Here is a 56,245-nt window from a genome sequence, read left to right as displayed (position 1 = left end):
GGTCGGGGCGTCCCGCGACGTACCGCAGGCCCTCGCGGAGCTGGCCCTTGCCGCGCGGGGCGCGCTCCACCTTGTGGAGCTCGCTCGTCCGCATCAGCCACAGGGCGGTCAGCGGCGCGAGGAAGGAGAGGCCGTTGATGAGGAAGGCCCAGCCGCTGCCGACCCCGGCGATCAGGACGCCCGCGACGGCGGGGCCGACGAGCCGGGCGGACTGGAAGTTCGCCGAGTTCAGCGAGACGGCGTTGCGGAGCCGGTCGGGGCCGACCATCTCGGAGACGAAGGACTGCCGGGCCGGGTTGTCGACGACCGTCACCATGCCGAGGAGGAAGGCGATCAGGTAGACGTGCCAGACCTGCACCTGCCCGGAGAGGGTGAGCGCGGCGAGCGCGAGACCGCACAGGCCGAGCGCGGCCTGGCTGATCAGCAGCAGGCGCCGCTTCGGGTAGCGGTCGGCGATGACCCCGCCGTACAGGCCGAAGAGGAGCATCGGCAGGAACTGCAGGGCCGTGGTGATGCCTACGGCGGCGGCCGAGCCGGTGAGGCTCAGGACCAGCCAGTCCTGGGTGATCCGGGCCATCCACGTACCGGTGTTGGAGACGATCGCTCCGGTGAAGAAGAGCCGGTAGTTCCGGATCGAGAGCGAGGAGAAGGTCCCCTTGCCCCCACGGGGGTCGGTGGTGGGTTTGTGGACGGGTGCGGAGTCTGCTCCGGGTCCCGTGCTCAAAGTGCGTCGCCTCCTTGGCGCTCGGTTCAGAGATGGGCGAGCTTCTCCAGGACGGGGGCCGCCGCGCGCAGTACGGCCCACTCGTCCTCGTCCAGTCCCTCGGCGAGGGAGGCCAGCCAGGCGTTCCGCCGGCGGCGGGCGTCCTCGAGCATGGCCTCGGCCTGCTCGGTCTGGCTGACCACCTTCTGCCGGCGGTCGTCGGGGTGTGGCTCCAGCCGGACCAGTCCCTTGGCTTCGAGCAGCGCCACGATGCGGGTCATCGACGGCGGCTGTACGTGCTCCTTGCGGGCCAGCTCACCGGGGGTGGCGGAGCCGCAGAGGGCCAGGGTGCCGAGCACCGAGATCTCGGTCGGGCTCAGCGATTCGTCGACGCGCTGGTGCTTGAGGCGCCGGCTCAGCCGCATGACGGACGAACGGATCGCGTTCACGGCCGCGGCGTCGTCGGCGGTGCCGTGGGACAGGTCAGGCATGTATTTAGGCTACCTCATTACTCTCTCTAAAGACCAACCGGGACGCCCCGTGTCGCACGCGTCACGCCCGTCCAGGTCACGGTGCGATATCCATGCATCACCCAAATGAGTGAGTCGGATCCGGAAAGTGACGCAAAGGGGCCCCGGGAGCCCCGACCCTGAACGGCATGGGATCGACAGTGCTCAGCCTGCGCATCGACAGTGAGCTGCTCGACCGGCTCAAGGGTCACGCCGCGAAAAGAGGAATGAGCGTCCAGGACTATGTCGTCCGGACGCTCATTCGGGAGGACTTCGACGAGCGGTTCAAGACCGCCGTCGAGGTGACGCAGAAGTTCTACGGGGAGGGGGCGGAGCCGGAACCTCCCGGCGCCGCCCCCGCCCCGCTCGATCAGGTCAGGCCCAGCGCCGGCATCGCGTAGTAGAAGACGAAGATCGCCGACACGATGTACATGGCCACCGGGACCTCACGGCCCCGGCCGGCCGCGAGACGCAGCACGCTGAAGCTGATGAAGCCGATGCCGATGCCGTTCGTGATCGAGTACGTGAACGGCATCATCGTCATGGCCAGGAAGGCCGGCACCGCGATCGTGTAGTCGGCCCAGTCGATGTCCTTGATCGACCCGGCCAGGATCAGGAAGCCCACCGCGAGCAGCGCGGGGGTCGCCGCCTGCGACGGCACCATGGTCGCGAGCGGCGTGAGGAACAGCGCCACCGAGAACAGACCGCCCGTGACGACCGAGGCGAGGCCCGTACGGGCACCCTCGCCGACGCCCGCCGTGGACTCCACGAAACAGGTGGTGGCCGACGAGGAGGTCGCGCCGCCGGAGGCGACGGCGAGGCCGTCCACGAGCAGGACCTTGTTGATGCCCGGGAAGTTGCCGTCCTTGTCGATCAGCTTGGCCTCGTCGCCGACGCCGAGGATCGTGCCCATGGCGTCGAAGAAGCAGGACAGCAGGACGGTGAAGACGAAGAGGACGCCGGTGAGGATGCCGACCTTCCCGAAGCCGCCGAAGAGGCTGACCTCGCCGACCAGGCCGAAGTCCGGGGAGGCGACCGGGTTGCCGGGCCACTCCGGGGTGGTCAGGCCCCAGGAGGGGACCTCCGCGACCGCGTTGATCACCATCGCCACGATCGTCATGACGACGATCGAGATGAGGATCGCGCCCGGCACCTTGCGGATGATCAGGGCGAGGGTGAGCAGGGTGCCCAGGACGAAGACGAGGACCGGCCAGCCGAGGAGGTGCCCGCCGGTGCCGAGCTGGAGCGGGACGGTGGTGTGCGCGGCGTCGGGGATGCGGGAGACGAAGCCCGAGTCGACGAGGCCGATCAGCATGATGAAGAGGCCGATGCCGATCGCGATGCCCTTGCGCAGGCCGACCGGGACGGCGTTCATGACGCGCTCGCGCAGGCCGGTCGCGACGAGCAGCATCACGACGATGCCGGCGAGGACCACCATGCCCATGGCGTCCGGCCAGGACATCCTCGGCGCGAGCTGGAGGGCCACGACGGTGTTGACGCCGAGGCCGGCGGCGAGGGCGATCGGGACGTTGCCGATGACGCCCATGAGGAGCGTCGAGAAGGCCGCCGTCAGGACGGTGGCCGTGACGAGCTGACCGCTGTCGAGCTGGTGACCGTACATGTCCTTGGCGCTGCCGAGGATGATCGGGTTCAGCACGATGATGTAGGCCATCGCGAAGAAGGTGGCGAAACCGCCGCGGAACTCACGGGCGACGGTGGAGCCGCGCTCGGAGATCCTGAAGTAGCGGTCGAGGGCCGAGGCGGGTTCCTGCGGGACCTGCGGCTCGGGGGCGGAGGCCTTGGCGGCGGCCGTGGTGCTCATGGGAGGGGGTTCCTCTTCGGGAAGGTCCAGAAGTCCTTTTTTGGCGGTTCATATGAAGGAAACCCGCCATAGGCAAACCGTTTCAGTATGAACACATGAACGAGGACGAGTCCATCTCCGCGCGTAGACCCCGAAACGGGCCGCCTAGACTGAGCCGTATGGCGAAGTGGACACCGAAGCACGAGGCACCCGAACCCCTGGAGGGTCCGGTCGTCGGCACGATCACCGGAGGCACGATCCTCTGGTTCGTCCTCTTCCTCGTCCAGCTCCCCTTCTACGGCTGGTTCGCCGACCGCGGCATCACCTCCTGGGTGTGGACCTGCCTGGCCGGCGGCGCCCTCGGCCTGATCGGCATCTGGTACGTCCGCAAGCGCGACGCGGCCATCAAGCGGCACCGGGCGGCGCAGGAGGCGGACGGGGCGACCGCCGCGTAGCACCACGGGACGATTCCGCTCCTCCCCCGGTCGGATCTTCGCCCTTCTCGGCAGGTGAACGGCCGATTCCGGTCGTACCGTCGAGAACATGACGCAGCGGGCGAAGATCGACACGGACGGCGGAGACACCCGCGACACCCCCGTGGAACCCGGACCGCCCGTCGTCCACCGCCCCGCCGGACTGACCGCCGCCGAGGTCGCCGAACGCGTCGCGCGCGGCGAGGTCAACGACGTCCCCGTCCGCAGCTCCCGCTCCACCACCGACATCGTCCGGGCCAACGTCTTCACCCGGTTCAACGCGATCATCGGCGTCCTCTGGGTGATCATGCTGATCGTCGCGCCGATCCAGGACAGCCTCTTCGGCTTCGTGATCGTCGCCAACACCGGCATCGGCATCATCCAGGAGCTCCGCGCCAAGAAGACCCTCGACGGACTCGCCGTCATCGGCGAGGCGAAACCCACCGTCCGCCGCGACGGACGCGCCGCCGGGATCTCCACCTCGGAGATCGTCCTCGGCGACCTCATCGAGCTCGGCCCCGGCGACAAGGTCGTCGTCGACGGCGTCGTCGCCGAGGCCGACAGCATGGAGATCGACGAGTCCCTCCTCACCGGCGAGGCCGACCCCGTCGTCAAACGCCCCGGCGACCTCGTCATGTCCGGCTCCTTCGTCGTCGCCGGCGGCGGCGCCTTCACCGCCACCAAGGTCGGCCGGGAGGCGTACGCCGCGCAGCTCGCCGAGGAGGCGTCACGCTTCACCCTCGTCCACTCCGAGCTGCGCTCGGGCATCTCCACGATCCTCAAGTACGTGACGTGGATGATGGTGCCGACCGCGATCGGCCTGATCATCAGCCAGCTCGTCGTCAAGGACAACGACCTCAAGAACTCCATCGCCCGGACCGTCGGCGGCATCGTCCCGATGATCCCCGAGGGACTCGTCCTGCTCACCTCGGTCGCCTTCGCGATCGGCGTCATCCGGCTCGGCCGGAAACAGTGCCTGGTGCAGGAGCTGCCGGCGATCGAGGGCCTGGCCCGGGTCGACGTCGTCTGCCTCGACAAGACGGGCACGCTCACCGAGGGCGGCATGGACGTCACCGAGGTCCGCGTCCTGGACGGCGCGGACGAGGCGTACGTGCACAAGGTGCTGGGCGCCCTCGGCGAGTCCGACCCGCGCCCCAACGCCTCCCTCCAGGCCGTCATCGACGCCTACCCCGACGCCGAGGAGTGGCGGTGCACCGAGTCGCTGCCGTTCTCCTCGGCCCGCAAGTACAGCGGCGCGGCGTTCAGCGAGGGCGACGGCGAGGAGTCCACCTGGCTGCTGGGCGCCCCCGACGTCCTCCTCCCGCCCGGCGACCCGGCCCTCGCCGACATCGACCACCTCAACGAACAGGGCCTGCGGGTCCTCCTCCTCGCCCGTACGGTCCACGAGCTCGACTCCCCCGACGTCGCCAAGGACGCCCGGGCCACCGCCCTCGTCGTCCTCGAACAGCGGCTGCGGCCCGACGCGGCCGACACCCTCGCCTACTTCGCCGACCAGCACGTGGCCGCGAAGGTCATCTCGGGCGACAACGCCGTCTCGGTCGGCGCGGTCGCCGGCAAGCTGGGCCTGCCCGGCGCCGCCGACACCGTCGACGCCCGCACCCTCCCCGCGGACCGGGAGGAGATGGCGAAGGTCCTCGACGAGAACGCGGTCTTCGGCCGGGTCACCCCGCAACAGAAGCGGGACATGGTCGCGGCGCTCCAGTCCCACGGGCACACGGTCGCCATGACCGGCGACGGCGTCAACGACGTCCTCGCCCTGAAGGACGCGGACATCGGCGTCTCCATGGGCTCGGGCTCGGAGGCGACGCGGGCCGTCGCCCAGATCGTCCTCCTGAACAACTCCTTCGCGACCCTCCCGTCGGTGGTGGCGGAGGGCCGCCGGGTCATCGGCAACATCACCCGGGTGGCGACCCTCTTCCTCACGAAGACGGTCTACTCGGTCCTCCTGGCGATCCTGGTGGTGGTCAGCCAGATCGAGTACCCCTTCCTCCCCCGGCACCTGACCCTCCTGTCCACCCTGACGATCGGCGTCCCGGCCTTCTTCCTCGCCCTCGCCCCCAACAAGGAACGCGCCAGGCCGCACTTCGTCCGCCGCGTCATGCGCTACGCGATCCCCGGCGGCGTCGTGGCGGCGGCCGCCACCTTCACCACCTACCTCCTGGCCCGCCACCACTACACGGGCCCGGACGCGCTGGGCGCCGAGACCAGCGCCGCGACCCTCACCCTCTTCCTCGTCTCCATGTGGGTCCTCGCGATCATCGCCCGGCCCTACACCTGGTGGCGGGTCGCCCTGGTGGCCGCCATGGGCGGCGCCTTCCTCCTCGTCCTCGCCGTCCCCTGGCTCCAGGACTTCTTCGCCCTCAAGCTCGTGGGCACGACCATGCCCTGGGCGGCCGTGGCCGTCGCGGCGGCGGGAGCGGCCCTCCTGGAGGTCGCCTGGCGCTGGGTCGACCGCCGGTTCCCGGCGTAGCGCCGCACCCGCCGGGGCGCGTCAGTCGAACCAGCGGTCGCGGGCCAGTTCGTCCGTGCGGGTGGGGTCCTCCAGGAGGGCCGCCACCTCGAAGCGGCGGGGCCACTGCCGGGTGGCCCAGGCCAGGGCGGCGGCCACGCCCTCCAGGGTGGCGGCGTGGAGGGTGCCGTCCGGGGTGAGCCGCCAGTCCAGCTCGGTGCCGCCGGCCCGGAGCTCCTCGTGTTCGACGTAGGTGGCGGGGGTGGACGGGCCGAGGAGGGCGTGGACGGAGGCCGGGACCTCGTGCTCCTCGCCTTCCGTCGTCACCGCCGCCGCCATCGCCTCGCTGAGGCGGCGGACCTGGAAGAGGTCCGCCAGGTCGGCCGCCCGCGACGGGGAGACCGGGAGGAGGGGGAGTCCGGCCGTGAGCGGGAGGAGGTCGGGGGCGTCCGCCACCAGGGCCTCGGAGGCGTCCACGACCACCAGCTCGCCGTCCACCACCGCGCGGAGCTCGTCCGGGAGGGTGACCTGGTCGGGGTCCAGGTCCGCCAGGGCCGTGTAGAGGGCGTGCAGCTGGGCGCCGGTGACCTCGCGGGACGGGTCGGCCAGACGGCCGAGGAGCTCCGCCGCGCCGCCCGGCTCGTCGAGGAGGGCGGGGACGGAGGTGCGGACGCCGAGGGCCCGCAGGACCTGCTCGTCCTCGAAGCCGGTCGCGTCGGCGGGGTCGTACAGGCCGGCGAGGAGCGGGTCCGAGCCCTTCGCGCGGAGCCCCGCCGGGCGGCGCCCGTCGAGGACCGGGTGGTCGCGCAGCCACCAGGCCGTGTAGGAGAGGACCGTCTCCGTGGTGCCGTCCGGGAGGAGGACCCGTACGGGCTGGATCAGGGCGTCCCGGTACGGCGGCCGGGCGAGCAGCGCCAGCGCGTGCGGCCAGGCGTCGTCGTCGACCAGGTCCAGGTCCCGCACCGCCACGATCTCCGTCGCCACCGGCGGCACCACGGTCGCCGGCAGCCGGTCGAGGACGTCCTCGCACCACACGTCGACCGCTTCGAGCAGGCCCGCGTCGTCCGGCTCCGGGTAGTCGCCCACCCGGGGCTCCAGGTCGTCGGGGTCGAGGACCAGGTCGTTGGCGCGGACCAGCGCGAAGTTCGCGAGGACACCGCAGGCGGCGAGCGGACCCGGGCCCCAGCGGTCGGCCAGGTCGGTGTCGACGTAGGCGAGTTCACCCTCACGCATGACGGCCGCGAACGGCGAGTCGGGCATGACGAGCTCGCCCGCGGGCGCCGGCTCGCCGTCCTCGTCGGGGAGGGCGAGCGCGCCGAGCCACGGCTCGTCGCCGGGCTCCAGCCCCGCGTCCCGCACGAGACCGAGGACCGTCTCCACCAGTTCGTCCGCGTCCAGCTCCGGCGCGTCCAGGTCCCACATGTCGGCCGATTCGAGGGAGAGCGCGACCGCCCCCCGCACCTGGGGGGTCGTCAGGACCGCGTGGGGCGTGGCCGGGAGGGCCCCCAGCTTCTCCAGGAGCGGGTGGACGGCCTCCGGGTGCGCCACCTTCAGACCGAGCCGGGACAGCTCCGCCGGGGTGCCCTCCTGCGGCAGCAGGACCAGGCGCGGCCCGATGGCCGTCCGGCCCGAGTCCAGCGGCACCGGCAGGCCGGTCAGCCGCTCCGGGTCCACCCCGGCGAGGGAGTCGTACAGCCGCCGCCACCAGCCCGGCGCCCGCTCCACGCCCGCGAGCCGGTCCACCGCCTCCGTCAGCGGCACCCGGCCCACGCCGAGCGTCCGCAGCTCGGGGCGGCGCTCCAGGCCCGCCGGGAGCAGCCCGGGGAACACCTCGGCCAGGACCGCGACCGTCTCCGCGCCCGCGCCCTCGACGACCTCCGCCTCGATCGGCCGCAGCGCCGGAAGCTCCTCCGTCGGCGCCGCCGGCGCGAGGAACGCGACGCGCGGCAGCCGGTCCAGGATCGCCTCGCGCAGCGCCCCGTCGAGCGGGCCCTTGCCGAGCGGGCCGGGCACCAGGTCGAGCGCACCGCTCGTCACCGGCCGCCAGTCGGCGAGGAGTTCGGCGTACGCGTCGGCCGCCCGCTGCACCAGGAAGTCCGTCAGCGGCCCCGGTGCCGGGTGGCGGCGGGCCGTGTCCAGCGGCAGCGAGGCGATCAGCAGGGCGGGGATGCCGAGCGGCTCGTCGGTGGGCGTCGGCGCGTGCACGACGGGCGCGGTGCGCGGGTAGCGGGGGGCGCCGGCGCCGTCCACGGGGACGGCCCAGGTGACCGACCAGTGCGGGCGGAGCCGCTCCTCGACCGGGCGGTCCGCGAGGAGGCCGGCGTCGAGCGGGCCCGTGTGGGTGACGGTCCGCCAGCGGTGCGGGCCCTCGGCGGCCGAGTCCTCGATCCGGACGTACCCGTCCGCCTCGGAACGGGTCAGCGTGCGTACCCCTTCCGGGGTCTCCACGACGATCTCGGAGAGACCCGGAAGAGTGAGCAGCAGCGCGTCGTCGACGGTGGCGAGGAGCCGCTCGGCGAGGCCGTGCGCGGCGCCGTCGCGGAGCGGGAGGACGACGACCGTGTCGTACCCCTCCGGCGCGGTGCCCTCGGCGGGCAGCGGCAGCCTCAGGAGCGGTACGTGGCCGTCCCTGCGGCGCAGTTCGTCGCCGAGGCCCGGGACGTGGCGGGCCACGTCGGCGGTCAGCTCGCGGGCCTCCGCGAGGGCCCAGCGGACGCCGCCGTGCCGGCCCAGGAGGGCGGGCTCGTCGGAGACCGCGAGGACGGCGGCGAAGCCGACGCCGAAGCGGCCGACGGCCGTCTCCGTGTCCCGCTCGGTCCGCTTCGCGGAGGCGCGGAGCGTGGACAGCGACTCGACGCCGGTCGCGTCGAGCGGGGCACCGGTGTTGGCGGCGGCCAGCACCGCGGGGCTGTCGGCGTCCGCCGGGTGCAGGGTCAGCCGGAGCCGGCCGGTCACCCCGCCGCGGGCGGCCGCGTCGGCGGCGTTCTGGGCGAGCTCGACGACGAGGCGGTCGCGGTAGCCGCCGAGGGCGAGGTCCTCCTCGGCGTTCGCGTCCTCGCGGAAGCGGGCCGGGGAGGCGGTCCAGGCGTCCAGGACGCCTCTGCGGAGCCGCGCGGTACCGAAGGGGTCGCTTCCGTCGGTCGTCGTCCGGACGGTGACGCTCACGTATGACTCCACTCTGCTGTGACGGTCCTTCGGTCCCGCGCCGAAGTTACCGCGCCCCGACCGCCGCGCTCGCGACCCCTCCGAGAACCCCCTGCCCACGCCGAAGGACCCCGGCGCCCACGCCCGCGGGTCCGGAACCGGCACGGAACCGGCACGGAACCGGCCCCGCGGCCGCCGAAGCGGGCCGCGCCGGTCCGGGCGCCGCCACCGTGCGGGCAGCTGCTCCGCGGGGCCGAAGGGGGCCGTCAGGGGGCGTCAGGGGGCGTCAGAAGGCCGCCAGGGGGTCGTCAGAGAGTCGTCCTTGAGGGGAAAGGCCCGGCACAACGGCCCCCCGGTGCGGCCGCACGTGTGCGGGGCGTCCGGGCGCGGGAACCCGGGCCCGGCGCGGAGCGCCGTTCCGTCGCTCCCGCCTTCCCCCCGGGCCCGTCGCCCCGGGCCCCGTCACCCCGGCGGGACGGACGCCCGCGACGGAGCGGCCGGGGCCCCGTGGGTCAGGAGTGGCCCAGGTCCGAGGTGGTGGTGTCCTCGGGGACCGTGCTGCCGGAGTCCGTCGGGGGGCGGAGGGGGAAGGGGTCCGTGGCGGTGGAGTCCAGGACGGGCGGGGCCGGCCGGGGCGGCGTCGGCATGACGGCCGCCTCGGAGTGACCGCCGCAGCCGTACGCGAGGGAGACCACGCGCCCGTCCGCCGGGGACAGTTCGTTGGCGCAGAGGCCGAAGGACTGGCCCAGGGAGCCGGACAGGGGAATCAGGAAGGCGCAGGACTGGCAGGTCGCCGGGGCCGCCTGGGCCATGGGCGTGCGGGGGCCGAAGGAGTCGTCCCAGCGGTCCGCCGCGATCCGGAGGCCGTACCGGGAGAGGACGCGCGCCCGGCCCATGCCGAGCTCCTCCGCGACCGCCGCGATCGCACCGCGCGTCGGCACGCGGTCGGTGATCTCGGCGTCCTCCACATCGAGGTGGTCCGCGAGGTCGGTGGAGAGCGCGGAGTTCGGCGGCGGGGCGTCCTCGCCGGTGTAGCCGGGCTCCAGGCGCGGGTCGTCCTGCTCGGTCGGCAGGAGGTCGCCGGGGCCGAGGTCGCCGGGGCGCAGCCGCTCGCTCCACGGCACCCATTCGGGCGCGAGGAGGGCGTCGGAGCCGGGCAGCAGGACGGTTTCGTCAAGCGTGACGTTCTTGGCCCGGGAGGCACGGGTGACGGTGACGGCCCAGCGCCAGCCGCGGTAACCCGGCTCCTTGCACTCGAAGTAGTGCGTGACGACCCGGTCGCCCTCCGCGACGACACCGGAGTGTTCGCCGACGACGCCGGGGGCGGCGGCCTCCTCGGCCGCCTCCCGCGCGAGGTCTACGGCCTCGGCGCAGAGGCGGTCGGGGGCCGGGGTACGCGTGGCTCGCGGGGCACGCGGGGTACGGTCTCGCGTCGTCGCAGCACTCACAGGTCTCGCTTCTCTCCTACGCCGTCTCACGGGTGCGCCGGCCGAGGTTCGGGAGCGAGGCTCCGGGAGCGGGGCGGGCGGAGCGGACCTGAGGGCCGCATCGACGTCCGCACCCGACCGGTCTCACATGTCTCGGGCACACCTATCGTCATCCATTCTGCGGGATGCCGAAGGGGCGCGCGGCCGAAAGGAACCGCCGGTGGCGCGCTACGCACGCTACCCCGTTCGCGGGCCTGGGCCCACCTGCGCGCCCCAAGTGACCCGGATCAGGCCTCCGAGCCGCCGCCCCGAGCGGGCTCCCGGACCGCCCGGGGACGCCCTCGAAACTCCCTCTACCGCCCTCGAAACCGCCTCCGCACGCCCCCGTGACCGCCTCCACGCGCCCCCCGCGGCCGCCTCCGTGCCGTCTCCGCGTCCGCCTCCGCCCGTCCCCGTGCCCGCCCCCGTACCGGTGTGTCCTTCCGGGTCCCCGACACCCCGGGGCCCGTCGGCTCGGTTCGGGCGGGCCCGGGTTGGGGCACTATGAGGTGGTGGCAGCCGCACGGTCCTCCGGTCGATCCCACGATCGTCCCGGGCCGCTCCGCAGAGCGGGCCGGACGGTGGGGCGTGCTCTGCACCTGCCGTTCACGGGGACCGCGAAGGGGATCCGGCGGGCGACGCACGCGCACGGCGCGGGCGAGTCGGGGCTCGGAAAGCTGATCGAGCTGCACGCGGTGAACGGCGCCGGGGACGTGATGATCACCGTGGCGCTCGCGTCGACCGTCTTCTTCTCCGTGCCGACCGACGAGGCCCGCGGGCGGGTCGCGCTCTACCTCGCCATCACCATGCTTCCCTTCACACTCCTCGCGCCCGTCATCGGGCCACTCCTCGACCGGCTGCCGCACGGGCGGCGGGCGGCGATGGCGGCGGCGATGCTCACCCGGGCGGTGCTGGCCGTGCTGATGTCGGGCGCCGTCGCGACCGGCGGGATCGAGCTGTATCCGGCGGCGCTCGGCGTGCTCGTGGCGTCGAAGGCGTACGGGGTGGTGCGCAGCGCCGTGGTGCCCCGGCTGCTGCCCCCCGGCTTCTCGCTGGTGAAGGCGAACTCGCGGGTGACGCTCGCCGGGCTGCTCGCCACCGGCATCGCCGCGCCGATCGGGGCGGGGCTCCAGCTGGTCGGGCCCCGCTGGCCCTTGTTCGGGGCGTGCGCGCTGTTCCTGCTGGGGGCGTACTGGGCGGTCCGGATGCCGCACAAGGTGGACTCGGCGAAGGGCGAGCGCCGTGCGCACCTGCTGACGCACGGCGAGAAGAAGCCGAGTCTGCGGACGGTGGGGCCGGCGGTGCTGCACGGGCTCCAGGCGAACGCGGCGCAGCGGATGCTCTCCGGGTTCCTGATCTTCTTCCTGGCGTTCCTGCTGCGCGAGCATCCGCTGTCGGGGCAGTCGGCGGCGGTGTCGCTGGGGATCGTGGGCGTGGCGGCGGGGGTGGGGAACGCGTGCGGGACGGCGGCCGGCTCGCTGCTGCGGGACCGGGGGCACCGGCCGGAGGTGATCATCGCGGTGATGATCACGACGGTGCTCGCGGCGGCGATCTGCACCGCCGTCTTCTTCGGCGGGGTGATGGTCGCGGTGCTGGGCGCGGTCGCGGGGCTCACGCAGGCCCTGTCGAAGCTGTCCCTGGACGCCCTGATCCAGCGGGACGTGCCGGAGGTCGTACGGACCTCGGCGTTCGCCCGCTCGGAGACGGCGCTCCAGATGGCGTGGGTGGTGGGCGGCGCGCTCGGCATCGCGATGCCGCTGAACGGGACGGTGGGGATGGCGGTGGCCGCCGGCTTCCTGACGATCGGCGTCCTCCTCGCCGTGCGGGGCCTGCTGTCGTCGCGCGGGCCGGGCGCGTCGGACCGGACACCGCGGGCGAAGGTGGCCTGAGGTGCCCGCGTATCGGGCCCGGTGCGCGGCACGCCGTACCCCCGCGTGGCAGCGGCGCGGCGGCCCGATAGCCTTCGGCTCATGACCGTTGCGTTCTTCTCCGGCTCGCGCCGCCGGGCCGCCGTCGCCCTCGGGGCCGTCTCCGCCGGGCTCCTCGTCCTCACCGCCTGCGAAAAGCCGACTCCGATCGCGACCGTCACGGTCGGGACCGAATCGATCAATTCCGAGGCCTCCTGCTACAACGACGGCGACCCCATCAAGGAGTCCGACGTCCAGAAGTGCCTCAACAAGAAGGCCGAGAAGTCGATCACCGTCGCCATGGACGACAAGATCCGCTTCGGTGTGGACCCGTCGATCGCCGACAACGGCTGGACCATCTTCCTCGGCGGCCAGCAGGCCGAGCCCGAGCCGTACAAGAAGACGTACCGGACCATCCCGGCCAGCGCGTTCTTCTCCAGCCAGACCGGCGAGAGCACCGACGAGACGCAGGTGACGATCGTCGAGAACACCGGCAAGACGCTCACCGGCATCTGGCACTTCAAGCTGAAGAAGGAATCCTGATCCTCCGGTGCCCCACCGGATCCTGATCGTGACGGCCGTGACGGCGGAGGCCGACTCCGTCGCCGGCGGTCTCGCGACCCTCGCCCGCCCGGGCGGGGAGCTCTCCGTGCCGGGCGGACTCGTGCTGCGCCGGTACGCGGCGGAGCACGGCGGCGCCGACGTCCTCGTCGGCGGGGTCGGGCCCGCCGCCGTCGCCGCCGCGACGGGCGCCGCGCTGACCCGGGCCGCACTCGCCGGCGAGCCGTACGGGCTCGTCGTCTCCGCCGGGATCGCCGGCGGCTTCCCCGGCCGCGCCCCGCTCGGCTCGCTCGTCGTCTCCGACGCGATCGTCGCCGCCGACCTGGGCGCCGACACGCCCGAGGGGTTCGTCCCCGTCGAGGAGCTGGGCTTCGGCCGCTCCGTCCACCGCGTCCCGGACGCCCTCACCGCGCCCGCGGCCGCCGCCCTCGCCGCCGCCGGACTCCCGCACACCACCGGCGCCGTGCTGACCGTCTCCACCGTCACCGGCACCGCCGACCGGGCCGCCGCCCTCGCCGGCCGCCACCCGGGGGCCGCCGCCGAGGCCATGGAGGGCTTCGGGGTCGCCGAGGCCGCCGCGGCCCACGGCGCCGCCGTCCTCGAACTGCGGGCCGTGTCGAACGCCGTCGGGCCCCGCGACCGCGCCGCCTGGCGCATCGGCGACGCCCTGGAAGCGCTGCGGCGGGCCGTGACCGTACTCGACACCGCCTTCTGGGAGGCACGGCCGTGCAGCTGAAGATCGCCTACTCGCCCTGCCCGAACGACACCTTCGTCTTCGACGCCTGGGCCCACGGCCGCGTCCCCGGCGCCCCGCACCTCGACGTCACCTTCGCCGACATCGACGTCACCAACGGCTGGGCGGAGGGCGGCACCGACGGACACGACGTCCTGAAGGTCTCGTACGCCGTCCTGCCGTGGATCCTCGACGAGTACGCGCTGCTGCCCTGCGGCGGCGCCCTCGGCCGGGGCTGCGGCCCGCTCGTGCTGACCAGGGAGGCCGGGACCGGCGCGGACCTCGCCGGGAAGACGGTCGCCGTGCCGAGCGAGCGCTCGACCGCCTACCTCCTCTTCCGGCTGTGGGCGGCCGAGACGGTGCCCGGAGGCGTCGGCGAGGTCGTCGTGCTGCCGTTCCACGAGATCATGCCCGCGGTCCGGGACGGGAAGGTCGACGCGGGGCTCGTCATCCACGAGGCCCGCTTCACCTACAAGTCCTACGGACTCCACTGCCTCGCCGACATGGGCGAGCACTGGGAGTCCACCACCGGGCTCCCGATCCCGCTCGGCGCGATCGTCGCCCGGCGCTCGCTCGGCGCGGAGACGCTGCGGCTGCTCGCCGACTCCGCCCGGCGCTCGGTGCGGATGGCCTGGGACGACCCGGTCGCCTCACGGCCGTACGTGATGGAGCACGCGCAGGAGATGGACCCGAAGGTCGCCGACCAGCACATCGGGCTCTACGTCAACGAGTTCACCGCCGACCTCGGCGAGGCCGGCTACGCGGCGGTCCGGGGGCTGCTCACCCGGGCCGCGGCCGAGGGACTGGTACCGCCCCTCGGCCCGGACGCGCTGTCCTTCCCCTGACGGGGCGGGGGACCGGGCGTCCGACCGGACGGGATCAGACGTCGAGCTGGTCCGCGACCGCCCGCAGCAGGCCCGCGATCTTCTTGCCGGCCGCCTTGTCGGGGTACCGGCCGCGCTCCAGCATCGGCGTGATGTTCTCCAGGAGCGTCGTCAGGTCCTGGACGATCGACGCCAGCTCGTCGGGCTTGCGGCGCTGCGCCGCCGCCACCGAGGGCGTCGGGTCGAGGATCGCCACCGAGAGCGCCTGGTCACCCCGCTGACCCGCGACGACGCCGAACTCCACCCGCTGGCCCGGCTTCAGTGCGTCGACCCCGGCAGGGAGCACCGACGAGTGCACGAACACGTCACCGCCGTCGTCGCGGGAGAGGAAGCCGAAGCCCTTCTCGCTGTTGAACCATTTGACCTTGCCGGTAGGCACGTCTGTCCTCGTCCTCGTTGACTCGTCGGGGTAAAGGAAACAGCGGGTCGACAACGGCCCGCCGGCACCAAGGCTAATGCTCCGGGGGCCCGTGACAAGACGCCGCCGAAGTGTCGCCACGGCCAGGGAACTACCCTGACGGGATGCGCAGTGAAACCCGTACAGGACCGGTGGACGATTCCGCGCCGGGCGACGGACTCGTCAAGGCGGGCGTCGTCGTCTTCGCGGTCGGGGCGGTCGCGACGCTGGTCACCGTGGCCCCGCTCCTCCTCGGTACCGATCCCTTCCCGACCGTCGCCTATCTGGTGTCGATGCTGATGGGCGTCGGTTTCGCGCTCGCCGCCGCCGGAGTGCTCCGGTCGGTCGCGGCCCAGCGGCGGCAGGCCCGGCAGGGGCAGCGGGCGGCCTAGGCCGTCTCTTTCGGATCTTGCCGGGCTCGCGACTCCCCCAGCTACCGCTGGGAGGTGCCCCCATGCGCACGCACGCTCGCCGCGTTGTCGTCGGTCGCCGATGTCCCCCAGCTACCGCTGGGAGGTGCCCCCACCGCATGGACTCCCTCCTCCGCCTTGCGAGCGCACGCACCAGACGCCGCTCCCTGATCCGGCCAGATCCGAAAGAAACGGCCTAGCCGAGGTACCGCTCCCACCAGGTACGGAAGTCCGTCAGGTCCTTGAGGACCACGTCGGCCCCGGCCTCGCGGAGCTCGTCGGGGGCGCACGGGCCGGTCGCGACGGCGACCGACAGGGCGCCGGCGGCCTTCGCGCCGCGCACGTCGCCGACGTGGTCGCCGACGTACACCGAGGCGCCGTGGGCGCGCAGCGCCTCCGCCTTGGCCTCGGCGAAGAGACGGCCGACGACGGCGTCCGGCTCGATGCCCAGGTGGGCGAAGTGCCGGTGCGCGTCGGGGGCGTTCTTGGCGGTGACGACGATCGCCCGGCCGCCGGCCTCCCGGACCGCGTCGAGGGCGTCGCGGGCGCCGGGCATGGGGACGGTCGGCTCGATGGCGTACTCGGGGTAGAGGGCGCGGTAGCGGGCGGTCATCTCGGTGACCTGCCCGGCGGGCACCCAGTGGGCCATCTCCTGCTCCAGCGGCGGGCCGAGGCGGGTGACGACGAGGTCGGCGTCGACCTCGACGCCGTACTTCTCCGAGAAGGCCGTGAAGGCGGCCTTGATGCCCGGGCGGGTGTCGAGGAGGGTCAGGTCGAGGTCGAACCCGACCGTGAGCGGGCCTGCGGATACGTTCGTCGTCATGGGGGACATTGTGCCCGGGTGTTCGAATATGGCTGCTGTTTACACTGAGGCCGGGCCACGGCGACTGAGCCAAGGCTTTCCTTACCGGACCTCCCGCCCCGATGCTCGATGGGTGCTCATGACAGCCGCTTTCCGTTCCAGACGGGTCCTCGCGACCTCGGCGGCCGTCGTCGCCCTGCTCCTCGCCGTCCTCCTCAGCCTCGCCGTGGGCGCCCGGGCCATCGCGCCCGGCACCGTCCTCGACGCGCTCCTGCACGGCGGGACCGGCGACGACGCCGAGGTGGTGCGCCAGCTCCGCGTGCCCCGGACCGTCATCGGGCTGATGGTCGGCGCCGCCCTCGCGCTCGCCGGCACCGCCCTCCAGGGCATCACCCGCAACCCGATCGCCGACCCCGGCATCCTCGGCATCAGCCAGGGCTCCTCGGTCGCCGTCGTCCTCGCCATCGCCTTCCTCGGCGTGCACGACCTCTCCGGCTACGTGTGGTTCGCCTTCGCCGGCGCCGCGCTCGCCTCGGTCGCCGTGTACGCGATCGCCTCCAGCGGCCGGGGCGGCGCCACACCGGTGAAGCTGGCCCTCGGCGGCGCCGCGATCAACGCGCTGCTGCTGTCGGTGACGACCGGCGTGCTCACCACGAAGGCGGCGGCGCTCGACGAGTTCCGGTTCTGGCAGACCGGCTCCCTCGACGGGCGGGACGCGGCCACGATCGCGCAGATCTGGCCGTTCCTGCTGGCCGGCGCCGTGCTGGTGCTGTCGGTGGCGCGCGGCCTGGACGCGCTCGCGCTCGGCGAGGACGTCGCCAGGGGACTCGGGCAGAAGGTCGCGACCGTCCGGATCGTCGGCGGGCTCGGCGCGACCGTCCTCACCGGCGCGGCCGTCGCCGCCGCTGGCCCCATCGCCTTCGTCGGCCTCGCCGTCCCGCACATCGCCCGGGCCGTCGTCGGCTCCGACCACCGGTGGGTGCTGCCGATGGCCGCGCTGATCGGGCCGGTGATGGTGCTGGTCGCGGACGTCGCCGGCCGGATCGTCTTCCCGCCGGGCGAAGTACCCGCCGGGGTCATGACCGCGCTCATCGGGGTGCCGTTCCTGGTGACGCTCGTACGCCGGAAGGCGGTGCCGGCGTGAGCCTCACGAAGACCGGCGGGGCCACCGCCACCGCCGCCGTCCCCGCCCGGCCCGCCGGGTACGGGCTCCTCCGCCTCGGCCCCGCCTCCTTCCTCGTCCACCGGCGGTCGGTGCTCGCCGCCGCGGTGCTGCTCCTGCTCCTGGCCGCGGTCTCGGTCGCGTACCTCTGCGTCGGCGAGCGGACCATCGCCCCCGGCGAGGTCCTCACGATCCTCACCGGCGGCGACTCCCCCGCCGCGTTCGTCGTCGAGGAGCTGCGCGCGCCGCGGCTCGTCACCGCCCTCTCCGTCGGCGCCGCCTTCGGGATCGCCGGCGCGCTCATCCAGACGGTCGCCCGCAACCCGCTCGCCTCGCCCGACATCATCGGCATCAGCCAGGGCGCGGGCGCGGTCACCGTCGCCGCGATGACCTTCGGCCTCGCCTCGTACACGGTCCTGCCGTACCTGTCGATCGCCGGCGGCGTCCTCGCCGCCGCGCTCGTGTACCTCTTCGCCTGGCGCGGCGGGCTGCACGCCACCCGCTTCGTCCTCATCGGCATCGGCTTCGCCATCGCGCTCCGGTCCCTCATCACCCTCTTCATGACCAAGGGCGACTACCTCGTCGCCCAGCAGGCGCAGATCTGGATGACCGGCTCGCTCAACGGACGCGGCTGGGAGGAGTCGGCGCCGGTCCGCTGGACGCTGCTGCTGATGCTGCCCGCCGTGCTGTGGGCGGCCCGCGCCCAGCGGACCGTCTCCCTCGACGACTCCACGGCCACCGCCCTCGGCGTCCGGCTGGGACGGGTCCGGCTCGGGCTCGTCGCGGTGGGCGTGGTGCTGGCCTCGGTGGCGACCGGGGTCGCCGGGCCGGTCGACTTCGTCGCGCTGCTCGCCCCGCAGATCGCCCGCCGGGTGACGCGCACCGCGCAGATCCCGCTGTTCTGCTCGGCGCTCCTGGGCGCGCTGGTCGTCGTCACCGCCGACCTCCTCGGGCGGCGGCTGTTCTCACCGGTGGAACTGCCGGTGGGTGTCCTCACGGCGGCGGTCGGCGCCCCGTATCTGATCTGGCTCATCGTCCGGAGCCGCACGGGAGAGAAGGCATGAGCAGACTGACGGCCCGCGGGCTGACCCTCGCCTACGAGAGCCGGGTCGTCGTGGAGGACCTCGACCTGGCGATCCCCGACGGGCGGGTGACCGTCATCGTCGGCCCCAACGCCTGCGGCAAGTCGACCACCCTGCGGGCGCTCGGCCGGCTCCTCAGGCCGGCCCGGGGCGCGGTCCTGCTCGACGGGGAGGAGCTGGCGAAGCTGCCGACGAAGCGGATCGCCCGCTCGATCGGCCTGCTGCCGCAGACGCCGGTCGCGCCCGAGGCGATCACGGTCGCGGACCTCGTCGCGCGCGGACGCCAGCCGCACCAGGCCTGGTGGAAGCAGTGGTCGGAGGAGGACGAGCGGGCGGTCACGGAGGCGATGGCCCGCACGGACGTCGCCGACCTCGCCGACCGCTCGGTGGACGAGCTCTCCGGCGGCCAGCGGCAGCGCGTCTGGATCGCGATGGCCCTCGCGCAGGAGACCGACCTGCTGCTCCTCGACGAGCCGACCACCTACCTGGACATCGCGCACCAGGTGGAGGTCCTGGACCTGGTGCGCCGCCTCAACCGCTCGCGCGGGCGGACGGTGGTCCTGGTCCTCCACGACCTGAACCAGGCGGCGCGGTACGCGGACCACCTCATCGCCATGAAGGCGGGCCGGGTGGTGGCGCAGGGCGCCCCGTCCGACATCGTCACCGACGCGATGGTCCACGACGTCTTCGGCCTCCCCGCGGTGGTCGTACCCGACCCGGTGACGGGCTCCCCGCTGGTGGTACCGGGAGCACCGTGGAGCGCCGAGTAGTCCGGCACCATGCCGTGGGACGCCGGGTGGTGCGGCACCGCGCCGTGGAGCGCCGGGTGGTGCGGCACCGCGCCGGGGCGACCCGGCGACCGCACGGTGGGACGCCGGGTAGTGCGGCACCGCGCCAGGTGGTCCGGCGACCGCACCGTGGGACGCCGGGTCGGCCCGGCGTCGTGTCATCCGCGGCGGGCGCGCAGCAGGAGGTAGCCGGCGGAGGCGAGGGCGGCGGCCCTCAGGGTCCAGGGCCAGGTGTCGGACACGGCCTGGCTCATGCCCTCGCCGCCGGCGGCCACCGCCTCGCCCCAGCGGCCTTCCACCCGGCCCCAGAGCCAGGCGACGCCGCCCGCCGCCGCCAGACCGGGGAGGACGAAGACGGCCGTCTTCACCTGGCCGGGGGTCAGCCGGCGGGAGCCGTACGCGACGAGCCAGCCGAGGGCCAGCGCGATCAGCCAGCCGAACGCGGCGCCGGCGACCAGCAGCAGGGCGGCGAGCAGCAGGAAGGGGTGGGCGAAGCCGCGGGCCGCGACCCGGGCGACGCCCTCCTCCGGCTCGGCGGCCTCCTCCGTCGCGTGCGGCGGCCGGCGGCGGAGCAGCAGGCGGGCCGCGCGGCGTACCCGGCTCGCGGGGGCGGTCTCCCGCGCGGGCCCCTCCTCCTCCGGCTCCTCCTCGGGCTCCGGCGGGCGGAAGAGCTCCGGCGCCTCGACCCCGCCGAAGAAGCCGGGGACGTGCGGCTCCTCGTCGGCGCCGGCGCCGTCCCCCCACCAGCCGGGGAGCTCGACGTCACCTGAACGGGGGTGCGGCACGGGGGTCTGAGGCGGGACCGGCGCGGACGCCTTCGAGGACTTCGGGGACTTCGGGGACTTCGCCGGGGGCCGGGCGGGCGCGTCGGGTTCGGCGTCGGACCACCAGGCCGCCCGGCCGCCCGGCCGCGGCTGCGGCTGCGGTTCCGGTTCCGGTTCCGGTTCCGGGTCCCTCCCCGTCGCCCGTGTGACGACCTCGTCCGGTGTCCCCAGGTCGCCGAGGATGCCCCGGACGGCGGTGGGGGACTCCTCGCCGTGGGTGGCGCGGCGGCGGTCGATCTCGTTGCGCAGGCCCGCGACGAGGGCCGTGCGGTCGCCCGGCGGGAGGTGCCGCTGCTGGGCCAGGTCGCCGACCTCGCTCAGGTAGTCGAAGACCATCCGGTCGCTCTCGATGCCCACGCCGCCCCTCCACCGTCCGGCCGAACGCCGTCCCGGTCCTGACGGTAGCGCCTGTGCAGCGGATAACGTGGGGCGGATGGGGATCGGCGAGCTGGACCGGGAGGCGCACGTGCCCGAGGGACGTCCGAGTGGGACCGCGGGGACTCCGCGCACGCTGGCCGAGGCGCTGCGGGCGCGCGGGGACGACGGGCTGACCGCGCTGCTGCGGTCCCGCCCCGACCTGCTGGGTCCGGTGCCGAACGATCTGACGCAGCTGGCGACCCGGGCCGGGACGCGGGCGTCGGTGGTGCGGGCCCTGGAGCGGCTCGACCGGTTCTCGCTCCAGGTGGCGGAGGCGCTGGCGGTGGCGCCCGACCCGGCGCCGTACCCCGTCCTGCTCGAACTGTTCAGCGGCGGGCGCGAGGAGCCGGAGATCGAGGCGGCGCTGCCGCGCGCGGTGACGCTGCTGCGCGAGCAGGCGCTGCTGTGGGGCGAGGACGACCGGCTGCGGCTGGTGCGGACGGCGCGGGAGGTGCTGTCGCCGTCGCCGCAGCACCCGTCGCCGACCGGGCTCGGGCCGACCGTCGCGGAGGCGACGGCGGGGATGTCACCGGGGCGGTTGCAGGAGATCGTGGCGACGGCGGGGCTGCCGTCGACGCACGACCCGGTGTCGGCGGTCGCCGCGCTGACCGCGCTCTTCACCGACCGGGAGCGGATGGGGGCGCTGCTGGACACGGCTCCGCCGGAGGCCCTCTCCGTGCTCGACCGGCTGGTGTGGGGGCCGCCGTACGGCGAGGTGACGGCGCGGCCGACGGCGCCGGTGGGGTGGCTGCGCGACCGGGGGCTGCTGCTGCCGGTGTCGCCGCGCACGATGGTGCTGCCGCGCGAGGTGGCGCTGCATCTGCGGGGCGGGCGGGCGCACCGGGCGCCGGAGCCGCGCGCGCCGGAGGTGGGGGTGGCCCGCGCGTACCGTCCCCAGGCTGTGGACAGTGCCGCCGCCGGGCAGGCGTACGCGGCGCTGGCGACCGTCGAGGAGCTGCTGAAGTCCTGGGACCACGGCGGCCCGGCGGTGCTGCGGGCCGGCGGACTCGCGGTGCGGGACCTGAAGCGGACGGCGGCGGCGCTGGACGTGCCGGAGCCGGTGGCGGCCTTCTGGCTGGAGCTGGCGTACGGGGCCGGGCTGCTGGCCTCGGACGGCGAGGCGGACGAGCGGTACGCGCCGACGCCCGCGTACGACGACTGGCTCGACCAGCCGCCGGCCGAGCGCTGGGCCCGGCTGGTCGGCGCCTGGCTGGCGGCGACCCGCACCCCGGGGCTCGTCGGCGGCCAGGACGCGAAGGGCCGGGCGCTGTCGGCGCTCGGCCCCGACCTGGACCGCGCGGCGGCGCCCGAGGTACGCCACCGGGTCCTCGCCCTCCTCGCGACGCTGCCGCCGGGCGAGGCGGCCGATCCGGAGAGCCTGCTGGCCCGGCTGCGCTGGGAGCGCCCGACGCGGGGGACGTCGACGGCGGGGCGCGCGGCGGCCGGGACGGGAGCAGGAGCGGGCGCGGGTGCCGGTGCGGGATCGGCCCCCGGGGCCGGGGGCGGTTCCGGGGCGGGTCCGGTCGCCGACGGCGGCGTCGCCGGGCCCTGGGCCTCCGAAGCGGCCCGCGGCGCCGGGACCGGCGTCCCCGCCCCGCGGCCCTCGGCCGATCTGCGGGAACGTCTCGCCCACTGGGCGCTCGGGGACGCCGAACTGCTCGGCGTCACCGGACGCGGCGCGCTGTCCACGGCGGCGCGGGCCCTGCTCAACCTGCCGCTCGACACGGCCGCCGGGCCGGGCGCGGCGGGCGGCGGGGTCGAGCCGGAGGTCGCGGTGGAGCGCGCGGCGGAGCTCCTGGAGCCGCTGCTGCCGCAGGCCGTCGACCACGTCCTCCTCCAGGCCGACCTGACGGCCGTCGCCCCCGGCCCGCTGCTCCGGCCGCTGGCCGACGCGCTCGCGGTCCTGGCGGACGTGGAGTCGAAGGGGGGCGCGACGGTCTACCGCTTCACGCCCGGTTCGGTGCGGCGCGCGCTCGACACCGGCCGCTCCGCCTCCGACCTGCACGCCTTCCTCACCGCGCACGCGCGCACCCCGGTGCCGCAGCCCCTCGCCTACCTCATCGACGACGTGGCGCGGAGGCACGGGCACCTGCGGATCGGGGCGGCGTCGGCGTACGTCCGCTGCGACGACGACGCGCTGCTCGGCGAGATCCTGGCCGACCGCCGCTCCGCCGCCCTGCGGCTGCGCCGCCTCGCGCCGACGGTCCTGGCCGCGCAGGCGGACCCGACCTCGCTCCTCGAAGGGCTGCGCGCGATGGGGTACGCGCCCTCCGCCGAGTCGGCGGAGGGCGACGTCCTCGTCACCCGCGCCGACGCCTACCGCACCCCGCCCCGCTCGGCCCCGGCGCCCGTCCCCGACGGTCCGCCGGCCCCCGACACCACCCTGCTCACGGCGGCGGTCCGCGCCATCCGGGCCGGTGACCACGCCGCCACGGCCGTACGCAGGGAACCCGCCGTCCCCGTCACCACCGGCGGTCTCCCCCGCACCTCCGCGGCGGAGACCCTGGCCACCGTCCAGGCCGCCGCGCTCACCGGCTCGGCCGTCTGGATCGGCTACGTCAACGCCGAGGGCGCGGCCAGTCAGCGCGTCATCGCGCCCGTCCGGGTGGAGGGCGGCTTCGTCACCGGTTACGACCACACCGCCGACGAGGTCCGCACCTATCCCCTGCACCGGATCACGGGGGTCGCGGAGCTGGCGGACGAGGAGGTCTAGCACTTATCTTGACGTCAAGAGAGATAGCGGATCTCCGAGGCGGGGGCGCCATGACAGCAGAAGACTCCGGATACTCCCTGGCCGGCCTGCACCACGTGCAGCTCTCCATCCCGCCGGGCGGCGAGGACGCCTGCCGGGCGTTCTGGGGCGACGTGCTCGGGATGGCGGAGGTCGAGAAGCCGCCGGTGCTCGCCGCCCGGGGCGGGTGCTGGTTCCGGGGCGGCGGGATCGAGGTGCACCTCGGGGTCGAGGAGGACTTCCGGCCCGCGCGGAAGGCGCATCCGGGGATCCTCGTCACCGGCGTCCGCGCCCTCGCCGCCCGCCTCCAGGCCAGGGGCGTGGCCGTCACCTGGGACGACGACCTCCCCGGGTACCGCCGCTTCCACACCCACGACGGGCTCGGCAACCGGCTGGAGTTCCTGGAGCCGAGGTAGACTTCTACGTTTCCCTCGCCGCGACCCGCCTGCGGAGGTATGTGTGTCCTGCCTGATCGTCCAGAGCGACAAGACGCTGCTGCTGGAGGTCGACCACGAGCTCGCCGACGCCTGCCGTCGGGCGATCGCGCCCTTCGCGGAGCTGGAGCGGGCACCCGAGCACATCCACACGTACCGGGTGACGCCGCTCGGACTGTGGAACGCCCGGGCCGCCGGCCACGACGCCGAACAGGTCGTGGACGCGCTCGTGGAGTACTCCCGCTACCCGGTGCCGCACGCGCTGCTCGTCGACATCGCCGAGACCATGGGCCGCTACGGGCGCCTCACCCTCAGCAAGCACCCCGCGCACGGGCTCGTCCTCACCAGCACCGACCGGCCGGTGCTGGAGGAGATCCTGCGGTCGAAGCGGGTGCAGCCGCTGGTCGGGGCGCGGATCGACCCCGACACGGTCGTCGTGCACCCCTCCGAGCGCGGGCAGATCAAGCAGACGCTGCTGAAGCTGGGCTGGCCCGCCGAGGACCTCGCCGGCTACGTCGACGGCGAGGCCCACCCGATCGAGCTCGCCGAGGACGGCTGGAGCCTGCGGCCCTACCAGCAGCACGCCGTCGAAGGTTTCTGGCACGGCGGCAGCGGAGTGGTCGTACTGCCCTGCGGCGCCGGGAAGACGCTGGTCGGGGCGGGCGCGATGGCCAAGGCGAAGGCGACGACGCTGATCCTCGTCACCAACACCGTCTCCGCCCGCCAGTGGAAGAACGAGCTGGTGAAGCGGACCTCGCTGACCGAGGACGAGATCGGCGAGTACAGCGGGACGAAGAAGGAGATCCGGCCCGTCACCATCGCCACCTACCAGGTCCTCACGACCCGGCGGAAGGGCGTCTACCCCCACCTGGAGCTCTTCGACTCCCGCGACTGGGGCCTCATCGTCTACGACGAGGTGCACCTGCTGCCCGCGCCGGTCTTCAAGTTCACCGCCGACCTCCAGGCCCGCCGCCGGCTCGGCCTGACCGCGACCCTGGTCCGCGAGGACGGCAAGGAGGCGGACGTCTTCTCGCTGATCGGACCGAAGCGGTTCGACGCGCCGTGGAAGGAGATCGAGGCGCAGGGGTACATCGCGCCCGCCGACTGCGTCGAGGTCCGGGTCAACCTCACGGAGTCGGAACGGCTCGCGTACGCGACGGCCGAGGCGGAGGAGAAGTACCGCTTCTGCGCGACGACGGCGACGAAGCGGCGGGTGACGGAGGCGCTGGTGAGGAAGTTCGCCGGGCAGCAGATCCTCGTCATCGGCCAGTACATCGACCAGCTCGACGAGCTCGGCGCGCACCTCGACGCGCCCGTCATCAAGGGCGAGACGACGAACAAGGAGCGCGAGCGCCTCTTCGACGCCTTCCGCAACGGCGAGATCAACGTCCTCGTCGTCTCGAAGGTCGCCAACTTCTCGATCGACCTGCCCGAGGCCACGGTCGCCATCCAGGTGTCCGGCACCTTCGGCTCCCGCCAGGAGGAGGCCCAGCGCCTCGGCCGGGTGCTCCGCCCGAAGGCCGACGGCCACCAGGCCCACTTCTACTCGGTCGTCGCCCGCGACACCATCGACCAGGACTTCGCCGCCCACCGGCAGCGCTTCCTGGCCGAGCAGGGCTACGCCTACCGGATCGTCGACGCGGACGAGCTGCTGGCGCCGTAGGGAGCCCGGTCCGGGCCCGGCGGCGGCGCGTACACGGGGCGGGGGTTCCGGACGCCCGCGCCGCCCGGGCCCCGGTCGTCGCCGAGGTCGCCGAGGAGGACGACGCCCACGGCGGCGGAGCCGAAGGCCCGCACGGCCGCCACGAGACGCCGCGGGCGGGGGCGGGGGACGGTGGTCACGAGGGTGAAGGTCGTCGCGCTCATGACTCCATTCTGGAATCCGGACATTCGCGGCACATCGGCCTGGGGTCGGACACCGGCTCACCCTTGCGGGGGATCCCGCCCCTACGGGAAACCGATTCGCCCGGGCCACCCGCCCGGAGTTAGACTCACCGGCTTCCCCGCCTCCCGTCCCGGCCCGCGCCGGCACGAGGAACGCGCCGCCGCCCGGTCGGAAACCGGCGGCCACATCGACGTACCCGTGTGTCCGTATCCGTGTGTCCGTGTATCCGAGTAACGACCGGAGGCTCCCCCGTGTCCGCTGCCGTGCCCACCGACGATCCGCTCGTACGCGAGCGGGCCCACCTCTCCTCCTCCCGCGCCGCCCTGCGCGCGATGCGCGAGGAGGTGGAGGCGCTGGACATCAAGGACGTCACCGCCAACTGGGTCAACTCGATCGTCCTGGAACGGCAGATCGAGGACCGCATCAAGGCGCTCGCGGACCTCTCCCACACCCCGCTCTTCTTCGGCCGGCTCGACTACCTGCCCCCCACCCAGCACGGGCAGCGCTTCTACATCGGGCGGCGGCACGTCCACGACGCGCACGGCGACCCCATGGTCATCGACTGGCGCGCGCCGGTCTCCCAGCCGTACTACCAGGCGTCGAAGAAGGACCCGCAGGACGTCGGGCTGCGCCGCCGCTTCGGCTACACGGGCGGCGAGCTCACCGCGTACGAGGACGAGCACCTCTCCGACCCCGCCGAGCTCGAACGGACCAGCCGGCTGCTCCAGGCGGAGATCGAGCGGCCGCGCGTCGGTCCCATGCGGGACATCGTGGCGACGATCCAGCCCGAGCAGGACGAGATCGTCCGCTCCGACCTCTCCGGCACGCTCTGTGTGCAGGGAGGCCCCGGCACCGGAAAGACCGCCGTCGGCCTGCACCGCGTCGCCTACCTGCTGTACGCCCACCGCGAGCGGCTGGCCCGCACCGGCACCCTCGTCATCGGGCCGAACCGGTCCTTCCTCCAGTACATCGAGCAGGTGCTCCCCGCCCTCGGCGAGCTGGAGGTGAAGCAGGCCACCGTCGACGACCTCGTCGCGCACGTGGAGGTGCGGGGCACGGACGAGGCGGCGACCGCGGTCGTGAAGGGCGACGCCCGGATGGCGGAGGTCCTGCGGCGGGCGGTGTGGTCGCACGTGACGCTGCCGACGGAACCGCTGATGGTGGTGCGCGGCTCGCGGCGCTGGCGCGTCCCCGCCTACGAACTGGAGGAGATCGTACGGGAGCTGACGGCGCGTGACATCCGCTACGGGGCGGCCCGGGAGGCGCTGCCGCAGCGGATCGCGCACGCGGTGCTCGTCCGGATGGAGCAGGCGGGCGAGGCGCCCGACGACCGCGTGCAGAACGCGGTGGCGCGCAACGCGGCGGTGAAGGCCGCGGTGAAGGAGTGCTGGCCGCCGGTCGATCCGGCGAAGCTGGTGCTGCGGCTGCTCGGCGACCCGGAGTTCCTGGCGGAGCACGCGGCGGGCGTGCTGAGCGAGGAGGAGCAGAAGCTGCTGCTCTGGGCGAAGCCCGGGCGGAGCGTGAGGACCGCGAAGTGGTCGGCGGCGGACGCGGTGCTGATCGACGAGACGACGGACCTCGTCGAGCGGACGCACTCCCTCGGACACGTGGTCCTCGACGAGGCGCAGGACCTGTCCCCGATGCAGTACCGGGCGGTGGGCCGGCGCTGCACGACCGGTTCGGCGACGATCCTCGGCGACCTGGCGCAGGGCACCACGCCGTGGGCCACCGCGAGCTGGCGGACCGCCCTGGAACACCTCGGCAAGCCGGAGTCCCGCGTGGAGGAGCTGACCGCGGGCTTCCGCGTGCCGAGCGAGGTCATCGCGTACGCGTCCCGGCTGCTCCCGCACATGGCTCCGGGGCTGGCGCCGGTGGAGTCGGTCCGGGAGAACCCGGGCGCGTTCGAGATCCGGGAGGCGGCCGCCCCCTCCGACGCGGCGGTGCTCTCCGCGTGCGTGGACGCCCTCGCCCACGAGGGCTCGATCGGCCTGATCGCCGCGGACGCGCGGATCGCGCCGCTGGCGGAGGCGCTGGAGGCCGCGGGGCTGCCGTACCTCTCCCCCGGCCAGGAGACCACCGCCGCGTCACGGCTCACGCTCGTCCCGGCGTCGCTCGCGAAGGGCCTGGAGTACGACTACGTGGTCCTCGACGAGCCCGCGGCCGTCGTGGACGGCGAGCCCGACGAACGCACCGGTCTGCGCCGCCTGTACGTGGCCCTGACCCGGGCGGTCTCCGGTCTGACGATCGTTCACGCGGCACCGCTGCCGGGCCGGTTGAGCCCGCTCGGGTAACCACGCCGTCCCGGCGGAACGCGCCCCGCGGCGGACCGGCGCACGCGGGGTCAGCCGGATTCGGGGAGGGCTTCGGTCCAGGCCCGGCGGGCCACGGCGGCCAGGACGGGGTTCGGGGCCGGGGCGGTGCCGGGGCCGCCCAGGTCGCCGTAGTAGTGGTCGGTGACCAGGCCCCAGCAGAGGGCCCAGCCCCGGCCGCGGGCCCACGTCGCGTCGTCGACCTCGGAGGCCGCGCGGAAGAGGGGGCGGGTGGCCGCGGTGAGGAGCGTCCAGGCCGGGAGGAGGTCCGCGGCGGGGTCTCCGGTGCCGAGGCCGCCGAAGTCGATGACCGCGCTCAGGCGGCCGTCGCGGGTGAGGAGGTTCCCGGGGAGCAGGTCGCCGTGGAGCCAGACCGGCGCGCGGTCCCAGGCGGGGAGCGCCAGGACCCGCTCCCAGGCGTCGAGCGCGGCGCGCGCGTCGAGGAGTCCGGCGGCGGCGAGCCCGGCGACGGCGGACGGCAGGGCGCCGCCCTCCCACTCGGTGACGGCGCCGCCCCGGAAGGACCGGGGCCCGCCGGTGGCGTCGGCCGCCCGCAGGGCGACCCCGAACCGCCCCAACTCCTCGGCGGCGTGGGCGGGATCGGTGACGGGTTCGGCCCAGGCGTCGGCGCCGTCCAGCCACGCGTACACCCCCCAGGGCTCCCCGAACCCCTCCCCCGGGGCGCCGGCCCCGACGGGCACCGGCACGGGCAGCGGCAGCCCGGGCGCGAGCCGGGGCAGCCAGCGCTGCTCCTTCTCGATCTGCCCGGCCGCCCACTCCGCCTTCGGCAGCCGTACGACGAGCTCGTCGCCGAGCCGGAACATCGCGTTGTCCGTGCCGGCCGAGGCCACCTGTCGTACGTCGAGGCCCGCCCAGTGCGGGAACTGGGCTCCGATCAGCCGTCGTACCAGCGCTTCGTCGATGCCGTGGGATGCGTCCGCCATGCGGGGAGGCTAGCGAGGGGGCAGCACCGCCGCACCGGCTTTTCGGCCCCGGCCGGGCGCGGGCCCGGCGGCCGGTCCGTCACGGCGTGTCCAGCACCTCGCGCCAGGTGCGGACGGCGTCCGGGGAGACGGGGGCGGCCCAGCCCCGGGGCCGGGCGGCGCCGCCGATGTGGAAGGCGGTGAGGCCGGCGGCGCGCAGGCGCGGGAGGTGGTCGAGGCGGAGGCCGCCGCCGACGAGGATCTGGGGTTCGTAGCCGGGTTCGCCGGCGCGGGCGGCCTCCGCCTCCAGGACGGGCAGGCCGTCGTCGACGCCGCCGGCGGCACCGGCCGTGAGGTAGGTGTCGAGGCCGGGGAGGTCGGCGAGGCGCTTGCGGAGGCCGTCGCGGTCGGCGGCGCGGTCGATGGCCCGGTGGAAGGTCCAGCGGGCGCCGTCGAGGACGGCGACGAGCCGTTCGACGGCGACCAGGTCGGGTTCGCCGTCGGCGGTGAGGAAGCCGAGGACGAACTCGTCGGCGCCGGCGGCGCGGAGGTCGGCGGTCCGCGCCACGAGCGCGTCGAGTTCCTCGGGGTTCCCGGCCGCGAAGCCGTCCGCCAGGCGGAGCATCACGCGGAGCGGGATGTCGACGGCGCGGCGGATGGCCGTGAAGGTGGCCGTCGACGGGGTGAGGCCGTCCGCCGCCATGTCGGTGACGAGTTCGAGGCGGTCGGCGCCCCCGGTCTGGGCGGCGACCGCGTCCTGCTCGTCGAGGGCGATCACCTCCAGGACAGCACGGTTGCTCATTGCGCCCATTCCTCCATGAATGACGGCTACAGGTCTAGTCCAATGACCAGACTAGCCGTGCGCGTGACCGCCCGCACCGTGCTCGGCCGTCTCCGAGGGGGTCGCGGCCGGCGCCGGGGGCGTCGCCGGGGCGCCGGCCTTCACGGTGAAGGCGGCGGTGCGGACCTCGCCCTCGTGCCGGAAGTCGAGGAAGAGGCGGTACGTGCCGGGGCTCGGCGCGGTGGCGGTGAAGGAGACGTCGGGGCCGGGGCCGCCCTCGTTCGGGTGGACGTGGAGGTAGGCGAGGTCGCCCTGACGGAGGGCGACCAGGTGGCCGTACGCGCCGAGGTACGGCTCCAGGTCGGTGACCGGCTCGCCGTCCTTGGAGACGGTGAGGCGCAGCTCACCGGCCTTGCCGGGGTCCAGGGTGCCGCCGAGGCGGACCTGGTAGCCGTCGACCGTGGCGGTGGGCGCGGCGGCGGGGAGCGGCTCGGGGGCGTAGGCGCCGGGGACGCCGAGGTCGACGCCGAGCGTGAGGGCCTTCGCGCCCTTCGCGGCGGGCTTGAAGTCGGCGAAGGCCTTGTAGCCGCCGGCGGCCGGCAGGTCGGCCTCGACGGTCCAGGTGCCGTCGGCCGCCTTCTCGGGGTGGAGGTGGCGGAAGACCGTCAGGTCGCGCGAGGCGACGATGAAGTGCAGCTCCTTGTCGTGTTCGGTGGCGAAGGCGGTGACCTTCTTCCCGGTGGCGTCCCGGATGGAGAACGTCAGGGTGCTGCGGCCGACGGGCGGGGTCGGGGTCTCCAGGGCGAGGGTGTAGCCGCCGTCGGAGACCTGGAGGCCGCCGGGGAGCCCGGCGGTGGCGGGGGCCGCGGAGGGGTCGGCCTCCTCGTGGCCCTCGTGGCCGCCGGCGGAGGCGGTGGGCGCGGGGGTGGCGGTGGCGTGGTCGCCGTGCTCCGCCTTCGCGGGCCCGTCCACCGGGCCGACGCCCTTCCCCACCCCGTACGCGGTGCCGAAGGTCGCGGCGAGCGCGGCGGCGAAGGCGGTGATCCTCACTCCGGTGTTCATGGCTGCTCTCCCTGATCGCGGGGGCGCCTCGGGGTGCCCCTGGGGGGTGTTCCCGAGGGCGCCCCTGGGGGTCTTCTCGGGGGCGTTCCTCTGTTCTCTGCACTTCACCATACCCCTGGGGGGTATCAAGTCAAGTCGGGTCGACACTTGCGTCGGATACCACGGGGGGGTATACATGGACCCACACCGCCGATACCCCCCGAGGGTATCCGGTCCACCGGACGCACGATGGAGGACGACATGGGTTCCTGCTGCACCCCCGACCACAGCTGCTCGACCACCGGCACGACCACCGCGGTCGCCGTCGCCGACGCCACCAGCACCGTCTACGCCGTCTCGGGCATGACCTGCGGCCACTGCAGGACCGCGATCACCCGGTCCGTCGGCGCGCTGGAGGGCGTCCTCTCCGTCGACGTCGACGTCGACGGCGGCCTGGTGACCGTCACCACGGACGGCGCGCCCGACGACGCCGCCGTCGGCGCCGCGATCGACGACGCGGGCTACGAGCTGACCGGCCGCGCCTGACCACCGGCGCCCCCCAGGCCGCCGGGGCCCGACCGATCCCCCGCCCGGGCCCCGGCCCCCCGACCCGCCACACCGAGGAGCAGGAAATGACCACGACCACTCCGGGCACCGCCCAGGTCGAGCTCGCCATCGGCGGCATGACCTGCGCCTCGTGCGCGGCCCGCATCGAGAAGAAGCTCAACCGCATGGACGGGGTCGAGGCCACCGTCAACTACGCGACCGAGAAGGCGAAGGTCACCTTCGCCGCCGACATCCCGGTCGCCGACCTGATCGCCACCGTCGAGGCCACCGGCTACACCGCCGAGGAGCCCGCTCCCCCGCGGCCCGCCAGCCCCGGCGAGAGCGGCCCCTCCGACGAGGAGAAGGCGGACGCCGAGCTGCGGCCGCTGAGGCAGCGGCTGATCACCGCCGTCGCCCTCGCCGTGCCCGTCATCGCGATGGCGATGATCCCGGCGCTCCAGATCGAGTACTGGCAGTGGCTCAGCCTGACGCTCGCCGCGCCGGTCGTCGTCTACGCCGCCTGGCCCTTCCACAAGGCCGCCTGGACCAACGCCCGGCACGGCGCGGCCACCATGGACACCCTGATCTCGGTCGGCACGACCGCCGCGTTCCTGTGGTCCCTGTGGGCGCTGTTCTTCGGCACGGCCGGCACGCCGGGGATGACGCACCCCTTCGAGTTCACCATCGCCCGCACCGACGGCGCCGGGAACATCTACCTGGAGGCCGCCGCCGGCGTCACCGCCTTCATCCTGGCGGGCCGCTACTTCGAGGCCCGCTCGAAGCGGAAGGCCGGCGCCGCGCTCAAGGCGCTGATGCAGCTGGGCGCCAAGGAGGTCACCGTCGTCGAGAACGGGCGCGAGATCACCGTGCCCACCGCCGAACTCCAGGTCGGCGACCGCTTCCTGGTCCGCCCCGGCGAGAAGATCGCCACGGACGGCGTCGTCGTCGAGGGCTCGTCCGCCGTCGACGCCTCCATGCTCACCGGCGAGTCCGTGCCGGTCGAGGTCTCCGCCGGCGACGCCGTCACCGGCGCCACCCTGAACGCCGGCGGCCGTCTGGTCGTCGAGGCCACCCGCGTCGGCGCCGACACCCAGCTCGCCCGGATGGCGAAGCTCGTCGAGGACGCGCAGAACGGCAAGGCCGCCGCCCAGCGCCTCGCCGACAGGATCTCGGCCGTCTTCGTGCCGATCGTCATCGCGCTCTCGCTCGGCACCCTCGGCTTCTGGCTCGGCACCGGCCAGGGCCTGACCGCCGCCTTCACCGCCGCCGTCGCCGTCCTGATCATCGCCTGCCCGTGCGCCCTGGGCCTGGCCACCCCGACCGCCCTCATGGTCGGCACCGGCCGCGGCGCGCAGCTCGGCATCCTGATCAAGGGCCCGGAGGTCCTGGAGACCACCCGCAAGGTCGACACCATCGTCCTGGACAAGACCGGCACCGTCACCACCGGCCGGATGACCCTCATCAAGGTCCACACGGCCGCCGGTACGGACGAGACCGACGTGCTGCGCCTGGCCGGCGCCCTGGAGCACTCCTCCGAGCACCCGATCGCCCAGGCCGTCGCCACCGGCGCCGCCGCGAAGGTCGGCGCCCTGCCCACCCCCGAGGACTTCGCCAACGTCCCCGGTCTCGGCGTCCAGGGCGTCGTCGACGGCCACGCCGTCCTCGTCGGCCGCGAGAAGCTGCTCGAAGAGTGGGCGATGGAACTGCCCGCGAGCCTCAGGTCCGCGAAGGACGCGGCGGAGAAGGCCGGGAAGACGGCCATCGCGGTCGCCTGGGACGGGGAGGCCCGCGCGGTCCTGGAGGTCGCCGACGCGATCAAGGAGACCAGCGCGGAGGCGATCCGCCGGCTCAAGGGCCTCGGGCTCACCCCGATCCTGCTGACCGGCGACAACAAGGCGGTCGCCGAGTCGGTCGCCGCCGAGGTCGGCATCGCCGAGGTCATCGCCGAGGTCATGCCGCAGGACAAGGTCGACGTCGTCAGGAAGCTCCAGGCCGAGGGCCGTTCGGTCGCCATGGTCGGCGACGGGGTCAACGACGCCGCCGCACTCGCCCAGGCCGACCTCGGTCTGGCGATGGGCACCGGCACGGACGCGGCGATCGAGGCCGGCGACCTCACCCTCGTACGAGGGGACCTGCGGGCCGCGGCGGACGCCATCCGGCTCTCCCGCAGGACGCTCGGCACCATCCGGTCCAACCTCTTCTGGGCCTTCGCCTACAACGTGGCCGCCCTGCCGCTCGCCGCGGCCGGACTGCTCAACCCGATGATCGCCGGCGCCGCGATGGCCTTCTCCTCGGTCTTCGTGGTCGGCAACAGCCTGCGGCTGCGCGGCTTCCAGCCCGCGGACAAGTGATCCGCCCCTCCTCCTCCCCCTGATGCGACGGGAGCCCGCCGTGGCCGGTTACGGACAGCACAAGGAAGACATCATCAGAAGGCTCCGGCGGATCGAGGGACAGGTCCGGGGAGTGCAGCGGATGGTCGACGAGGACGTCTACTGCATCGACGTCCTGACCCAGGTCTCGGCCGTCGACGCGGCCCTCCGGTCCTGCGCCGTGGCCCTCCTGGACGAGCACCTCGGCTGCTGCGTCACGGAGGCGATCGCCGTCGGCGGAGACCGGGCGAAGGCGAAGGTCGACGAGGCGTCGAAGGCGATCGCCCGGCTGATCCGGGCCTGACGGAGTCCCCGACCGCCCCCGTACGGGGCCCGCGCGAGCGGGCCGCGCACGGGGGCGGCCGGCGTTCCGGGCCGTCCGCGCCGACCGGGGTCAGACGTGGAGCTCCGGAGGGAAACCGGTCCAGCGGAGCGGGGCGGGGAGGTGGGCGGTGTCGTTGAAGACGAGCAGGGCCGGGGGACGTCCGGGCGCGTAACGGATCACGGTCAGCGCCGCGTTCGCGTGGTTGACGCCCATCCACCGCCACGCCGGCGCGTCCAGCGCCGCCCGCACCAGCCACCCGACGAGGAAGTTGTGCGTGACGAGCAGCTCGTGGCGCGGCTCGTCCCCCGCGACCGGCCCCGTGAAGCGCGCGACCGCCTCCGCGGCCAGCTCCGCGCCCCGCGCCCGCTCCTCCGCCGGGAACAGGTCGAGGAAGCCGAGCATCGCGTCGGCCGTCTCGCCCGGCAGTTCCTCCCGGGAGGGCTGGTACGGGACGTAGTCGCCGGCCTCGTCGCGGACGCGCACCGGTACGCCGTCGAGCTGCTCCCCGATCAGCCGGGCCGTCTCCGCGGCGCGGGCGAGCGGCCCGTGGTGGACCGCCGTCAGCGGGACGCCGCGGAGCCGCTCCCCGAGCAGCACGGCCTGGCGCCGCCCCGCCTCCGTCAGAGCGCTCTCGTCGGGCGTGGCCTCTCCGTGCCGGGTGAGGTAGAGGTAGCGGGCGGCAGTGCCGGACATGTGGGTGCACCTTCTCCGTCGTGTACAGGTCCCCCCAGGGACGCCGCCGGAGCGCGGGCCGGTTCCCCCCGCGGGCGACCCGGGACGGGCGGGGCCCGGCCGGGCCTGCCCGTGACCGGGCGCGCGGGCGGGGGCCGTACGGGTGGACTCGCCCCGGCTCCGGGCGGCAGCCGCGGTGCCGGGCCGGGTCCCGGTGCTGATCTGGCAGCGCCCGCACCCTCCCCCGCACCCCGAGAAGGCGCTCCCCCATGCGACGACGCGTCCCCCACCGCAGGCTCCTCGCCACCGCCCTGCTCCTCGCGGCGGCGGCCCTCGCCCCCGCCGCCCTGCCGGCGACGGCGGCCCCCGTTCCGGTGCCGCTCCGGCACGGCGACGACTGCCGGGACGGCGACGGCCTCCCGCCCGCCACCACCGCGCGGCTCGACTCCACCGTCGAGAAGGTCCGCCGTCAGGCCGGCATCCCCGGTCTGGTCGTCGGCGTCTGGATGCCGGGCAAGGGGTGCTACGTCCGGGCCACCGGCGTCGCGGACAAGAAGACCGGCGAGCCGATGTCCCCCGACGGGTACATCCGGATCGGCAGCGAGACGAAGACCTTCACCGTCACCGCGCTGCTCCAGCTCGTCGACGAGGGCAGGGTCGGGCTCGACGACCCCGTCGACGACTACGTCCGGGGCGTCCCGAACGGCCACCGGATCACGCTGCGGCAGCTCGCCGGGATGCGCAGCGGACTGTTCCCGTACACCTCCGACCCGGACTTCGTCCACGACCTGCTGAGCGAGCCGAAGCGGCCGTACAACCCGTGGGAGGCGCTGTCGTACGGCTACCGGCACGCGAACACCTTCCAGCCCGGCGCGACCTTCCAGTACTCGAACTCCAACCTCGTCCTCCTCGGCCTGGTCATCGAGAAGGTCACCGGCCGGCCCCTCGCGGAGGTCCTCCGCGAGCGGGTGATCCGGCCGGCCGGGCTGCGGCACTCGTTCCTCCCGAAGGGCGCCGAGTTCCCGAAGCCGCACCCCCGCGGCTACACCGACCAGACCCTCAGCGGCGCCGTCGCCGACGCCACCGACTGGAACCCGAGCTGGGCCTGGGCGGCGGGCGCGATGATCTCGGACTTCGAAGACCTGCGCCGCTGGGCCCGGGTCCTCGCCACCGGCGAACTCCTGAGCCCCGCGACCCAGGCGCAGCGCCTCAGGACGCTGCCGACGGGCTTCCCCGGGACCTCCTACGGCCTCGGCATCCTGAACACCAACGGCTGGATCGGCCACAACGGCTCCCTCCCCGGCTACGAGACGGTCACCGTCTACCTCCCGTCCCGGAAGGCCACCCTCGTCCTGATGCTCACCACCGACGCCCTGAGCGGCGGCCAGGAGCCCTCCACGCTGGTGGCGCGGGCCGTCACGGAGATCATCACGCCGGAGAACGTCTACGCGGGATCGGTCACTCCGCGCGGCTGACGAAGGCGGCGGGGGGGAACCGGTTCCTCCGACGGCCCGGCGGATACGGGCCGTTCCTGCCGAAGGGCCGGGGTCGGTGGATCCTCGCGGGCTTCGCCGTGTGGACGTTCTCCGCGCCGCGGTGGACCGGCCTCGGGTGCGACCACCCGGAGGTGTGCAGGGCGGTCGTCCGGTTCGGGACGCCGGAGGGACCGGAGTTCCCGCCGGCCTGCGCCGGATGGCGTTCCGTGCCTACGATCGGGCCATGAGCGCTGACTGTTCCCGCTGGTCCCTCGGTTCCCGGAGCTCTTTCCTGTCCATCGGGTCGGTCGGCTCGACGCTGTCGATCGGCTCGGTGGGCTCCTTCCTGTCCATCGGCTCGGTCGGCTCCGCCGCCTCCGTCCTCTCGGTCGGCTCCTGGGCGAGCCTCGGCTCGCTGCTGTCGGCGGAGTCGCAGTGGTCGGCACTGTCCTGGCGCTCCCGGGGCGCCCTGATGGGGGCGGGCGCCGCCCTCACGACCGCCGCGCTGCTGGCCCTGGCCCACCGCGAGTGATCACGCGTTCGCGCACCCGCCGGCGGGCGCTTCCGCGGACCCGCTCCCGGCGTCGATCTTCGACCTGAGCGCGGTCAGGAGGTCGCGGAGGAGGCCGATGGACGTCTCGTCCGTCAGGGTGCCGTCGGCGTCGAAGCGCTCGTGCGAGCGGAAGAGGTGGACCTCCGGCTTCACCACGACGTCGCTGTCCGTCCAGACGAAGACCTGACGCAGCGCCAACTGGGCGCGGACGGTACCGAAGTTGGTGGGCGCGGCACCGAGGATCGCGACGGGCTTGCGGTGCAGCGGGAGGCCTTCGGCGCGGGTCGGGTCGGTGGAGATCCAGTCGATCGCGTTCTTCAGCACGCCCGGGACCGAGTAGTTGAACTCCGGTGTGGCGATGAGGATCCCGTCCGCCTCGGTGACCCGCCGGCGCAGCTCCGTCACGACGGCCGGACGGCGGTCGGGGTGGTCGAGGTCCTGGTCGTACGGCGGGATCTCGCGGAGGTCCTCGTAGATCTCGATGTCGAGGCCGCCGGGGTTGAACTTGCGGGCCGCGTGCAGCAGCAGCGTGTTGTGCGAGTCGGCGCGGAGCGAGCCGGAGACGGCGAGCACGGTGGCGGTCATGGGAGTCCCCCTGGGTGAGTGGTGAGGGCAGCGTCGGCTGCGATCGCCCTGAAGGTAAACCGATCGGTTCAATACGTCAACCGAACCGTTCAGTCTTGACAGTGAACCAAACGGTGTAGTTCTCTCGCTCCATGACGCCAGCCACGCCGAAGCCCTTGCCGACAGCCACCGGGCGGACCGCCGCCCCCGTCACCGCTCCGGCCGGCCGGCCGGAGCGGATACCCGCGGGCGGTGCGTCGTGACGGCCCCGGCGCAGCCCCTTCCCTCCACCGCGGACCGGCGGAGGAGGGGCGGAGGACCGGTACTCGCGGCGCTCGCCGCGCCCGCCGCGGCCGGGGTCTCCGGGCCCGCGCTCGTCGTCCCCGAGGCGGCGGCCTCGCTCGGGGTGTCCACCGGGACGGCGGCCTGGCTCCTGACCGTGTTCGGGGTGGGGATGGCCGTCGGCACCCCCCTGCTGACCGCCGCCGGGCGGCGGAGCGGGCCGAGCGGCACGCTGCGGGCGGCGGCGGCGCTCGTCGCCGCCGGGGCGGCGCTCGTCCTCCTCCTCCCCGGGTTCGCCGCCGCCCTGGCCGGGCGGGCCCTGCTCGCGGCCGGCGCGGCCGGGTTCAACGTGGCGGCCTTCCAGCTCGCCGGCCGCGACCGGAGCGGCCGCTCCGCCGGGCTCGTCGCGATCGGCAGCGCGGTGGGCGGGACGGCGGGGCTCTTCGGCGGCGCGGCGATCGCGGCGACGGCCGGCTGGCGCGGGGCGCTGGTACTGCCCCTGCTGAGCCTGGTGGTGCTGGCCGCGGCGCGGGACCTCGTGGCGGGAGCGCGGCCGCCCGGCGCGGAGACGCCCGGCACCGCGGCGCCCGCGGGCGGACTGTCGACGGTGCTCCGCTCGCGCGCGTTCCTCTCCGCCGCCGCGCTCATGCTCCTCCTCTCCACCGTCAACTTCGGGCTCATGTACGCCGGACCCCAGCGCGTCGTCGGGATGACCGGATGGAGTCCCGTGCGGACCGGGGCGTTCGCCGCCCTCGCCGCACTCGCGGGGGCGCTGGCGTCCTGGGGGCTCGTCCGGGCCCGGGCCCGGTGGTGGGTGCTGGCCGGCGGGGGCGCCCTCGCCGTCGCCCTCGCCGCCTCGGGGCCCTGGGCCTGGGTCGTCCTGGCCGGGTCCGGTGTCGCCTCGCTCGTCACCGCCGGCGGTCAGGGGCTGCTCACCGGCGCCTCGACCGCGGGGCTGCCCGAGGAGCGGCACGACACCGCCGTCGGCCTGTTCAACTTCGCCTTCCTCGTGGGCGTGGCCGCCGGACCGGCGCTCGCCGCCGCCCTCTTCTCCTAGCCCTCTTCTCCTGGCCCGCTCCTCCTGGCCCGTCCCGACCCGACCCAATCCTTCTCCGGAGCCGTCATGTCCTACCCCGACCCCCGTTACCTCGGCGACCAGGGCGAGATCAGCGCCCGCTTCCGGCCCGCCGGCACCCCGCCCGACTTCGTCGCCACGGGCGCCGCGCCCGCCGCGTACCACTACCTCTCCACCACGCTCGACACCCGGGGCGAGTACGGGCTCTACCGGGTGGACATGGGCCCGGAGTCGGCCGGGCCGGGCACCCACTTCCACAAGGCGATGTCGGAGGCGTTCTTCGTGCTCTCCGGGACGATCCGGATCTTCGACGGGGAGCGCTGGGTGGACGCCCGTTCCGGCGACCACCTCTACGTCCCCGTCGGCGGGCTGCACGCCTTCCGGAACGAGTCGGGCGAGCCGGCGTCGATGCTGATGCTGTTCGCGCCGGGCGCCCCCCGCGAGGAGTACTTCGAGCAGGCCGGCGCCCTGGCCGGGCTCGGCGCCGAGGAGCGGGAGGCGTTCCTCGTGAAGCACGACAGCTTCTTCGTGTGACCCGGAACCGGAGCCTTCTTTGCAGACCGAACCGTTCAGTTCATATACTGGGACGCCTCCCGCCCTGCTCCCTCACCCCTAGGACGCACCCATGGCCGCCAGCAAGGACGTCCTCGACGAGTACGGGATCCCCGTCATCCCCGACCCCGCCGACGCGGCCTCCCGCAAGCGGCAGGCGATCATCGACGCCGCGCTGACGGAGTTCCTGGCGGAGGGGTACTCGGCGGCGTCGATGGACGCGATCACGGCCCGGTCCGGGGTGTCGAAGGCGACGATCTACAAGCACTTCGGCAGCAAGGAGCGCCTGTTCCTGGCGGTCATCGGCGGAGTGCTGCCGAAGACCTACGCGGATCTGGAGCCGACGAACTCCACCATCGCCGCCGCCCCCGACCTGCGCTCGGCGCTGGTGCGGCTGACGACGGACTGGGCGCGGATCCTGCTGCGGCCGGACATCATGTCGCTGCGCCGCCTCGTCATCGGCGAGATAGACCGGTTCCCGCAGCTGGGGCAGCTCTGGTACCGGGTCAGCTACGACATGAACAACGGCCCGCTCGTCGAGGCCTTCACCGAGCTGGACGCGCGGGGCGTCCTCGACGTGCCGGACCCGAAGCTGGCGGTCCAGCAGCTGGTCGCGGCGACGCTCGGGGTGCCCCAGCTCGTGCGGACCTTCTCGCCCGAGGCGCGGATCGAGGAGGCCGAGCTGGACCGGGTGATCAGCTCGGGAGTGGACCTGTTCCTGGCGCGGTACGCCACCGGCGCCTGACCGCCGCCCAGCCGAGCAGCCCCGCCGCCCACGCGCCCGTGGTGAGCAGCTGGGTGCGGCTCGCCGGGTCGCCGAGCATGAAGAGGAGCACGGCTCCGATGCCGGCGAGGGCCGTGACCGAGGCGACGGAAGGGCCGCGCAGCCGCAGGTGGGAGCCGGCGATCAGGGCCCAGACGATCAGGATGGCCGCGCCGATCGAGTTCAGCAGGAACGGGAAGACCGTACGCGGCCACAGCAGGCTCAGCGCGACCGAGGCGAAGCCGAAGGCGGCCGAGGCGAGGACGGCGCCCACCGGGACGCCGGCGCGGACGCGGCCGAGCGCGGGCGGGGCGTCGCCGCGCTCCACGAGGGCGTTCAGCATCCGGGAGGAGCCGTAGATGTTGGCGTTCATCGCGGAGAGCAGGGCGATCAGCACGACCGCGGCCATGACGTCGGCGGCGCCCGGAACGCCGATCCGTTCCATCACCGCCGTGTACGGGCCCTCGGCGAGACCCGGAGCGTTCCAGGGGACGAGGGCGACGACGACGGCCATCGAGCCGAGGTAGCAGACGGCCACCCGCCACATCACCGCGCGGACCCCGGAGCGGACCGCGCGGGACGGGTCCTCGCACTCGGCGGCGGCGATCGTGACGGTCTCCAGACCGCCGAAGGCGAAGACGGCGGCGACCATGCCGACGGCCACCCCGTGCCAGCCGTGCGGCAGGAAGCCGCCTTCGGCGGTGAGGTGGGCCGCCCCCGGCGAGGGGAAACCGCCGACCAGGCCCGCGAGGGCGGCGCCGCCGAGCAGCAGGAAGCCGGCGATGGCGGCGATCTTCAGGCCGGCGAACCAGAACTCCAGCTCGCCGAAGCGGCGCACACCGGCCAGGTTGACCGTGGTGAAGACGGCCATGAAGACCGCGACCCACGCCCACGGGGGCACGGACGGCACCCAGCCGTGGGCGATCCTGGCCGCGCCGATCGCCTCCGCCGCGACGCTCACGACGAGCAGCGCCCAGTACATCCAGCCGGCCAGCAGTCCGGCCCAGCCGCCGAAGGCCCGCCGCGCGTGCTCCGCGAACGCACCGGCCACCGGCCACTCGGCCGACAGGTCGCCGAGCATCCGCATCACCAGCACCGTGAGCACGCCGGCGAGCGCGTAGGAGACGAGGATGCCGGGCCCCGCGGCCGCGATCCCCACCCCCGACCCCACGAACAGCCCGGCGCCGATGGCCCCGCCGAGCGCGATCATCGCCAGATGTCTCCGGCGCAGCCCGCGCACCGGAATCCCTGGCTCGGCCACGCGCTCGGCCCTGTGCTCCGTCATGTCTCCCCCGATCCGGATCATGGTGATCGGAAGGAAGTGTCCACCAGGCACGCGCCGGGCCCCCCGTCCGGTCACCTCATGAGACCCACCGCCAGGACCGCGATCAGGGTGCTCGACACCAGGCCCGTGAGGAGCCGGGCGCGGGCGCCCGTCAGGGCGTGGCCGAGGAGGGTGCCGGTGCCGGCGAGCAGCAGCTGCCAGCTCGCCGAGGCGGCGAAGGCCGCGGCGACGAAGACGGCCGCCTCGGCCGGCCCCGTCGTGGCGTGACCGCCGAGGACGAGGGCCGTGAAGTACAGGACCGTCATCGGGTTGAGGATCGTGATGCCGAGGAAGGTCAGGAAGGCCCGGTGCGGTGTCGTCACCGGCCGTTCCTCCGCCGGGGTCCCGGCGCGGTGGGCGCGGAGCGCGGTACGGGCCGAGGCCGCCGCGAGGGCCAGCAGGACGAGTGCGGACGCCCATCGCAGGGGCGTCGCCACCGGCGCGAGGAGCGGCACGAGCGCGGCCCCTCCGGCGACCGCGACCAGGGCGTACACCCCGTCCGCCGCCGCGATGCCGAGCGCCGCGCCCGCTCCCGTACGCCACGGGCTGCGGGCCGCGACCGCCACCAGGTGCGCGCCGACGGCGCCCACCGGGACCGCGATGCCGTAGCCGGCCAGCAGGCCGGCCACCACCGCGGCGGTCACGCGACGGCGGGGGCCGCACCTCCGGTGACCGGGGCCGTGCGCTGTCGGTGGTAGGCCGCGCCGTCCTTCGTGCGGGCGAGGAAGCCGCCGACGACGAGATACCGGCGAAGGGCCGGGTAGTCCTCGTGGACGCTCTTCAGCGCCTCGTTGACCTCCGGCTCGCGGTACACGCGGCCGGACTCGAAGAGGGTCTCCGCGAGGTGGGCGAGGAGCGCCTCGCGGCGGCCCACGCGGCGCGGGATCGCGACGAGGCGTCCCTCGGCGGAGAACAGGTCCGCGACGGACCTGGGGGAAGGATGGCTGCTCATGGGGGAAGGGTGTCGGCCACGCCCCCGCCCCGCAAAGGGTTTTCGGTCCTCCGGCGGTCAGCGGACGATGACGTTCACCGCGTCCCGGAAGGTCGGCAGGATCGGCGGCATGCCCTCCTCCAGGAAGATCGGACGGGCCTTCGCCGCGAAGGCGAGGAAGTCCTCCTCGGAATCCCAGAAGTCCACCACCCGCCAGCCGCCGGACCCGTCCGGGCCCGCCGCGTGGGCGAGGAAGCCCTGCGGGGGCCACCACTCGGCGCCGGTGAGCCGCCGGGTCGTGGACTCGTACTGCTCCTGGGTGCCGCCGGGGATCTCGACGGTGACGATGACGGCCATGCTGCTGCTCCCGTGGGTGCGGGGGTGGGGGTCCCGACCAGCTCACCCCCGCCCCCGGGGCCCCGCACCGCGACGGGGCCCGAACGGGCGAGACCCCCGGCCCCGTTCGGACCGGGCCCGGGGGAAAGGGGCCGGGGGAAGGGGCCGGGGGAAGGGGCCGGGGAAAGGGGCCGGGGAAAGGGGCCGCCCGGCGTCCGGGGCGGACGTCGGGCGGCTCCTCGGGAGGGACGGGGCACCGCGCCGGGCGGTTCAGGCGGCGGCCTTCTCGCCCTGCGGGGCGGGGGCGGAGGCGGCGGCCTCGGCGGCCACGGTCTTGTCGCCCTTCATCACCAGGAGGGTGATCACACCGCCGGCGGCGGCGATGACCGCGGCGCCGACGAAGGCGGCCGAGAAGCCCTCGGTGAGCTCGGGCAGGTCGCCGAGCCGGTCGGCGCCCTGCGCCATGGCGACCGCGGTGAGGGCGGCGAGGCCGAGCGCGGAGCCGACGTTGTAGCTGGTGTTGACGATGCCGGAGGCGAGGCCGGCCTGCTCCTGCGGGGCGCCGGACATCGCGGCGATCATCGCCGGGATGTAGGCGAGGGACATGCCGAGCGCGGCGACCAGCGAGGCCGGCAGGACGTCGACGAGGAAGGTGCCGGTGGGCTCGACGGCGGCGAGCCAGACCAGGCCGGCGGCGAGGAGCAGCAGGCCGGTGCCGACGAGCGGCTTGGCTCCGACCCTCGTCATCAGGCGGGAGGTGACGGCCGTCATGAAGACCATGAGGAGCACGGTCATCGGGAGCAGCGCGGCGCCGGAGGCGAAGGCCCCGTAGCCGAGGACCTGCTGGAGGTAGAGGTTGAGGAAGTACCACATCGGGATCCACGCGGCGCCGAGCAGCGCCATCGCCAGGTTGGCCGAGCCGAGGCGCGGGACCCGCCAGACGCCGAGCGGCATGAGGGGCTCGCGGACCGACTTCTGGATCACGAGGAAGAGGACCAGGAGGGCGGCGGCGCCGGCCAGCCGGAGGACGGTGGCGGTGGCGCCCCAGCCGGCCTCGGGGGCCCGGACGACGGCGAAGACGGCGAGCGCGAGGCCGGCGGTGACGGCGGCGGCGCCGAGGACGTCGACGGAGCCGCGGCGGGACCCGACCTCGGGGAGGAGCCGGGTGGCGGCGAGGGTCGCGAGGCCGATCGGGACGTAGATGACGAAGACCCACTGCCAGGCGGCCCACTCGGTGAAGACGCCGCCGAGGAAGACGCCCGCGGTGCCGCCGGCCGGGGCGGCCGCGCCGTACAGCGCCATCGCCTTGCCGAGCTCCTTCGGGTCGTGCGTGAAGAGCATCATCAGGAGGGTCATCGCGGAGGGCGCGATGAGCGCGCCGCCGACGCCCTGGACGGCGCGGCCGGCGATCTCGACCCAGGCGGTCTGCGCGGCGGCGGCGAGGACCGAGCCGACGATCATCACGACCCAGCCGGTGACGAAGATCCTCCGGGCCCCGACGAGGTCGGAGAGGCGTCCGCCGAGGAGCAGCAGGCCGCCGAAGACGATCACGTAGGCGTTGAAGACCCACTGGAGCTCGCCCTGGGAGAAGCCCAGGTCCTTCTGCATCTCGGGGAGCGCGACCCCGATGATCGAGGTGTCCATGATGACCATGAACTGGGCGGTGGCGAGCACGAGAAGTGCCCACCAGCGCCGGGGGTTGACGTTCGACATCGCCCTGCCCTTCGCTCGCGGCCGACCGGTGGCCGGGGCCGACCGGTGGCCGGGGCCGACCCGGGTCGTTCATATACCCCTGGGGGGTACCTTCGCGGAGTAACGTAGCATACCCATGGGGGGTATGTAAGAGTGAATCGGGCGCCCGCTTCCGCCACGGATCCGGCCCCCCGGGCGGGCACAATGCGCCCATGACCGCAACCGAGGACAGCGCGACCGAGACCGGCGAACTCCTCCGGCGCTGGAACGCCACCCTGCGTGCCGCCCGCGCCGGCCGCGAGGGCCCCGACCCCGCCCCGTACGGCCACGACCTGCTCGCCCGCTGGGCCGAACCCCAGCGCCGCTACCACACCACCGCGCACCTGCGGGCGGTCCTCGACCGCGTCGACGAGCTCACCGACCAGGGCGGCGAGGGCGGGGAGCTCGAACTCGTCCGGCTCGCCGCCTGGTTCCACGACGCCGTCTACCGCCCCGACCGCTCCGAGAACGAGGAACGCTCGGCCCACCTCGCCGAACGCGCCCTGACGGAAGCCGGGTTGACGCCCCACGAGGTCGCCGAGGTGGCCCGCCTGGTCCGCCTCACCCTCACCCACGACCCGGCCCCCGGCGACCTCAACGGCGAGACCCTCTGCGACGCCGACCTCGCGATCCTCGCCACCGACCCCGACACCTACCGGGGGTATGCGGCGGCCGTCCGCGAGGAGTACGCCTTCGTCCCCGACGACGCCTTCCGCGAGGGCCGCGCCGCCGTCCTCCGCCAGCTCCTCGGCCTGCCCCGCCTCTTCCGCACCCCGTACGGCGCGGCGGTCTGGGAGGAGAAGGCGCGGGAGAACCTGGAAAGGGAACTCGGGGAACTGGCCGCGGACTGACGGCGGAACCACCGCGTGCGCCAACGCCCGGAAACGAAAAGGAACATGAGACCGCGCACGGCCCTTCCTCCCACCACCGCGATACCCGCCCTTTCCCGGTGACCGCGCGCGGTGGCGCATCCGCGGATTCCGAGGGAAGGAATCCGAAGCCCTCCGGGAAAAGCACGCGGAGCGCCCTGGAGAAGGAGTCCGCGGAGGCGCGGCTTTCCCCGGGCGCCGCCGACACCCCCGCCCCGGGGACAGCCGTCCCCACCGCCCTCACCGGCCACGTCGTCGGCTTCGGGGCGAAGAGGACCACCAGGACGGAGGTCGAGGCCGACCGCGACACGGAGGCCGACCGGAAGGAGCGCCGGCCACCGGCCGGCCTCATCGGCGACTCCCCCCACATCACGACTCCCTCACCACGGAACCGGTCGGGCGCCGAAAAGGAACAAGGCCGCCGCGGATCACCGGAAGGAGATCTCGTATGACGAGAAGAACACGCCTCCCGGAATGACCGGAACGAATTCCCCGTTGACCTATGTCATGCCCTACCCCTCCGCCGAGCCCACCGCCGCCACCCCCGCCGCCCCGTCCCCCCGGATGCCCCTGGCCGTCTCCATCCTCGGCCTCTCCGTCTTCGCGCTCGGCACGAGCGAGTTCATGCTCTCCGGCCTCCTGCCCCCCATCGCGGAGGACATGGACGTCTCCATCCCCCAGGCCGGCCTCCTCATCTCGGCCTTCGCCATCGGCATGGTGATCGGCGCCCCGCTCCTCGCGGTGGCCACCCTCCGCCTCCCCCGCAAGACGACCCTGGTGGCCCTGATCGCCGTCTTCGGCCTCGGCCAGATAGCCGGCGCGCTCGCCCCGGGGTACGGGGTCCTCTTCGCGTCCCGGGTGGTCAGCGCACTCGCCTGCGCCGGCTTCTGGGCCGTCGGCGCGGCCGTCGCCATCGCGATGGTCCCGGTCTCCGCCCGCGCCCGCGCCATGGCCGTCATGATCGGCGGCCTCTCCATCGCCAACGTCCTCGGCGTCCCCGCCGGCGCCTTCCTCGGCGAGCACCTGGGCTGGCGCTCCGCCTTCTGGGCGGTGGGCGCCGCCTCCGCGATCGCGCTGGTGGGCGTGGTGACCCGCATCCCCCACATCCCCCTCCCCGAGAGGAAGCCCCGCCTCCGTCAGGAGCTCACGATCTACCGGGACCGCCAGGTCCTCCTGTCGATCGTGATCACCGCCCTGGCCGCCGGCGGCGTCTTCTGCGCCTTCTCCTACCTGGCCCCGCTCCTCACCGACGTCTCGGGCCTCGACAAGACCTGGGTCTCGGCCGTCCTGGCCCTCTTCGGCATCGGCGCCCTGATCGGCACGACGATCGGCGGCCGGGTCGCCGACGCCCACCTCTTCGGCGTCCTCCTCACCGGCATCACGGCCTCGACGGTCTTCCTGGCGGCCCTGGCGGTCCTCGCCGCCTCCCCGGTGGCCACGATCCTCCTGGCCTTCCTGCTCGGCGTCTCCGCCTTCTACACGGCCCCCGCCCTCAACGCCCGCATGTTCAACGTCGCCGGCGCCGCCCCCACCCTCGCCGGCGCCACCACCACCGCCGCCTTCAACCTGGGCAACACCGGCGGCCCCTGGCTGGGCGGCACCGTCATCGACGCCGACCTCGGCTACGCCTCCCCGGCCTGGGCGGGCGCGGCCATGACCCTCCTGGCCCTCGCGGCGGCCGCGGTCTCCCTCCGCCTGACCCGCCCGCGGAAGTCCCTCGTGGTGATGGGCGCCCAGGGCGCACCGGCACCCGAACCGTCCCGACAGGGCAACTGAGCGAACCCCTCCGACCAAGACGCGCCCCTGCAAGTGCCATGACCTTTAAAGTGGTTGAGGCATCGACGACGAGCGACGAACCAGGGGGCGGTCTTGACCGAGAACGTGAACGACGCGGTGGACGGGACGACGCTGCCGTTCTGGGTCGAGGTCGAGGAGACCGACGAGGACGACGCCATGGGCGGCCTCTTCCGCAGGGGTGGCGGCGACGCCGACTCGGTCCTCCGCCCCGTCCCCCTCGGCCCGCTCCGCAAGAACCTGGCCGAGACCGTGGACGCCCTCCAGAAGGTCTTCGCCGACATCGCGGCGCGCGAGGGCACTCTCCCCCTCGCCGAAGCCCAGATCACCTTCCAGGTGACGGCCGGAGGCGGCATCCAGCTCGTCGGCGGCGGACAGGTCGCCGGCACCCGAGGACTGACGCTCACCTTCAAGCGCCCGGCGTAGTCCTCCGCATGGCCCGGTACAAGGCCCTGCTCATCGGGGCGAGCGAGTACGACGACGAGGGGATCCCTTCCCTCCCCTTCGTCAGGGACGATCTCCAGCGGCTCAGCCAGGCGCTGTCCGCGCGTGACTTCCAGCCGGTGAAGATCGTCGAGTCGCCACGGGGCATCACGCCCAACGTCGTGAACGGCAACGTCCGCCGCTTCCTCCAGGAAGCCAAGCGGGGCGACAGCCTCTTCGTCCTCATCAGCGGACACGGCCTGCACTTCGAGGGCAGGGACTACCTGATCCCCGAGGACGCCTCGCACGAGATCGAGCCCTTCGCCGACGCCTGTGTGGAGATCGGCTGGCAGAAGGACCTGGAGAACTGCGCCGCGGAGCACGTGGTCTTCCTCGTCGACGCCTGCCGCGAGGGAGTCGAACGGGACATCAAGGCGCCGCCGCGGAAGATCGGCTGGGAACCCCGGAAGATCGAGGCCGCCCTGCGCCGCAAGGTCGCCTACGTCTACGCCTGCTCGACCGGCCAGTACGCGCGCTTCGTGCGCGAGAAGGACGAGGTCGCGCCGGGCTCCGACGTCGACACCCAGCCGGGCGACTCCTTCAGCCTCTTCTCCCGCGCCGTCTCCGACGTCGTCGCCGAAACGGCCCACCGGCTCGACATCGCGGGCTTCGCCGACGCCGTGCAGGAGCGGGTCTCCGCCCTCCACGCCGCCTATGGGAAGAAGGGCCGGGTCCAGCAGGTCCGCGTCGACACGGACGTGCCCCACCGGGAGTTCTCCGTCCTCCCCGGGCCCCCGCGCAGCGCCTCGGTCCACCCGTGGGTCCAGGCCGCCGAGCACCTCGTGTGGGACCTCGTCGACCCCTCGCCGGCACGGGACGCCCTCCGGCGCACCTGCGTCACGATGGCGGCACGGCTCTCGGAGGCGTACGAGGACGCGGCACACGCCCTCCGCGACGACCCCTGGCACGACCGCGAGCTGGCCCGCCGCACCCTGGAACGGCTGGCCTTCCTCGCCAAGCTCGGCAAGGGCACCGCCCTGTCCCCCAGCGAGGCCGCCCTCCTCGTCCTCCTCCCCCTCGTGAGCCAGGCCTTCTGGTCCCACGAGGCGGCCCGGCGCACCCACGTACTGGAGCCGGAGGCCTCCGGCTCCACGGCCTCGCCCGAGCAGCAGCGCTTCCGCAAGTTCGTCCGCGGCTTCCCCCGCCTCAAGCGCCGCCTGCGCACCCTCGACCAGCGCGGAACCGCCGACGGGTCCGTGGAGCGCATCCGTTGGTGGCTCTACCACCGGTGGCTCACCCGCCAGCCCGAGCTGTACACCTCCGAGACCCTCAAGGAGCTCCTGGGCCCGCTCCCGAAGGACGCCGAGTGCCCCGCCTGGGTCCCGGCGACCCTCTCGGACAGCCGGTTCCTGGACCTCCTCCGGGACATGCGCGCCGCCCCCTTCACCGTCGCGGCACAGGGCGGTGACGCGAGGGAGTTCGTCGCCGCCGCCACCCGGGACGAGCACCTCATCCGCGGGGACCTCGTCGAAGCCCTGGCCAAGGCGGCCCAGGCCTTCGCCGTCGACCCCCTGGAGCTCCCCGAGATCGTCGTGGAACACCTCGGCATCTCCGACAGCGTCGACCTCGCCGGGCTCCTCACGGCGGTCCGGGGCTCGGACTGGCGCCAGTCCGGCACGGGCCGCTCCCTCCACGCGGTCTGCGACCACCCGGCCGTCCAGATCGCCCTGCGCGAGCACGCCCGCCACGCGGACGCCCTCCTCCGCGCCGTCAACCGCTCGGAGCACCTCACCGCCCTCCGTGCCCTCCCCCCGTACGCGGACGCCGACCTGGTCCGCCTCAGCGGCGCCACCGCCGCCCGCATGGCGGACGGCATCCGCTTCCAGCTCGCCGAGGACCGCGTCCAGGAACTCCTGATGGGCGAGGGACTGTACGGCGAGCGGGACCTGGCCATCCGCGAGCTGTACCAGAACGCCCTGGACGCGGTCCGCTACCGCGACCGCCGCGTGGAGTACCTGCGCCGGAGGGGCCACCCGGTCGCCCCCTGGGAAGGGCTCATCGAGTTCGTCCAGGGCATCGACGAACAGGAGCGCCCGTACCTCGAATGCCGGGACAACGGGGTCGGGATGGGCATCGACGAGCTGGGCAAGGTCTTCTCCCAGGGCGGCACCCGCTTCGTCGACCTGCCCGAGTACATCGAGGAGCAGTCGGCCTGGACCGAGCTGGGCGAGCCGAAGATCGAGCTCTTTCCCAACAGCCGCTTCGGGATCGGCGTCCTGAGCTACTTCATGCTGGCGGACGAGATCGAGGTCCGCACCTGCCGCATGGGGCTCGACGGCCGCCCGGGCCGCCTCCTCCGGGTCCGCATCGCCGGCCCCGGCAACCTCTTCCGGATCGACGACCTCGGAGAGGGCACGGAACCGGGAACCACGGTCCGGCTCCTCCTCGCCGACCACCAGGAACGGGTCTCCTGCGTGGAGGCCCTGCAGGAGGTCCTGTGGCTGGCGCCGTACCGGACGACGGCCGAGCACGGCTTCCGGAACCACGAATGGCTGCCGGACGAGCTGTCCGCGGACGGACACGAGGCCCAGCTCCGGAAGAGGGGCAACCGGAACCAGGGTCCTTTCTCCTTCCACCCCTCCGAGCTTCCCGAAGTCTGGTGGACCGACGGCCTGGGCTGGCTCCTGGCCGACGGCCTGTACGCGGAAGGACCCGAGAGCGAGCAGCCGTACGGCACCGTGGTCAACCTCGTCGGCCCACACCAGCCGGAACTGAGCATCGACCGCAACCACCTGCGGAAAGTCGACGTCGACCATGTGAAGAACCTCGTCCACCAGGCAATTCCCAGCCTGTTCACGACGGCACGCGGGGTACTGACACCGCTCTGGCTCGCCCACCTCGCCGCGTACTCGGTCATCCTCGCCGACGACATCGTCGAGCGGGCGGCCGAGGCCGAGTTTCCCTGGCCCGTGGGCACGGCCGAACGGCCCATCGGGGACGTCGGGGTCTTCACCCCCGACGCCGTGCTCCTGCCCCTGGTCGACGGCGACTACGGCGAGGACCCGTCCGTGCACCTGGCGACTCTTCTTCGCTCGACGCCCGAGCAGGTACTCGGCTGGCGCCTGCACACGCTCTACGCGGCCGGTCTCGGCGACCCGCTCGCCCCGGCCCCCGCCCCCCTCCACGACCGTCCCACGGCGCGGCCGTCCGATCTCGCCCTCCTCCTGTCCCAGCCCTACGCGGCCCACCAATGGGCAAGAGAGGCGGACAACTGGCTGAGCGGCCCGGAATCAGGCACGGCCCTCTACGCCGTGCCCTCGCTCTCCTACAGGAACACCGGACTCGCCAGCCTGGCCGTGCTCCCGCGGTGGCGTGACCCGAGGAAGCCCGTCTCACCCGATGTCCTCTTCGAGATCATGAACGTGACCGGGTACCCGGCGGCGCACCTCGCGGAGCGGATGCGGGAACTGGGCTTCACCGTGGCACCGCTGTACGGCGCCGAGGCCGCGAAGCCCGCCGATCTCCCCCTCCTCCGGGAGCGATGGGGAGACGACTTCTGCCGGAAGCCGGGCACCGCCCTCCCGCTGCCGCAGATCTTCCTGAGTGCCGCGTACGCCGAGGTCTCGCCCCGCCAGGCCGCGAAACGGCTCGGGGAACTGGGCTTCACCGTCCCCCACGACGTCCCCGACGGCCCCCTGTCCTCCGAGGAGAAGGCCGTACTCCGGGAGTACGTGAGGGACACCACCGCCGATGCCCATGCCCGGGAGTCTGCGGACATCTCCGTGACGGCGATCGTCACCGCCGCCTGCGGAACGGGGGTGACCCCGCGCGAAGCAGCCGCCGTCTTCGCCCGTGCCGGGTTCACGCTCCCCTGCGAGGACGAGGCCCTGCCCGGACTCACGGACGCCGACGAGGCTCTGGTCAGCCATGGGAGCGCCCTCCTCTCCCCCTACCTGCCGGTGCCCCGGGTCCACCTCTGGTTCGCCGCCGACCGCACCGGCCGTACAGCGGAGGAGGTCGCTTCCCGCCTCTCGGAACTGGGCTTCACCGTCCCGGAGCTCGACGGCGGCCCACCACCGTTCACCCGGCAGGACTTCGCCTTCCTGGGTTCGACCTTCTACACCTCGAGAAACGCCCGATGGCCCCAGGACGGGGCCCATCTGGACGCCTCCGAGATGAGCGCCCTCGCCCATCGGTGGGACTTTCCCATGAAACAGACGCGCGAACGTCTCACCGGGCTCGGGTACGACTGTGCCCGGAACCTCGCGTTCGACGACTTCACGAAGCGCGACCTCGAAATCGCCTACTTCTGTTTCGCCGGCGAACCGACGGAGTCCGTCGGCCCCGCCCTCCTGGACGCCGTCGCCGAGCACGTCGGCCGGCCCGCCGAGGACGTCGCCGAGCACGTCACCGGCTTCGGCTTCACCGTCGAGCCCCCCACCCCCGAGCACCTGGCGGAGCGCACCGCCGAGAAGGTGCTCCTCGCGGACCTGGGGGACGGTAAGAAGCCGGACGACGAGCCGCCCGGCTCCGTCGGTCTGCCCGTGTTGGCCGCCGTCGCCGCCCGTCTGCGGCTCCCCTTCCGGACGGTCGCCGACCGGGCGACGGCGCTCGGCATGCGGCACGAGGCCGCGGACTGGTTCGCGTCGGCTTAGGCGGGCTCCTACGGATCACGCCGCGAGCCCGGCAGGATCCGGAGGAGACGGCCCGGGCGGTCAGGTGCGCGGCGCCGGCCCCCGCGCCGGGCGCCCCTTGGGGCGGCGGAGGCCGGCGGCCGTGAGGCGGAGGAGGAGTTCCTTGGAGCCGACCTGGACGGCGCCGGCCGCCACCGCCGCCTCGTACCAGTCGGCCGGGATGTCGTAGTGGTCGCGGTCGAAGCCGCGGGCCGGTGCGCCGAGGTCGGCGGCGAAGGCGTGCAGCTCCTCGAAGGAGACGTCGCTGACCAGGTGGGACCACATGCGGCCGTGGCCGGGCCAGGTCGGGGGGTCGATGTAGAGGGCCACGTCAGACTCCCGCCCCGGACCGGCGGGGGCGTCTTCTCACGTCAGCCCGCCCACCCGGGCCACCACCACGCCCTGCTTGCCGCAGACCCAGTGGGGGTCGGGGCCCAGCTCCGGTTCGACGTCGAGGGCGTGGGGGTCGCCGGAGGAGCAGACGGGGCAGAGCGGCCAGCGGCCGTACGCCTCCAGGAGGGCGTCCTGGACGTCCTGGGCGACGAGGCCCGCGACGTACTCCGCGCCCTCGGGCCACTGCTCGACCCACCAGCGGCGGTGCGTGACCGCGTCCTCGACCATCGACACGACCTGGGCGGCGGCCACGTCACGGGCCGCGAGGTCGGCCAGCACCAGGGCGCGAGCGGTGTGCAGCGCCTGCTCGACGGGGTCGATGTCGTCCATGGGGTCATTGTCCCCCGGCCGCCCGGGAAGGACGAAGGTCCCCTCCCCCTCAGGGACGTACGGGGGCTTGTCGGGGCGGGATGATGAAAGTATCTTTCAGGCGTGACCAATGACGTGAAGGAAACTTTCAGCGGCGAGACGGCGACCGCCCCCTCCGTGTCCCCCTCACCCGCGTCCGCCTCCTCCGCGACCGCGCCGCCCGCTCCCGCCGCGCTCGCCGCCAAGGTGCGGACCCTCTCCCCTTCCATGACCCGCTCCATGCAGCGGGTCGCCGAGGCCGTCGCCGGGGACCCCGCCGGGTGCGCCGCCCTCACGGTCACCGGTCTCGCCGAGCTGACCGGCACCAGCGAGGCCACCGTGGTCCGCACCGCGCGGATCCTCGGCTACCCGGGCTACCGCGACCTCAGACTCGCGCTCGCCGGGCTCGCCGCCCAGCAGCAGTCGGGCCGGGCCCCGTCCGTCACCGCCGACATCGCCGTCGACGACCCGGTCGCCGACGTCGTCGCCAAGCTCGCCCACGACGAGCGGCAGACGCTCGCCGACACCGCCGCCGGGCTCGACACCGTGCAGCTCGGCGCCGTCGCCGCGGCCTGCGCCACCGCCCGCCGGATCGACGTGTACGGCGTCGGCGCCTCCGGCCTCGTCGCCCAGGACCTCGTGCAGAAGCTGCTGCGGATCGGGCTCGTCGCCCACGCCCACAGCGACCCGCACCTCGCCGTCACCAACGCCGTGCAGCTCCGCCCCGGCGACGTCGCCCTCGCCATCACCCACTCCGGCTCCACCGGCGACGTCATAGAACCGCTCCGGGTGGCCTTCGAGCACGGCGCCACCACGGTCGCGGTCACCGGCCGCCCGGACGGTCCCGTCAGCCAGTACGCCGACCACGTGCTGACCACCTCCACCGCCCGCGAGAGCGAGCTCCGGCCGGCCGCCATGTCGTCCCGTACCAGCCAACTCCTGGTCGTGGACTGCCTGTTCACCTGCGTCACCCAGCGCACGTACGAGACGGCGGCCCCTGCCCTCGCGGCCTCGTACGAAGCCCTCGCCCACCGCCACTCCCCCCGAACCACCCGCTGACCATGAAAGAGCAGCCCGCCGTGTCCACCACGTACTCCGAGCTCCGCGCCCAGCTGGCCACCCTCACCACCGAGGCGTTCCGCCCCGAACTGGCCGAGATCGACCGGCTGTCCACCCTGGAGATCGCCCGCACCATGAACGGCGAGGACCAGTCCGTCCCCGCCGCCGTCGCCCGCGCGCTCCCCGCCATCGCCGCCGCCATCGACGCCACCGCCGAGCGGATGGCCCGCGGCGGCCGGCTCCTCTACCTGGGCGCCGGCACCGCCGGGCGGCTCGGCGTCCTCGACGCCAGCGAGTGCCCGCCCACCTTCAACACCGACCCCTCCCGGGTCGTCGGCCTGATCGCGGGCGGCCCCTCCGCCATGATCCAGGCCGTCGAGGGCGCCGAGGACTCCAAGGAGCTCGCCGCCGCCGACCTGGACGCGCTCGGGGTCGGCCCCGACGACACCGTGGTCGGCATCTCCGCCTCCGGCCGCACCCCGTACGCCATCGGCGCCGTCGAGCACGCCCGCGGCCTCGGCGCGCTCACCATCGGCCTGTCCTGCAACGCGGAGAGCGCCCTCGCGGCCGCCGCCGAACACGGCATCGAGGTCGTCGCCGGGCCCGAACTCCTCACCGGTTCCACCCGGTTGAAGGCCGGCACGGCGCAGAAGCTGGTCCTCAACATGATCTCGACGATCACCATGATCCGGCTGGGCAAGACCTACGGGAACCTCATGGTCGACGTCCGCGCCTCCAACGAGAAGCTCCGGGCCCGCTCGCGCCGCATCGTCGCGCTCGCGACCGGCGCCCCCGACGAGCAGATCGAGGCCGCCCTCACCGCCGCCGGGGGAGAGGTGAAGAACGCCATCCTGATCATCCTCGCCGACGTCGACGCCGCCACCGCGGCGCAGCGCCTGAAGGACTCCCGCGGCCACCTGCGCGCGGCCCTGCACACGGCCACCTGAGCCGCACGCTCCTCCCCCACCCCCGCACCGAAGGCACCACCGCACCATGAGCACAGACGACAAGAACCGCGCCATCGCCGCCGCGATCCTCCCCCTCGTCGGCGGCGCCGGGAACATCACCTCCGTGGCCCACTGCATGACCCGCCTCCGGCTGGGGCTGCGCGACCGCTCGCTCGTCCGGGACGAGGCCCTGAAGGCCCTGCCGTCCGTGATGGGTGTGGTGGAGGACGACACCTACCAGATCGTCCTCGGCCCGGGCACGGTCGCCCGCGTGACCCCCGCGTTCGAGGCCCTGGTGGCCGAGGCCCCGACGCCGGTCGCCTCCGCCGACGACCTGGCGGCCCAGGGCGCCGCGATCAAGGCGGCCCGTAAGGCGAAGAACGCGACCCCCTTCAAGCTCTTCCTCCGCAAGATCGCGAACATCTTCGTCCCGCTGATCCCCGCCCTCATCGGCTGCGGCATCATCGCCGGCCTCAACGGCCTGCTGATCAACCTCGGCTGGCTGCCCGGCGTCACCCCGGCGCTCGCCGCCATCGCGAGCGGCTTCATGGCCCTCATCGCGGTCTTCGTCGGCTACAACACGGCGAAGGAGTTCGGCGGCACGCCGATCCTCGGCGGCGCGGTCGCCGCCATCATCGTCTACGCGGGCGTGGCGAAGATCGAGGTCTTCGGCCAGACCCTCTCGCCCGGCCAGGGCGGTGTCCTCGGCGCGCTCGGCGCGGCCGTCCTCGCCGTGTACGTCGAGAAGTGGTGCCGCCGCTGGGTGCCGGAGTCCCTGGACGTCCTGGTCACCCCGACGCTCACGGTGCTCGTCTCCGGCCTGGTCACGATCTTCGGCCTGATGTTCGTCGCGGGCGAGGTCTCGCAGGGCATCGGCGACTTCGCCAACTGGCTCCTGGAGAACGCCGGCGCCGGCGCCGGCCTCCTCCTCGGCGGCCTCTTCCTGCCGCTGGTCATGCTCGGCCTCCACCAGGCCCTCATCCCGATCCACACCACCCTCATCGAGCAGCAGGGCTACACCGTCCTCCTCCCGATCCTGGCGATGGCGGGCGCGGGCCAGGTCGGCGCGGCCATGGCCGTCTACCTCAAGCTGCCCCGCAACGGCTCCATCCGCCGCACCATCAAGTCCGCCCTCCCGGCCGGCTTCCTCGGTGTCGGCGAGCCGCTGATCTACGGCGTCTCCCTCCCGCTGGGCCGTCCCTTCGTCACGGCCTGCGTCGGCGGCGCGTTCGGCGGCGGCTTCGTCGGCCTCTTCAACATGCTGGGCGACAAGGTCGGTTCCACCGCCATCGGCCCGTCCGGCTGGGCGCTCTTCCCGCTCCTCGACGGGAACAAGGGCCTCGGCTCGACGATCGCGATCTACGCGGGCGGCCTGATCGTCGGCTACCTCGTCGGCTTCGTCGCCACCTACTTCTGGGGCTTCAGCCGCGAGCTGATCGAGGAGTTCGACGTGGACACGGAGGCGGCGGCCGAGGCGGCGGAGGCGCGGCCGGTGGCCGCCGGCGGGCCCGCGGCCGGCACCGACACCGGCACCACCGCGGAGCCGGTGAAGGTCTGACCCGGCACACCCCGGCCCCGCCCCCGGGCGCGCGTGACGCGCGCCC

General features: G+C 74.0%; 51 protein-coding genes (1 of these 51 cut by a window edge). 30 read left to right on the top strand and 21 right to left on the bottom strand.

All coding sequences use genetic code 11. From position 1 onward, the window contains the following. Together ACFQ8C_RS14485 and ACFQ8C_RS14480 are read right to left on the bottom strand one after the other, a co-directional pair. Positions 1-724: the 5' portion of an MFS transporter gene (locus ACFQ8C_RS14485; RefSeq protein ID WP_383456460.1), read on the bottom strand. 623 nt of this gene lie to the left of the window's left edge; the window shows 724 of its 1,347 coding nt (coding positions 1-724); its start codon is at positions 722-724; its stop codon lies beyond the left edge, outside the window. Between the two features lie 26 nt (positions 725-750). Then, entirely contained in the window at positions 751-1,194 is a 444-nt protein-coding gene (locus tag ACFQ8C_RS14480) for a MarR family winged helix-turn-helix transcriptional regulator (RefSeq protein WP_383456457.1), read from the bottom strand. A gap of 167 nt (positions 1,195-1,361) precedes the next feature. Here ACFQ8C_RS14480 and ACFQ8C_RS14475 point away from each other — a divergent pair, with 167 nt between their 5' ends. Next, a complete protein-coding gene (locus tag ACFQ8C_RS14475; protein ID WP_383456454.1) occupies positions 1,362-1,613 on the top strand; it encodes a hypothetical protein in 252 nt (83 codons plus the stop codon). Here the strand turns inward: ACFQ8C_RS14475 and ACFQ8C_RS14470 are convergent. Further along, a complete protein-coding gene (locus ACFQ8C_RS14470; protein ID WP_383456452.1) occupies positions 1,583-3,034 on the bottom strand; it encodes an NCS2 family permease in 1,452 nt (483 codons plus the stop codon). The two genes, ACFQ8C_RS14475 and ACFQ8C_RS14470, sit on opposite strands and share 31 nt — an antisense overlap. A gap of 158 nt (positions 3,035-3,192) precedes the next feature. Here ACFQ8C_RS14470 and ACFQ8C_RS14465 point away from each other — a divergent pair, with 158 nt between their 5' ends. Next, the gene (locus ACFQ8C_RS14465; RefSeq protein ID WP_383456450.1) at positions 3,193-3,468 is read left to right on the top strand and encodes a DUF2530 domain-containing protein; all 276 of its coding nucleotides are present in this window, start codon (positions 3,193-3,195) and stop codon (positions 3,466-3,468) included. Positions 3,469-3,556: 88 nt separating this feature from the next. Beyond that, positions 3,557-5,977 (top strand): HAD-IC family P-type ATPase, encoded by a 2,421-nt coding sequence (locus ACFQ8C_RS14460; protein ID WP_383456447.1) that lies wholly within the window; start codon positions 3,557-3,559, stop codon positions 5,975-5,977. A gap of 21 nt (positions 5,978-5,998) precedes the next feature. On the opposite strand, the gene ACFQ8C_RS14455 is transcribed toward ACFQ8C_RS14460, so the two are convergent. Continuing rightward, positions 5,999-9,133: a sacsin N-terminal ATP-binding-like domain-containing protein gene (locus tag ACFQ8C_RS14455; protein WP_383456444.1), complete on the bottom strand. Its 3,135-nt coding sequence runs from the start codon at positions 9,131-9,133 to the stop codon at positions 5,999-6,001. A 479-nt stretch (positions 9,134-9,612) separates the two neighbouring features. Further along, positions 9,613-10,548, bottom strand: coding sequence for a DUF3027 domain-containing protein (locus ACFQ8C_RS14450; RefSeq protein WP_383456441.1), 936 nt, complete (start codon positions 10,546-10,548; stop codon positions 9,613-9,615). A 530-nt stretch (positions 10,549-11,078) separates the two neighbouring features. Here ACFQ8C_RS14450 and ACFQ8C_RS14445 point away from each other — a divergent pair. The 4 genes from ACFQ8C_RS14445 to ACFQ8C_RS14430 all read left to right on the top strand — a co-directional run bounded on the left by ACFQ8C_RS14445 (position 11,079) and on the right by ACFQ8C_RS14430 (position 14,612). Beyond that, entirely contained in the window at positions 11,079-12,455 is a 1,377-nt protein-coding gene (locus tag ACFQ8C_RS14445; RefSeq protein WP_383456438.1) for an MFS transporter, read from the top strand. Between the two features lie 81 nt (positions 12,456-12,536). Beyond that, entirely contained in the window at positions 12,537-13,016 is a 480-nt protein-coding gene (locus ACFQ8C_RS14440) for a DUF2771 domain-containing protein (protein WP_383456435.1), read from the top strand. A 7-nt stretch (positions 13,017-13,023) separates the two neighbouring features. After that, positions 13,024-13,770 (top strand): futalosine hydrolase, encoded by a 747-nt coding sequence (locus ACFQ8C_RS14435; RefSeq protein WP_383456432.1) that lies wholly within the window; start codon positions 13,024-13,026, stop codon positions 13,768-13,770. Next, a complete protein-coding gene (locus ACFQ8C_RS14430) occupies positions 13,761-14,612 on the top strand; it encodes a 1,4-dihydroxy-6-naphthoate synthase (protein ID WP_383456429.1) in 852 nt (283 codons plus the stop codon). Before ACFQ8C_RS14435 ends, ACFQ8C_RS14430 begins: the two co-directional genes overlap by 10 nt. A gap of 34 nt (positions 14,613-14,646) precedes the next feature. Here ACFQ8C_RS14430 and ACFQ8C_RS14425 read toward each other — a convergent pair whose 3' ends face one another. Continuing rightward, a complete protein-coding gene (locus ACFQ8C_RS14425) occupies positions 14,647-15,030 on the bottom strand; it encodes a cold-shock protein (RefSeq protein WP_360315203.1) in 384 nt (127 codons plus the stop codon). A gap of 143 nt (positions 15,031-15,173) precedes the next feature. Between ACFQ8C_RS14425 and ACFQ8C_RS14420 the strand changes: the two genes are divergently transcribed. Beyond that, positions 15,174-15,440 carry a hypothetical protein gene (locus tag ACFQ8C_RS14420; protein ID WP_383456425.1) on the top strand — a complete coding sequence of 89 codons (267 nt, stop codon included), beginning with the start codon at positions 15,174-15,176 and terminating at the stop codon, positions 15,438-15,440. Positions 15,441-15,654: 214 nt separating this feature from the next. Here ACFQ8C_RS14420 and ACFQ8C_RS14415 read toward each other — a convergent pair whose 3' ends face one another. Further along, on the bottom strand, positions 15,655-16,290 hold the full coding sequence (locus ACFQ8C_RS14415) for an HAD family hydrolase (RefSeq protein WP_383456422.1): 636 nt from the start codon (positions 16,288-16,290) through the stop codon (positions 15,655-15,657). 109 nt (positions 16,291-16,399) lie between these two features. Here ACFQ8C_RS14415 and ACFQ8C_RS14410 point away from each other — a divergent pair, with 109 nt between their 5' ends. From ACFQ8C_RS14410 to ACFQ8C_RS14400, 3 genes are read left to right on the top strand one after another with little or no spacing between them, the layout of a single operon-like run. Continuing rightward, positions 16,400-17,404 carry a FecCD family ABC transporter permease gene (locus ACFQ8C_RS14410; protein WP_383456420.1) on the top strand — a complete coding sequence of 335 codons (1,005 nt, stop codon included), beginning with the start codon at positions 16,400-16,402 and terminating at the stop codon, positions 17,402-17,404. Continuing rightward, positions 17,401-18,486, top strand: coding sequence for a FecCD family ABC transporter permease (locus tag ACFQ8C_RS14405; RefSeq protein ID WP_383456417.1), 1,086 nt, complete (start codon positions 17,401-17,403; stop codon positions 18,484-18,486). Before ACFQ8C_RS14410 ends, ACFQ8C_RS14405 begins: the two co-directional genes overlap by 4 nt. Continuing rightward, positions 18,483-19,274: an ABC transporter ATP-binding protein gene (locus ACFQ8C_RS14400; protein ID WP_383456415.1), complete on the top strand. Its 792-nt coding sequence runs from the start codon at positions 18,483-18,485 to the stop codon at positions 19,272-19,274. Before ACFQ8C_RS14405 ends, ACFQ8C_RS14400 begins: the two co-directional genes overlap by 4 nt. Positions 19,275-19,450: 176 nt before the next feature. On the opposite strand, the gene ACFQ8C_RS14395 is transcribed toward ACFQ8C_RS14400, so the two are convergent. Beyond that, positions 19,451-20,473 carry a hypothetical protein gene (locus tag ACFQ8C_RS14395; protein WP_383456413.1) on the bottom strand — a complete coding sequence of 341 codons (1,023 nt, stop codon included), beginning with the start codon at positions 20,471-20,473 and terminating at the stop codon, positions 19,451-19,453. 76 nt (positions 20,474-20,549) lie between these two features. On the opposite strand from ACFQ8C_RS14395, the gene ACFQ8C_RS14390 reads away from it, so the two are divergent. From ACFQ8C_RS14390 to ACFQ8C_RS14380, 3 genes are read left to right on the top strand one after another with little or no spacing between them, the layout of a single operon-like run. Next, positions 20,550-23,246 carry a helicase-associated domain-containing protein gene (locus tag ACFQ8C_RS14390; protein ID WP_383456410.1) on the top strand — a complete coding sequence of 899 codons (2,697 nt, stop codon included), beginning with the start codon at positions 20,550-20,552 and terminating at the stop codon, positions 23,244-23,246. Between the two features lie 50 nt (positions 23,247-23,296). Then, complete coding sequence (locus tag ACFQ8C_RS14385) at positions 23,297-23,680, top strand: glyoxalase (RefSeq protein WP_383456408.1); 384 nt, start codon at positions 23,297-23,299, stop codon at positions 23,678-23,680. Positions 23,681-23,723: 43 nt separating this feature from the next. Next, on the top strand, positions 23,724-25,361 hold the full coding sequence (locus tag ACFQ8C_RS14380; RefSeq protein ID WP_383456405.1) for a DNA repair helicase XPB: 1,638 nt from the start codon (positions 23,724-23,726) through the stop codon (positions 25,359-25,361). Here the strand turns inward: ACFQ8C_RS14380 and ACFQ8C_RS14375 are convergent. Beyond that, positions 25,322-25,564 (bottom strand): hypothetical protein, encoded by a 243-nt coding sequence (locus tag ACFQ8C_RS14375; RefSeq protein ID WP_383456402.1) that lies wholly within the window; start codon positions 25,562-25,564, stop codon positions 25,322-25,324. The two genes, ACFQ8C_RS14380 and ACFQ8C_RS14375, sit on opposite strands and share 40 nt — an antisense overlap. 270 nt (positions 25,565-25,834) lie before the next feature. On the opposite strand from ACFQ8C_RS14375, the gene ACFQ8C_RS14370 reads away from it, so the two are divergent. Beyond that, on the top strand, positions 25,835-27,874 hold the full coding sequence (locus tag ACFQ8C_RS14370; protein WP_383456399.1) for a HelD family protein: 2,040 nt from the start codon (positions 25,835-25,837) through the stop codon (positions 27,872-27,874). Between the two features lie 50 nt (positions 27,875-27,924). Here the strand turns inward: ACFQ8C_RS14370 and ACFQ8C_RS14365 are convergent, their stop codons facing one another. The 3 genes from ACFQ8C_RS14365 to ACFQ8C_RS14355 all read right to left on the bottom strand — a co-directional run bounded on the left by ACFQ8C_RS14365 (position 27,925) and on the right by ACFQ8C_RS14355 (position 30,658). Continuing rightward, a complete protein-coding gene (locus ACFQ8C_RS14365) occupies positions 27,925-28,836 on the bottom strand; it encodes an aminoglycoside phosphotransferase family protein (RefSeq protein ID WP_383456397.1) in 912 nt (303 codons plus the stop codon). 79 nt (positions 28,837-28,915) lie between these two features. Continuing rightward, complete coding sequence (locus tag ACFQ8C_RS14360; protein WP_383456394.1) at positions 28,916-29,617, bottom strand: copper homeostasis protein CutC; 702 nt, start codon at positions 29,615-29,617, stop codon at positions 28,916-28,918. 51 nt (positions 29,618-29,668) lie between these two features. Then, a complete protein-coding gene (locus ACFQ8C_RS14355) occupies positions 29,669-30,658 on the bottom strand; it encodes a hypothetical protein (RefSeq protein WP_383456393.1) in 990 nt (329 codons plus the stop codon). Positions 30,659-30,898: 240 nt separating this feature from the next. Here ACFQ8C_RS14355 and ACFQ8C_RS14350 point away from each other — a divergent pair, with 240 nt between their 5' ends. The 3 genes from ACFQ8C_RS14350 (at position 30,899) to ACFQ8C_RS14340 (ending at position 33,856) form a co-directional block, all read left to right on the top strand. Next, positions 30,899-31,183, top strand: a complete 285-nt coding sequence (locus ACFQ8C_RS14350) for a heavy-metal-associated domain-containing protein (RefSeq protein ID WP_383456391.1) — start codon at positions 30,899-30,901, stop codon at positions 31,181-31,183. Between the two features lie 86 nt (positions 31,184-31,269). After that, positions 31,270-33,534, top strand: coding sequence for a heavy metal translocating P-type ATPase (locus ACFQ8C_RS14345; protein WP_383456388.1), 2,265 nt, complete (start codon positions 31,270-31,272; stop codon positions 33,532-33,534). A gap of 40 nt (positions 33,535-33,574) precedes the next feature. After that, positions 33,575-33,856, top strand: a complete 282-nt coding sequence (locus ACFQ8C_RS14340; protein ID WP_383456464.1) for a metal-sensitive transcriptional regulator — start codon at positions 33,575-33,577, stop codon at positions 33,854-33,856. 90 nt (positions 33,857-33,946) lie between these two features. Here the strand turns inward: ACFQ8C_RS14340 and ACFQ8C_RS14335 are convergent, their stop codons facing one another. After that, positions 33,947-34,570 carry a histidine phosphatase family protein gene (locus ACFQ8C_RS14335; protein ID WP_383456385.1) on the bottom strand — a complete coding sequence of 208 codons (624 nt, stop codon included), beginning with the start codon at positions 34,568-34,570 and terminating at the stop codon, positions 33,947-33,949. A gap of 248 nt (positions 34,571-34,818) precedes the next feature. Here ACFQ8C_RS14335 and ACFQ8C_RS14330 point away from each other — a divergent pair, with 248 nt between their 5' ends. Both ACFQ8C_RS14330 and ACFQ8C_RS14325 read left to right on the top strand, forming a co-directional pair. After that, a complete protein-coding gene (locus tag ACFQ8C_RS14330) occupies positions 34,819-36,024 on the top strand; it encodes a serine hydrolase domain-containing protein (RefSeq protein WP_383456382.1) in 1,206 nt (401 codons plus the stop codon). A gap of 244 nt (positions 36,025-36,268) precedes the next feature. Then, positions 36,269-36,556 carry a hypothetical protein gene (locus ACFQ8C_RS14325; RefSeq protein ID WP_383456380.1) on the top strand — a complete coding sequence of 96 codons (288 nt, stop codon included), beginning with the start codon at positions 36,269-36,271 and terminating at the stop codon, positions 36,554-36,556. On the opposite strand, the gene ACFQ8C_RS14320 is transcribed toward ACFQ8C_RS14325, so the two are convergent. Further along, positions 36,557-37,162 (bottom strand): NADPH-dependent FMN reductase, encoded by a 606-nt coding sequence (locus ACFQ8C_RS14320; protein ID WP_383456378.1) that lies wholly within the window; start codon positions 37,160-37,162, stop codon positions 36,557-36,559. 238 nt (positions 37,163-37,400) lie between these two features. Between ACFQ8C_RS14320 and ACFQ8C_RS14315 the strand changes: the two genes are divergently transcribed. From ACFQ8C_RS14315 to ACFQ8C_RS14305, 3 genes are all read left to right on the top strand, one after another. Next, positions 37,401-38,480, top strand: coding sequence for an MFS transporter (locus ACFQ8C_RS14315; protein ID WP_383456375.1), 1,080 nt, complete (start codon positions 37,401-37,403; stop codon positions 38,478-38,480). Between the two features lie 66 nt (positions 38,481-38,546). Further along, positions 38,547-39,032: a cupin domain-containing protein gene (locus tag ACFQ8C_RS14310; RefSeq protein WP_383456373.1), complete on the top strand. Its 486-nt coding sequence runs from the start codon at positions 38,547-38,549 to the stop codon at positions 39,030-39,032. 91 nt (positions 39,033-39,123) lie between these two features. Next, positions 39,124-39,795 (top strand): TetR/AcrR family transcriptional regulator, encoded by a 672-nt coding sequence (locus tag ACFQ8C_RS14305; RefSeq protein ID WP_383456370.1) that lies wholly within the window; start codon positions 39,124-39,126, stop codon positions 39,793-39,795. Here the strand turns inward: ACFQ8C_RS14305 and ACFQ8C_RS14300 are convergent. The 5 genes from ACFQ8C_RS14300 to ACFQ8C_RS14280 form a co-directional block, all read right to left on the bottom strand. Then, entirely contained in the window at positions 39,746-41,098 is a 1,353-nt protein-coding gene (locus ACFQ8C_RS14300) for an amino acid permease (protein WP_383456368.1), read from the bottom strand. The genes ACFQ8C_RS14305 and ACFQ8C_RS14300 overlap by 50 nt on opposite strands. A gap of 71 nt (positions 41,099-41,169) precedes the next feature. After that, a complete protein-coding gene (locus ACFQ8C_RS14295; RefSeq protein WP_383456365.1) occupies positions 41,170-41,781 on the bottom strand; it encodes a LysE family transporter in 612 nt (203 codons plus the stop codon). Beyond that, positions 41,778-42,089, bottom strand: coding sequence for a DUF2087 domain-containing protein (locus tag ACFQ8C_RS14290; protein WP_383456364.1), 312 nt, complete (start codon positions 42,087-42,089; stop codon positions 41,778-41,780). The genes ACFQ8C_RS14295 and ACFQ8C_RS14290 overlap by 4 nt, the downstream gene beginning before the upstream one ends. 57 nt (positions 42,090-42,146) lie before the next feature. Then, positions 42,147-42,425: a hypothetical protein gene (locus ACFQ8C_RS14285; protein WP_383456361.1), complete on the bottom strand. Its 279-nt coding sequence runs from the start codon at positions 42,423-42,425 to the stop codon at positions 42,147-42,149. Between the two features lie 249 nt (positions 42,426-42,674). Beyond that, a complete protein-coding gene (locus ACFQ8C_RS14280) occupies positions 42,675-44,117 on the bottom strand; it encodes an MFS transporter (protein WP_383456359.1) in 1,443 nt (480 codons plus the stop codon). 191 nt (positions 44,118-44,308) lie between these two features. On the opposite strand from ACFQ8C_RS14280, the gene ACFQ8C_RS14275 reads away from it, so the two are divergent. From ACFQ8C_RS14275 to ACFQ8C_RS14260, 4 genes are all read left to right on the top strand, one after another. Continuing rightward, entirely contained in the window at positions 44,309-44,986 is a 678-nt protein-coding gene (locus ACFQ8C_RS14275) for a hypothetical protein (protein ID WP_383456356.1), read from the top strand. Positions 44,987-45,568: 582 nt separating this feature from the next. Beyond that, on the top strand, positions 45,569-46,780 hold the full coding sequence (locus ACFQ8C_RS14270) for a Cmx/CmrA family chloramphenicol efflux MFS transporter (protein WP_383456463.1): 1,212 nt from the start codon (positions 45,569-45,571) through the stop codon (positions 46,778-46,780). Between the two features lie 93 nt (positions 46,781-46,873). Then, the gene (locus ACFQ8C_RS14265; RefSeq protein ID WP_383456354.1) at positions 46,874-47,224 is read left to right on the top strand and encodes a hypothetical protein; all 351 of its coding nucleotides are present in this window, start codon (positions 46,874-46,876) and stop codon (positions 47,222-47,224) included. Positions 47,225-47,232: 8 nt separating this feature from the next. Continuing rightward, positions 47,233-51,876 carry a caspase family protein gene (locus ACFQ8C_RS14260; protein ID WP_383456350.1) on the top strand — a complete coding sequence of 1,548 codons (4,644 nt, stop codon included), beginning with the start codon at positions 47,233-47,235 and terminating at the stop codon, positions 51,874-51,876. A gap of 60 nt (positions 51,877-51,936) precedes the next feature. Here the strand turns inward: ACFQ8C_RS14260 and ACFQ8C_RS14255 are convergent, their stop codons facing one another. Next, positions 51,937-52,224, bottom strand: a complete 288-nt coding sequence (locus tag ACFQ8C_RS14255) for a DUF4031 domain-containing protein (RefSeq protein WP_383456347.1) — start codon at positions 52,222-52,224, stop codon at positions 51,937-51,939. A gap of 36 nt (positions 52,225-52,260) precedes the next feature. Further along, positions 52,261-52,617: a hypothetical protein gene (locus ACFQ8C_RS14250; protein ID WP_383456344.1), complete on the bottom strand. Its 357-nt coding sequence runs from the start codon at positions 52,615-52,617 to the stop codon at positions 52,261-52,263. Positions 52,618-52,719: 102 nt separating this feature from the next. Here ACFQ8C_RS14250 and ACFQ8C_RS14245 point away from each other — a divergent pair, with 102 nt between their 5' ends. Genes ACFQ8C_RS14245 through ACFQ8C_RS14235 form a run of 3 tightly spaced genes read left to right on the top strand, consistent with a single transcriptional unit; the run spans position 52,720 to position 56,199 of the window. After that, positions 52,720-53,694 carry a MurR/RpiR family transcriptional regulator gene (locus ACFQ8C_RS14245; RefSeq protein ID WP_383456341.1) on the top strand — a complete coding sequence of 325 codons (975 nt, stop codon included), beginning with the start codon at positions 52,720-52,722 and terminating at the stop codon, positions 53,692-53,694. Between the two features lie 2 nt (positions 53,695-53,696). Beyond that, complete coding sequence (gene murQ / locus ACFQ8C_RS14240; RefSeq protein WP_383456338.1) at positions 53,697-54,641, top strand: N-acetylmuramic acid 6-phosphate etherase; 945 nt, start codon at positions 53,697-53,699, stop codon at positions 54,639-54,641. Between the two features lie 46 nt (positions 54,642-54,687). Next, the gene (locus ACFQ8C_RS14235; RefSeq protein ID WP_383456335.1) at positions 54,688-56,199 is read left to right on the top strand and encodes a PTS transporter subunit EIIC; all 1,512 of its coding nucleotides are present in this window, start codon (positions 54,688-54,690) and stop codon (positions 56,197-56,199) included. Positions 56,200-56,245 lie beyond the last annotated feature (46 nt).

This window comes from Streptomyces sp. NPDC056503 (assembly GCF_042794995.1).
Classification (GTDB): domain Bacteria; phylum Actinomycetota; class Actinomycetes; order Streptomycetales; family Streptomycetaceae; genus Streptomyces.
This window is presented reverse-complemented; position numbering and strand designations above follow the sequence as displayed.

Coding starts and splice junctions, on each gene's coding strand:
- ACFQ8C_RS14480 (WP_383456457.1), bottom strand. CDS start 1,194: ATGCCTGACCTGTCCCACGGCACCGCCGACGACGCCGCGGCCGTGAAC.
- ACFQ8C_RS14475 (WP_383456454.1), top strand. CDS start 1,362: ATGGGATCGACAGTGCTCAGCCTGCGCATCGACAGTGAGCTGCTCGAC.
- ACFQ8C_RS14470 (WP_383456452.1), bottom strand. CDS start 3,034: ATGAGCACCACGGCCGCCGCCAAGGCCTCCGCCCCCGAGCCGCAGGTC.
- ACFQ8C_RS14465 (WP_383456450.1), top strand. CDS start 3,193: ATGGCGAAGTGGACACCGAAGCACGAGGCACCCGAACCCCTGGAGGGT.
- ACFQ8C_RS14460 (WP_383456447.1), top strand. CDS start 3,557: ATGACGCAGCGGGCGAAGATCGACACGGACGGCGGAGACACCCGCGAC.
- ACFQ8C_RS14440 (WP_383456435.1), top strand. CDS start 12,537: ATGACCGTTGCGTTCTTCTCCGGCTCGCGCCGCCGGGCCGCCGTCGCC.
- ACFQ8C_RS14420 (WP_383456425.1), top strand. CDS start 15,174: ATGCGCAGTGAAACCCGTACAGGACCGGTGGACGATTCCGCGCCGGGC.
- ACFQ8C_RS14415 (WP_383456422.1), bottom strand. CDS start 16,290: ATGTCCCCCATGACGACGAACGTATCCGCAGGCCCGCTCACGGTCGGG.
- ACFQ8C_RS14410 (WP_383456420.1), top strand. CDS start 16,400: ATGACAGCCGCTTTCCGTTCCAGACGGGTCCTCGCGACCTCGGCGGCC.
- ACFQ8C_RS14400 (WP_383456415.1), top strand. CDS start 18,483: ATGAGCAGACTGACGGCCCGCGGGCTGACCCTCGCCTACGAGAGCCGG.
- ACFQ8C_RS14390 (WP_383456410.1), top strand. CDS start 20,550: ATGGGGATCGGCGAGCTGGACCGGGAGGCGCACGTGCCCGAGGGACGT.
- ACFQ8C_RS14385 (WP_383456408.1), top strand. CDS start 23,297: ATGACAGCAGAAGACTCCGGATACTCCCTGGCCGGCCTGCACCACGTG.
- ACFQ8C_RS14375 (WP_383456402.1), bottom strand. CDS start 25,564: ATGAGCGCGACGACCTTCACCCTCGTGACCACCGTCCCCCGCCCCCGC.
- ACFQ8C_RS14365 (WP_383456397.1), bottom strand. CDS start 28,836: ATGGCGGACGCATCCCACGGCATCGACGAAGCGCTGGTACGACGGCTG.
- ACFQ8C_RS14360 (WP_383456394.1), bottom strand. CDS start 29,617: ATGAGCAACCGTGCTGTCCTGGAGGTGATCGCCCTCGACGAGCAGGAC.
- ACFQ8C_RS14355 (WP_383456393.1), bottom strand. CDS start 30,658: ATGAACACCGGAGTGAGGATCACCGCCTTCGCCGCCGCGCTCGCCGCG.
- ACFQ8C_RS14350 (WP_383456391.1), top strand. CDS start 30,899: ATGGGTTCCTGCTGCACCCCCGACCACAGCTGCTCGACCACCGGCACG.
- ACFQ8C_RS14345 (WP_383456388.1), top strand. CDS start 31,270: ATGACCACGACCACTCCGGGCACCGCCCAGGTCGAGCTCGCCATCGGC.
- ACFQ8C_RS14335 (WP_383456385.1), bottom strand. CDS start 34,570: ATGTCCGGCACTGCCGCCCGCTACCTCTACCTCACCCGGCACGGAGAG.
- ACFQ8C_RS14330 (WP_383456382.1), top strand. CDS start 34,819: ATGCGACGACGCGTCCCCCACCGCAGGCTCCTCGCCACCGCCCTGCTC.
- ACFQ8C_RS14325 (WP_383456380.1), top strand. CDS start 36,269: ATGAGCGCTGACTGTTCCCGCTGGTCCCTCGGTTCCCGGAGCTCTTTC.
- ACFQ8C_RS14320 (WP_383456378.1), bottom strand. CDS start 37,162: ATGACCGCCACCGTGCTCGCCGTCTCCGGCTCGCTCCGCGCCGACTCG.
- ACFQ8C_RS14310 (WP_383456373.1), top strand. CDS start 38,547: ATGTCCTACCCCGACCCCCGTTACCTCGGCGACCAGGGCGAGATCAGC.
- ACFQ8C_RS14305 (WP_383456370.1), top strand. CDS start 39,124: ATGGCCGCCAGCAAGGACGTCCTCGACGAGTACGGGATCCCCGTCATC.
- ACFQ8C_RS14300 (WP_383456368.1), bottom strand. CDS start 41,098: ATGACGGAGCACAGGGCCGAGCGCGTGGCCGAGCCAGGGATTCCGGTG.
- ACFQ8C_RS14290 (WP_383456364.1), bottom strand. CDS start 42,089: ATGAGCAGCCATCCTTCCCCCAGGTCCGTCGCGGACCTGTTCTCCGCC.
- ACFQ8C_RS14285 (WP_383456361.1), bottom strand. CDS start 42,425: ATGGCCGTCATCGTCACCGTCGAGATCCCCGGCGGCACCCAGGAGCAG.
- ACFQ8C_RS14280 (WP_383456359.1), bottom strand. CDS start 44,117: ATGTCGAACGTCAACCCCCGGCGCTGGTGGGCACTTCTCGTGCTCGCC.
- ACFQ8C_RS14275 (WP_383456356.1), top strand. CDS start 44,309: ATGACCGCAACCGAGGACAGCGCGACCGAGACCGGCGAACTCCTCCGG.
- ACFQ8C_RS14270 (WP_383456463.1), top strand. CDS start 45,569: ATGCCCCTGGCCGTCTCCATCCTCGGCCTCTCCGTCTTCGCGCTCGGC.
- ACFQ8C_RS14260 (WP_383456350.1), top strand. CDS start 47,233: ATGGCCCGGTACAAGGCCCTGCTCATCGGGGCGAGCGAGTACGACGAC.
- ACFQ8C_RS14250 (WP_383456344.1), bottom strand. CDS start 52,617: ATGGACGACATCGACCCCGTCGAGCAGGCGCTGCACACCGCTCGCGCC.
- murQ (WP_383456338.1), top strand. CDS start 53,697: ATGAAAGAGCAGCCCGCCGTGTCCACCACGTACTCCGAGCTCCGCGCC.
- ACFQ8C_RS14235 (WP_383456335.1), top strand. CDS start 54,688: ATGAGCACAGACGACAAGAACCGCGCCATCGCCGCCGCGATCCTCCCC.